Genomic DNA, 57,671 nt, shown 5'->3' with positions numbered 1-57,671 from the left:
CCCGCCTGCTTAAAGAGAAAAAACTAGCTTCTTAAGTTCAAGCAAATATCAGATTATAGTCTTACAACTAGGTAGGATTCTATTATTTCCCGTTATATTTTGTAGGAAAATACATTAAAATTGATATATGTCAATTTTGAGAGAATTTTCTTGTACTAAGAAATTTTCACTTCCGTTTGTAAAATTGAAAGTAAGTAAATATTTACAAAAATGTTTGCTTAAATGTAAGTAAAATCAATTTTAACCAAAACAAAAAATCCAAAACCAACCGACCATGAAACAGATTTACACGATACCTCAGATTAAATAATCCATAATTGCTTATTAGGATAAAGTTCTTAAAGAGCTGAAATCCAAATTGTAACAACTACTGTTCAGGTGGCCAGACCATTTTATGCCCATTCTGAACCTAGATTTTAAACAAAAATCACTCATAAAATAAAAAATCAAAATTCAATAAATCAATGAAAAATCAAGTAAACAGAAAATCTTCATCTCTATTTTTCGCGCTATTTACACTCTTGTTGATAAGAGTTACAGCGCAGTCAGATGAAGTGATTGTCATCGATTCCAATTATTCACAGAAGCAACAAGTTCTTGACAATATACCTTCTGGTTCCAATATCTTGGAAGTTGACGCAACGGAGAATCCTTGGAAAGCAATTCGAAACTATCTAGAACAAAACCAGGCTATCCTGACGTTGCATTTGTTTGCCAATGCAAGCTATAATTCCATAGCAATTGGGAATAACTTGTACGATTCAGATGCAGTAGACCAAGAATTTGAACTATCCATGTTGGAAGGATTGTACCAAGGAAACAACATTCAACTTTTGATTTATGATTGTAACCTAGGTTCCAATGTAGAAGGATTGGCGTTGCTACAAAAAATCAGCGAACGATCGTATTTCAATATCGGAGTGCCAACCAAATGTAACTCATTGATTGGCGACGATTTAGTATTTGATCATACTACCCTAGATCAACCTGTAAAAAAATCAATATTTCAATAGAACAACCTACCATGAAACAGCCTTTAATAACTAAGTTTTTATTTTTTATTCTGATAGTTTTCCTGGGTTCGGTGCAGGCACAGACTGTAGATATGACCGTACAGCAGGGACCAAATGTTGATGTAATGGTGACCGTAGGTTCTGCAAATGTGGATCTATCCACTTTTGAGAACGATTTGGAACAAGCCATGTATAACAAGGGTATCCCTTTAGGAAAATTGCGTGTTGAAGCATTTCAAAGAAGCTCAATTTCCTCTGATCAAGCAGATGCCAGCGATATTTTCAATAGTTGGAACAAAATGAACTTCAATGGGACTGAACCACCTGTGCACTCTTCTTATACTGGAGATTACTTTACTTTCGATTCTAGCACAAATAGGGTAATTGCTGATTTTGTTAACAGGTACAATGGATATGGCTATGCGATGTATGATCCTACTGGTGACATATCGGATGGTTCCATTTCAGCAACGTTTGGACTTTCAGATAGCCCTTATGTTCATGCAGAAGTGGGATTTATTTTCAGAAAAGTTGATAACCAAAACTTCTACGCTTACATAATTGACAATCACACCTACTGTGGTAACATTAGTGGATATGCCCCCGGAGATGGATATCCTGCTGAGGGAATTATTAAGGTGGAAAATGGTTCTGTAACCTTGTTGGCATTGAATACCAATAGTGGAAATTCTGGATCTGCAACATATGGTTGGGACGGAAATCGTTCCGACATGTTTGCTGCTTATTACAACGGTCAAATAATTGACTTTAAAATTGAAATGAGTGGTGACAACATCAAAATTTCAAGAAAAGGTGGGGGGGGAAGCGCTGGTACCGATTGGATAGAAGCTTTTGATATTTCAGATTCCACCCATTCACAAGGCAGTTATGGGTTTTATGTTCACGAACAATCAGGAGCTTATTTTAAGGACATCAATATTGAGAAACTTGAGTTGAGAGCATTCAAAGATGTGTTACGAGAACCTCAATGGAGAAATAGTGCACTTCGTTTCAATGTAAACTTAGATGATGCTGAAGTGGCTGATTTTGATGTGGATTCTGACCTTTCAGAGATTTTGATGCGGACCATCAATGAGAACATTCATTACATTGGTTGGGGAACCGACACCAATAAAGCGCAATTTGAACGTTTCGTTGTTCAGAATAACAATCAAGGTACTTTCATTAATAGGAACTCAGGTAGTTGGTCCAGTTGGATTGATGATATGGCCCAATATATTTATGAACAGTATCTGTTTGGAACCGTAACAGCAGGGGACTACTTTATCGCTGGTACTTCCGTTGAGATTGATGTAGACCCAGCCGAAATGAAAACCAATACGGCCAATGCCAGTTACCCAAGTGGTAGATGGAAAATTACCCATGATGAAACTTTCTTTGAAAATGATGAAGGAAAAGTATCTTGGAACGGCCTGTATTTGGAAGATGTTCCTGAATTTTATGAAAAACCGGGAGAATATACCTTCACTTTTGAGGATTTGCCCACGGCCCCCTCTATATTGTACTTCCATAGAAAACCTATTGCCAGTTTTACCTATAGTCCGGCCACGGGTGTTTTCAATGATACTTCATACGATTTAGATGGAGGTGCCAACAATGGTATCGCACAGACCGAATGGAAATGGAAATCGGTTGATGCCGCTTCTACTGATGATTGGACCGTTGGAGTTTTTGATAAGAATGCAGTTCCTGATGGAGAATATTTAGTCATGTTGACAGTTCAAGATCATCAAGGAACTTGGAGTAGTCCAACAAGTGTATTTATTGAATTGGATGGTAGCGGTTCCGCAGGAAGTGAAGACTTGCCGGTAGCGCAGTTCAATATCCAACCAGATGAATTGTTTACATACTCTGGCAGTATGTCCATCAATATTGAGGATAATTCCATAGACCCTTATGGCAGAACCATTGCAAATCAGGAATGGATTGTTAAACAGAGAACCTATGACAATGACGGCAATCCAACCGATACAGAAATTTATAATAATACAAGTGCGATGACTGATTTTTCGGCATACAATACCCTTTCTGCCGATTATATTATCAGTTTGCGTGTACAGACAGATACAGGAGTATGGTCAGAGCCTTTTTATCGTACATTGAGCATAACGCATGATACTACAAACCCAACCATTTCTGCGACACCTTCTAGCGGAAGTATCGATACGGATACAAACATCGTATTGACTTTTCAAGATGAAAGCAATGGTAGTGGTTTTGATGTACAACGTTATGTGATGGTTCAAAGTGCAGCTCCACCTGCTTCCGATTCGTCTAGTTGGTCTTCTTGGAGCAATAGCCAGTCCAAGAACGTTTCGTTCTCAAGTGGAGGAACTGGATGGTATATCCATGCAGAGGCAAAGGACAATGCCGGAAATACAGCGACAGATTCATTTGGCCCATACGATATTTCATTGATAGTGGGTGCCAATGATGATTTGGCAATCGTTCAAGAGGACACTGATTCCAGCCCCATAGATGTATTGTACAATGATGTATATGATACCAATAATACGCCTACGGTAACCATTACTGTTCAAGGAACAAAAGGTACAGCAACAGTTAACGGAAGCAATCAAGTGATTTATTCACCTAACGAGAATGAAAATGGTTCAGATACCGTCACTTATGAATTGGATGATTCAGGTACAAAAGTAACAGCTATCATTACCATATCCATTACTGCTTCTGATGATCCACCTACAGCTGTAGCAGATGATTTTACTCTAGATGAAAATGCAACACTCAACGAGGATGTTTCCACTAATGATGTTGAAGTTGACGGGGATGACTTGTTGTACCACTTAGTGGATTCTCCTGAAAATGCTTCTTCTTTTACTTTGAATTCCGATGGAACTTTCACATACGTACATGACGGAGATGAATCAGCAACAGATACGTTCACTTATAATTTTGAAGATGCTGTTTCTTTCTCATCTACTGTTACGGTCACATTGAACATCAATCCAGTAAATGATGCTCCAGAAGGAGGAAATATTGCATTGGATGTTGTTGAAGACGTACCCAATAGCTTTGTTGTGACAGATTTTACGTTCTCAGATGATGACCCAACAGATTCCTTTAACGGTATACAGGTAACATCCCTTCCTACAAATGGAACACTGACATATGCGGGAAGTCCTGTGGTGGAAGATCAAATGATCGATGATGTGACCCAATTGGCATTTACTACGGGCAATGGCGAATTTGGAGTTGATTATGCCACTTTCGGATTTAAAGTAAAAGATGAATCGGATGCGGTCAGTTCCTCAACATATACATCTACAATTACGGCCCTTGAAGATTTAGATGGAGATGGGACACCTGATGTAGACGACAATGATGATGACGGGGATGGTACCGATGATGGGGAGGACGACTTTCCTAGAGACCCGACAGAGGATACCGATACCGATGGTGATGGCACGGGCGACAATGCCGATACCGATGACGACAACGACGGCACCCCAGATTCAGACGATGCCTTCCCGTTGGACGAAAATGAGGATACCGATACGGATGGCGATGGCACGGGGGACAATGCCGATACCGATGACGACAATGACGGCACCCCAGATTCAGAAGATGCCTTCCCGTTGGATGAGAACGAGGATACCGATACCGATGGTGATGGCACGGGGGACAATGCCGATACCGATGACGACAACGACGGCACCCCTGATGTGGACGATGCCTTCCCGCTGGACGAAAATGAGGATACCGATACCGATGGCGATGGCACTGGCGACAATGCCGATACGGATGACGACAACGACGGAACTCCGGATGCGGACGACGATTTCCCGTTGGATGAGAACGAGGATACCGATACCGATGGTGACGGAACAGGCGATAATGCCGACACCGATGACGACAACGATGGCACCCCGGATGTGGACGATGCCTTCCCGAAAGATGATTCGGAGGATACCGACACCGATGGTGATGGCACGGGCGACAATGCCGACACCGACGATGACAACGATGGCACTCCCGATGGTGATGACGACTTCCCATTAGATCCAGCTGAGGATACCGATACCGATGGCGATGGTACGGGTGACAATACCGATACCGACGACGATAATGACGGCACCCCTGATGTGGACGATGCCTTCCCGTTGGATGAGAACGAGGATACCGATACCGATGGTGACGGAACGGGTGACAATGCCGATACCGATGACGACAACGATGGCACTCCCGATGGTGATGACGACTTCCCATTAGATTCAGCTGAGGATACTGATACCGATGGCGATGGTACGGGTGACAATGCCGATACCGATGATGACAACGATGGTACTCCGGATTCAGAAGATGCCTTCCCGTTGGATGAAAATGAGGATACCGATACCGATGGAGACGGAACGGGCGACAATGCCGATACCGATGACGACAACGATGGAACTCCGGATGCGGACGACGATTTCCCGTTGGATGAGAACGAGGATACCGATACCGATGGTGACGGAACCGGCGACAATGCCGATACCGATGATGACAACGACGGCACCCCTGATGCGGACGATGACTTCCCATTGGACGAAAATGAGGATACCGATACCGATGGTGACGGAACGGGTGACAATGCCGATACCGATGACGACAACGATGGTACCCCTGATGTGGACGATGTCTTCCCGAAAGATGATTCGGAGGATACCGACACTGATGGTGATGGCACAGGCGACAATGCCGATACGGATGATGATAACGATGGAACCTTGGACGAGGAGGATGATTTCCCCAAGGATGCCTCAGAAGATACTGATTCTGACAATGATGGTGTAGGCGATAATGCAGACAACGATGCTGATAACGATGGCACTCCAGATGATGAAGATGCATTCCCTACTGACCCTAATGAGGATTCAGATGCGGATGGTGATGGAATAGGGGATAACGCGGACAGCGATGACGACGATGATGGTATTGTTGATACGGATACTGATAGTGACGGACTCGGAGATAATATAGATACCGATGATGACAATGATGGTATTCCGGATGATGAGGATGCTTTTCCAAATGATGCTACCGAAACCACAGATACTGATGGCGATGGTATTGGGGATAATACTGATACCGATGATGATGGTGATGGATATTCTGACGAAGTTGAAGAGATGGAGGGCAGTGATTCCAAAGACCCCAATAGTACACCCTTGGATACCGATAATGATGGTCTTCCAGATAGTATGGATGATGACGATGACAATGATGGAGTTGTTGATGGCAATGATGCATTCCCTACCAGTAATGAACCTTTATTGGTACCGGCACAGGCCTTTACACCAAATGGTGATGGCAACAATGATGCTTGGGTCATCCCGGGTATAGATAACTACCCTAACAATGTGGTCAAGGTATATAACCGTTGGGGACATGAGGTTTTCGCAGCAAGATCTTACCGTAACGATTGGGAAGGATTCTATAAAACCAGAAGTGAAAAACTTCCGGCTGGATCATACCTCTACGTTATTGACCTTGGAAATGGAAGCGCACCTATTCAAGGATGGATTTTCATCAATTACTAAACAAAAAATCAACAAAAACACAGTTTAAAATCATGAAAACAATAAATAGAATCGTAATACTGGTAGTGGTTTTGATCTTTTCCATGGCGCTTCAGGCACAACAAGATCCAAGCTACACCTTTTACCGCTATAATATGAATATTTATAACCCAGCATTTGCAGGGAGCTCAGAGTCTGCTGAATTTTCATTGGGAATTAGGAGTCAATGGGCTGGAGTGGAAGGAGCCCCCGAAAGTCAAAGTGCAATTTTTGGGATGCCTGTGGGTAAAAAACTGGGATTAGGTGTCTCTGTCTTGAACGATAAGACTTTTATAGAGCAGCAAACCTGGATGGCCATTGATGTTTCATACCATATCCAGTTGGATGAAGACCATACACTGTATTTTGGACTAAAAGGTAGTGCAAACTCCTATGATGCCAACACAACAGGTCTGGTTACCTACGGCGTGGGTCAAGATGGTGCTCTTATTGATTATAAAAGTCGATTTACACCAAATGTTGGTGCAGGGGTTTATCTGAAGCATGATAGATACTTTGCATCTCTTTCAGCACCAAAATTACTGACCCCGGAACGTTTACAGGAGCGTGACGGCAACGCATACCTTGGAGTTGATAGAATGCATGCTTATCTAAGTGGAGGCTATAGTTTTATTCTTGGCAAAACATTGGATTTAAAGACTATGGGAATGTTTCGTTATGTTGATGCTTCACCTGTGTCTTTGGAATTGACAAGTATTTTGGATTTTGGTGAACGGTTCGAATTTGGGGCATCGTACCGTTTTGATGAAAGTGTCAGTGGTCTGTTCTTGTTTCGTGTATCCCATGGCTTCAACTTGGGGTATGCTTATGAAACATCCATACAGAATTCCATTGATGGTCTTGACAACAATACGCATGAATTATTTATGCGCTTGAGAATGTAAAAGAGGAACATTCATTACTGATACTTTTATCAAGAAAGCCCCATTTTAATGGGGCTTTTTTTTATCTACTCCAAAGAATATGATTTTTCAATCACGAAATAAGTTGACTGATGAAAACGCAGACTTTTTACCATTTTCAAACAAACCTGTTTCCAATCTATGACCATGATAATTATCAAAATAACGCACTTCAATCTTATGGTAACCCTTTTCTAAATAAATCCCTCCTTTTCTTAATCGCATGGAGTGGTCACCATCATTGTCAACAACCATAATATCATTAATTAAAAGTTGGGAGCCATCATCTGAACGGGTAAAAAAGTTGTACACCTTACTATTTGCTGCGTAATAATATCCATTGAAAACCAAGCCCCATGAATCTTCCTTTTTATTGAGCCCTTCAATATTAAAATTCTTGACCTCACCCTTAGATATAATGGGCAACTTTTTAAAATTTGGCAATTTTGTCCATGCACCTTCATAATAGTTGTATTCAATTCCCTGTTTTAACTTACCCACTTTAACTGCCTTTGATATAGGCACGTGCACAATTCTTCTGGTTAGAACTCTACTTGTATTTCCATTTTTGTCAACAGCAATGGCTTTTACAACAGTTGTTTTTTTGATGCTAATTGGCTCGGTATATTTTTTGGATTTTTTTGTTGGTTGATTTCCATCGAGAGTGTAATAAATCTCCAGATTATCAAAACCACCTTCCATGGAAAATGAAGTCTCCCCAAAGAAACTATCATCGGTTATTTTTAGGATTGGAGCTGGGGGTTGCACTATTACCTTATCATCTTCTTTTGTCATTTGAAATGTATCGAACAAACGCCCTTCCATATCAATGGCCTTAAAAACGACCGTTTTGTCAAAAATGGTAAACGTACAATAATGATGAACGGGCCGCTGTTCCAAACTGAACCAGTTTCGGGTAGGGGCAAACCCTTCGATAGGTCCTCCAGCACCACCTGAATTGATATAGACCACACCGTTCTCTTGGTCAACCATATTATTCTTTATGGGCCAAGTTCGCTCATACATGTGTACATGGCCGTAGAGGCAAAAATCCACACCGTAGCGTTCGTATAGCGGCACAAGGTCGCGAATGGCCACCACACCATAGGTAGATAATCCCTTATACGTATCACCATTATCATTTTCTTCAGAGCTGTAAGGCGGATGGTGGTGCATGGTAATCTTCCAGGTAGCAGTAGATTTCGCCAAAGCCTGTTCCAACCAATTATATTGTTCAGAATTTTCAGTAACATCTCTATTCGTATCAATCACAAAAAACTCAGCATTGCCATAAGTGAAGGAATAGTAATACTCTGGCTTTGGATTCGCCATGTATTGATAGTAATATTCCGAATCATTTTCATGGTTCCCAAGGGCCGTGTACATCGGGATACGGCGCATTAACTGATGCCCTTCGGGCAAAAATTGTTCGGTCCAATCTGTAATGCGTAACCCATCGTCAACCAAATCCCCAACGTGGACCACAAAATTTGGCCTACTGTTCCAAACTTTCTCAGAAATTTTACGCCATACAATACTGTCCTTTGGGTCATGTTGATTCCGTTGGGAATCACCTACCAATGCGAATGCGAATGCTGTATTGTCTTTTACATTTGTTTTGAATGAGGATACTTCACTTGAGATAGTATTCCCATTTATTGAAATGATATCTACCTGCCAGAAATAGTTGGTCTCCACCTCCAAACCAACTAGTTCCACTTCATGCATTGTTTTCAAGTCACTATCAGATACACTTAATGACAAATTGGGAGCTTTTGCATTGGGCAATGCATTTCCGTACCGAACCACTGCTTTGGTAGGTTGCTCGGTTTCAAATAAAATACGCATACTCGTTTTAGTTGCATATTGAAGATAGGGTTTTACCTTGAACTCTTGGGCGCCTACCTTAGCGAATAGTAAACCTAGAGCTAAGATGATAACTAGTCTTTTTTTCATGAATCGAATAGGTTTTTAGTGATTGAATTTCCGAAGTCTAATTTATTATATGTAAATTTTGTTTACTTATATTAAATATTATTATAGTGTTAATGATTTAAAAAATAAGATTGATATCTGTCAAACCATATCTTGACTTCCCATTTCTATTTTCACTATTTTAGAACACCATAAAAAATCGACTATGAGACATTTTGTACACAGCTTTCTCTGTTTTTTTCTTTTTGTTCAATATATAAATGCCCAAGACCGAATTACAGGTGAGACTTTTGCAACCCGTTCTGAAGTGCTGGGGCAAAACGGAATGGTGGCAACCAGCCATCCATTGGCTACTCAAATTGGGCTCGATGTTCTTAAGAGTGGAGGTAACGCCATTGATGCTGCCATTGCAGCAAATGCTGCACTTGGATTGATGGAACCTACAGGATGTGGAATAGGAGGGGATCTTTTTGCAATTGTGTGGGACGGGAAATCAAAAAAATTATATGGTCTCAATGCCAGCGGTCGTTCACCTCAAAAATTGACCTTGGAATACTTTGAAAAACAGGGAATGGAAAAAATCCCTTCGCATGGTCCTTTGCCCGTAAGTGTTCCGGGAGCGGTGGATGGTTGGTTTGAGCTACATCAAAAATTTGGTTCTAAGCCGATGGAGGAAATTTTGGCTCCTGCCATTGATTATGCTGAAAATGGTTTTCCATTAACTGAGTTGATAGCTTGGTATATCCAACGAACCGTACCATTTTTTGAATCAAAAGGTTTTCCTAATATCGAGGACACTTATAAATCACAGAATGGAGGTAGAATTCCTAATGAGGGTGAGATTTATAAAAATCCTTACTTGGCGAATACCTATCGAAAAATAGCAGAAGGAGGTCGTGATGCTTTTTATAAAGGAGATATTGCTAAAACCATTGGAAAATTCATCAAAGAACAAGGAGGGTTTCTTTCTGCCAAAGATTTTGCGGCTCATAGGTCGGAATGGGTAGAACCGGTATCCATTAATTATAGAGGATATGATGTTTGGGAATTGCCACCAAACGGTCAAGGTATTGCAGCCCTTCAAATGTTGCAGATATTGGAAGGATTTGACTTTTCTAATATCGAATTTGGGAGTGCGGAACACTTGCATCTCTTTACTGAAGCCAAAAAATTAGCCTTTGAGGATCGAGCAAAATATTATGCAGACATGGACTTTTTTGATGTTCCCGTGGAGCAATTGCTATCTGATGATTATGCAGAAAACAGAAGAAAACTAATCGGAGAACGAGCAGGAAAATATTCGGCTGGTGAAATTTCGGCAGGAGAAACCATTTACATGACTGTGGCGGACAACGAAGGCACCATGATATCCTTGATACAAAGTAATTACAGGGGTATGGGATCAGGAATGGCTCCACCAAAGTTGGGCTTTATGCTCCAAGATCGTGGAGAACTGTTCAGTCTAAAAAAAGGACAGGCGAATACCTTCGAGCCGGGTAAACGTCCTTTTCATACCATTATTCCGGCTTTTATTACCAAAGATGGTAAACCCTTTGTGAGTTTTGGGGTCATGGGCGGTGATTTTCAACCCATGGGACACACACAGATTGTAATGAACCTTGTTGATTTTGGCATGAATCTGCAAGAGGCGGGTGATGCTCCACGCTGGGACCATACGGGAGGAGCTAGTCCAATGGGCAAAATAACTGAAGATACCGGTTTAATACGGACAGAATCTGGAATACCTTATTCAACATTACGCGGATTGATGGATAAGGGCCATAAAATAGGAACTGCACGTGGCATCTATGGCGGATATCAAGCCATTTTATGGGATGATGAAAATAAAGTCTACCACGGCGCTTCAGAAAGCCGTAAAGATGGGCAAGCTGCTGGTTACTAGCTTATTATTGAGATTCTAAATCAGAACTCTTACACATTATTTAACCTAGAGAAATGTTTCGATTGATTCTTAGGCAGCTTTTTTAATGCAACTAAGTTGCATTTGATATGGGTTTCCTATATTTTTACAACGCTATGGGATTATATTTCTGTAGAAGTACGCTACTAGTGAATCATCAAACATAATTAATAAAGACAAATGACAACTAATAAATTACCGGTAACGGTGCTCAGCGGATTTCTTGGTGCTGGAAAAACTACATTGTTAAATCATGTGTTGCACAACAAAGAGGGCATGAAAGTAGCGGTTATTGTTAATGATATGAGCGAGGTTAATGTTGATGCAGAGTTGGTGAAAAACGAAAATACCCTTTCACGTACAGAAGAGAAGTTGGTAGAAATGAGCAATGGGTGTATATGCTGTACACTTAGAGAGGATTTAATGATAGAGGTTGAACGCTTGGCGAAAGAAAACAGATTTGATTACCTCTTGATTGAAAGTACCGGAATTAGTGAACCGGTGCCGGTTGCCCAGACTTTTTCCTTTGTTGATGAAGAAAACAATATTGACCTTTCCCGTTTTAGCTATGTGGATACCATGGTAACCGTAGTGGATGCTTTCAATTTTTTCAAAGATTTTGGAAGCCCTGAAACATTAATGGACCGGGATTTGACTGATATGGAAGGTGATTATCGGACTATAGTCAATCTATTGACCGATCAGATTGAGTTTGCCAATGTAATTATCCTCAATAAAACGGATTTAGTGTCCGAAGAGCATTTAGGCACATTAAGGGCGACCATTCATAAGTTGAACCCTACTGCCCGTATTATTGAATCTCATTTTAGCAAAGTTGCCCCTAAAGAAATATTGAATACGGGACTTTTTGATTTTGAAGAAGCAGAACAAAGTGCAGGGTGGATAGAAGAATTGAAAAAAGACGGACATACTCCAGAAACAGAAGAATATGGCATAGGTTCTTTTGTATACAGAGGTAAAAGACCGTTCGACCCCGATCGTTTTTGGCATTATGTGCAGCATAAATTTCCCAATACCATTATTCGTAGTAAAGGGTTATTTTGGGTTGCCTCACGCCCGGAGCAAGCTTTGGTTTGGAGTCAGGCCGGAGGATCATTAAGAGCCGATAGCGCTGGAGTATGGTGGAGTAGCATGCCCTTTGAACAGCGTACTCAATATTTGTCATTTATCGAAAATCAAAAACATATAGAATCAGGTTGGCACAAGACATTTGGTGATCGAAAGAATGAAATTGTTTTAATCGGGCAAGATATGGACGAGGAACTCATCAGGTCAGAGTTGGATTCTTGTTTGGCTACCGACGAGGAGCTTAGTTCTGAAAAGTGGCGAAATGGTTATGAAGATGAATGGCCCGTTGGGAGGGTTTACCCATTGGAATAAATCCATATTTTGATTTCTACTTGTAGTGAATCGAGGTTGTTTTCTAGGCACTTACGGCTTCAATATTGATTGCATCAAAAATGTAGGTTGAAATTTATTGGTCTAAATTAACCGGAAGTATGGAAAAATCAGTTTAAATTGAGCCTTTGTACTAAAAAGTAAGTAGTTGTCCATTTGAGATAAATGAGCAAAAAATCTAAAGGCCAATCTTTTTTTAAACGCGTCCCACATGCCATAACAATGCTATTTGGCATTATTGTCCTTGTGACTCTATTAACCTATGTGCTCCCTGCCGGCACTTATGAACGGGTCATTGTTAATGGGCGAAGTACAGTCGTCCCCAATTCGTACAAAACAGTTTCATCCACCCCAATAGGTTTCTTGGATATGTTCAAGGCTATACCTCTGGGCTTTAAAGCAGCTGTGGAGATCATTTTCATTGTATTGGCAGGAGGAATCATGTTTGGTTTTATGGAAAAATCAAAAGCTGTGGAGAATGCAGTGGGTACGCTTGTAAAAAATCTGGGACGGGAGAAAAAGTACTTGATTGTTGTACTAATGACCTTTATTTATGGATTATTGGGTGTTGCGGTGGGTCTTGAAAATAATATTGCCATGGTTCCCATTGCTGCAGTCCTTAGTCTTGCTTTGGGTGGGGATTTAATTTTAGCTGCGGGTATTTCAGTAGGGGCCATGATCATAGGCTTTGGTTTATCGCCCATTAACCCTTATACGGTCGGCACAGGTCATAAAATTGCTGAACTCCCCATGTTTTCGGGAGCTTTGCTCCGGAGTATACTTTGTTTTTCAGCATTGGGAATCATGTCCTATTACAATGTGTATTATTTCAAAAAAATCACATTGAATCCAGAAAAAAGCTTGGGAAAAGGTCTTGATGTTACTGAGTTGACCTTGTCAAAACCTATCCAAGAATATCAAATGAACAGAAAAAGTTGGTTGGTCATTGCTATTTTTTTGGCGGGTCTTTTAACCATCATGTATGGAGTTTTTAATTTGCATTGGTACATCAATGAATTATCCGCGGTATTCCTGATAATTGCATTGTTGTGCGGATTGGCCTCTAGAATGAGTGCCACTGCCATGAGCGAAACTGTTTTAAAAGCGGTCAGTGTTGCTGCCCCGGGAGCATTTATGGTCGGGTTGGCAACATCTATTAAGGTACTTATGGAAATGGGTAACATCAGTGATACCATTTCCTATCAATTATCTGTGCTATTACAAGATCTGCCATTGTATGCTTCGGCCATTTGTATGTCTATTTCGCAAACAGTGATCAACTTTTTTATCCCATCAGGAAGTGGTCAGGCATTGGCAACATTGCCTGTGATGCTTCCGTTGGGTGAGTCGCTCGGGTTGACCAGACAAATTACCATTTTAGCTTTTCAGATAGGAGATGGCCTTTCGAACCTGATAAATCCTACTTTAGGGGGACTTATTGCAATGCTCAGTATGTGTCGAGTTTCCATCGATAGGTGGATTCGATTTATATTTCCCGTTCTGATCAGTTTACTTTGCATTGCTTTTTTAGCCTTGATAGTGGCTGTGGCAACAAATTATAGTTAATATGACCGTAGAGAAGATACTTGCAAAACTTGTTTCCTTTCCAGTCTTAGGTGGGGAAAGTAACCTAAGCATTATTAATTGGATCAAAGATTACATTGAATCCTATGGTGTTGAAGTGAATTTATTGCCCAACAAAGAAGGAAACAAAGCTTCTTTGCATTGTAGAATAGGACCTGAGGTAGATGGAGGTGTTATTCTCTCTGGTCATACAGATGTAGTTCCGGTTGAAGGGCAGGAGTGGACCACTGACCCGTTTGAGCTTACGGATAAAGGTGATGGAAAATTGTATGGAAGGGGTTCCTGTGACATGAAGGGTTTTGTTGCCTGTTGTTTGGCCATGCTTCCTCAAATGGTAGAAGCCAACTTGAAAAAACCATTATATTTTGCTTTTTCGTATGATGAAGAGGTGGGCTGTTTGGCTGCACCAGAATTGGCCAAAGCAATTAAAACGCAGTATAGTGAAACCCCAAAATATGCCATTATTGGAGAACCTTCAATGATGGAGCCTATTGTTGGTCAAAAGGGTATCTATATTTTAGAAACCTATGTCAACGGCTCTGCCGGACACAGTAGTCGCATAAAGCAAGAAGTAAGTGCCATCCACGAAACCATGCGGTTGATGCTCTGGTTAGAGAATAAAATGGAACAATTGATTGCCGACAAACATATGGATGATCGTTTTCATCCCCCACACTCTACCATTCACATTGGCTTGATCAATGGAGGCATCGCCCCTAATGTAATTGCGGATAAGGCACATTTTTATTGGGATTTGCGTACTATTCCTATGGATGATATTTATGGCATAGTTGAAGAGTTTGAATCCTATTGTGCTGAACGAGAAGAGAAATTGCGAAGTGTTTTTCCCAAATTTTCAATAAAAACGGTAGAAAATCATCCGCCAGTACCTCATCTTGATACCAAGGCTGATGATGACGTAGTGGATTTGATCAAAAGAATAGCGGGAAATTCAAAGTTAAATACAGTGTCCTATGCTGCGGAAGCGGGTCAATTTGCCAATGAGGGCTTTCAATCAGCAATTTGCGGACCAGGTTCCATTGAACAAGCACACAGAGCTGATGAATTCATTACCAAGGAACAACTCCAAAAAGGGATGGAAATGATTGGGAAGTTGCTGCAAGAATTAGCTTCGGATAACTTAATCTAAATGGCCTTGAAATGAGGATTTGTTAAAACCGAATAAAAGAAGTCGTCGATATTTGCGCTAACGCGCCTATAATTGTAATTTAAAGCCATATCAACTAACTCAAAGCCCATGTTTAAACCATTTCAAAATTATTTCATTTTACTCTTATTTATAATTACGATAACTAGTTGTAAAGAGAAACCTGCCAATACAGATTCAAAAGTAGAGACCGAAGAAGAGCTGGTGCAAAGAGCACTTGAGATTCATAAAAAGGTGCTCACTTTAGATACTCATGCTGATACACCTTTACGTATGATTGAACCTGGATTTGATATGGCAGAACGTCATGATCCAAAAGAAACAGGTTCAAAGGTAGATTATCCACGGATGAAGGAAGGTGATTTGGATGCTATCTTCTTTGCTGCCTTTGTGGCGCAGGATATTCGCGATGATGATGGTAACACAAGAGCCAAAGCCTTATGCCTTCAAATGATAGACTCTGTTGTTGCTTCTACAGAAAGAAACTCAGATATTGTAGGATTGGCACTTAACCCTGATGATGCTTATAGTCTAGAAAAAGAAGGCAAACGTGCTATTTATATTGGTATTGAAAATGGATATCCTATTGGGAAAGACCTTTCCAATGTTGAGGAGTATTTTAAGAAAGGTGTGCGGTACATCACCTTGGTACATTCCTCAAACAATGATTTGGCCGATTCTGCTACTGACCCCAATGGAACCGAACATGATGGCATAAGTGATTTTGGAGCCAAAGTAGTGGGGGAAATGAACCGCTTGGGTATTATGGTTGATGTCTCGCATGGAAATGATAGTGTATTTTATGATGCCATCAAATTATCCAAGGCCCCAATTATTGCAAGTCATTCCAATGCCCGTAAGGTAACTGAGCATGACCGGAACATGACTGATGAAATGTTAAAGTTGATGGCTGAAAATGGTGGAGTGGTGCAACTTACCATGTTGGCTGATTATTTGAGAACAGCCCCTCCCAATGTAGAGCGCGATTCTGCAATGGCCGCTCTTCGTGCCAGCATGAAACCAATCAGCGAAATGACTAAGGAAGAACGGACTGCATTACGGAAATCTTTCCATGAATTGAATGAGAAATATCCTGCACCACCTGCAACAGTACAACACGTGGCTGATCATATTGATCATATTGTGAAAGTAGCCGGTATTGACCACGTAGGTATTGGATGCGATTTTGATGGCGGTGGCGGCATTGAAGGTGTTTTTGATGCCAGTGAAGTAATGAACATCACCATTGAGTTGGTAAAACGTGGATATACCGAAGAGCAAATAGAGAAAATCTGGGGCGGTAATTTGATCCGTGTGTTTAAAGAAGTTCAAACTGTGGCTGAAGAACTACAATCCGGTCAATCAGAGTCGTAATGCTTTATGACTTTGCTTAGATTGTTATTGGTTTTTATTTGTTTTGGATTTTCCACGCCAACGGTTACACATCCATTAAGATTATCCTTGTGCGAGATTGATTACAAGTCCACTGAACAGCTTGTAACCATTAATCTAAAGCTATTTTTAACTGATGTGAACGAGGCTATCGTATTTGACCCCTATAGCAAGGAACTTGCTTTTTGCCAACCTAATGAATCACCCAAAGCAAATCAATTGTTGCTGGATTACTTGGATCAATTTTTCTATGTGAAAGTAAATAGGAAAACAGTGGACCTTAAGATTAAACGAAAAAAACTAAGCGGCGAAGGTGACAATACTGCTTTGTGGATATACTTTGAATTTAAACAACAATCACCACTTACATCCCTGGAAATTAAAAATGCTGTTTTTACGGACTTGTTTTTTGATCAGAACAATATTGTGTATGTCCATGTTAACGAAGATTCCAAAAGTCTGATGCTCAATAAAAAAACACCGGTCCACCAACTAAAATTTTAACATGCATCCTTTTGAGTTTTATTTAAAGTTGGGTTTTGAACATATTTCCAATTTGGCGGGATATGATCACATTCTCTTTTTGGTGGTGTTGTGCGCTGTTTACAGAATTCAACAATGGAGGAACATTCTCATTCTTGTCACAGCGTTTACCATAGGTCATAGCGTTACATTGGCTTTGGTTTCTCTAAATATTTTGTCGATATCTTCCACCATCATAAAATTTTTGATTCCGGCAACTATATTCTTGACTGCACTTCACAATGTCATTGGCCCAAACCCGACCGAAAAAACTTCACGGATGAGCCGAAACTATGCCATGGCGTTGTTTTTTGGTTTTATCCATGGCATGGATTTTTCCAATTACTTTAAAGCACTGCTCATGGATCCCTCGGACATTGTAGTTCCTTTATTGGGATTTAATATAGGCATTGAACTTGGACAACTATTGGTCGTGTTTGTTATTGTGGGTATTGCCTTTCTCTTCCTTAACATGATTAAGGTAAAGCATCGTGACTGGAATGTATTTATCTCAGGAGCTGCTGCTGGAATAGCATTTCTTTCAATGTTGGAAAATAAGTTTTGGTGAGTCCTTTCCCAAAAAAATGGTTATACCTAAATGTATAACCCTATACATTGCATAGGGTTATTATAGAACAGGTGAGACAGTTATAGCATAAAATCTTCATGATTAACGTGTGCTATATTGTTATTTGAAAATATACTGTGCAAATACTTAAATGAAATTCTGTATAGTATTATATGATTAATATCTTTTTCAATTACAAATTTAGCTTCTAGTTAAGAATATTAAATTATTATTAAATAAGATAATACTTACGTAAAGCACAAGAATTTACAATAAAATTCCTTAATTTTCAATCACTTCCCCTTATATAGAGTCCCATCGACTCACACAATATATTATCAACCTAAACACAATTTGAAAATGCTTTACTTACTTTTTATGTCTACGGACGAAGACATTTTATCTGTCAAACTGAACCCTAGCTGGGGTAATCCCGATGGTATCTTTTATTGGAATGATATCAAAGCACTTAGATTATCATTGGAGGATAATTCCACTATAGTTGTTGTTGCACATGGCAATAATGATGAAATAGGAAATAGTAAACCTGGAGTTATCGATATTGATGCGCCTCATTTCTTATACCTTATTCAAAACAATATGGACAAACTAGCCATTCCAGGAGAAATATTTATTTCTGCTTGTGGAGAAGGAATTGCACAGTTCTCAGCAGCGGTTAGATTAACCGCAGAAACCAACAAAATATGGGAGAACACTAAAATTTTTGGGCATCATGACGCTGTGGTTGGCCCTGTTCCGCCTAGAGGAGATAATTCTTGGACTGAAATCTTTGGGAATAAGAACAAATCTTTTGCGGTAACTGACCTTGCTGCCCAAAATAATGACCATTCCCATGACAATAATAATTCTAATACAGCCCCGACCATTCCTGTAAAATGGCCATCAAGGAGTATTAAACCTCCATTATCGGCAGAAGAGAAATATAATCAACCTACCGTGAAACACTATGTGTTCAATGAAACCGGAAATATTATGATTTCTTCTACAGAACCGGTAACATCAAATATAGATCCAAATACAAAAGATCTCTTTGAAGAGGTAGCTGTTTTCTTTGCAGCCATGACCAAGGCAATAACCAGTACAACAAAACCTAATGCTACTCCACCCTATAAACCTACCGACTATTATACCATTTACGATTATGTTCCTTTGGAAAATATAGTTAATCGAAGTGGTATGTTTGTCAATGTACATCGGGAAGACATGACATATACCATGGAAAAAGATACGGTAAGTATCAATCTAAAATTTGTAGAAGCAGTTCTTGGAGTTGCCCTAACTGATGGTATAGGGGCAGAAGCATTGATGGCGACATTGAATGCAATGGGGAAACAAGCCACATTTTCATACAACAGAACTACAAAAACTGATAAAATCGGCAATATTCTTTTTGTTTGTGAGTATCTATTGGGATTACCAATTGTAAGTGTACTTTACTTTTATCTGGATGAGTCGGAAACATTGAAAGTAGTAGAATTTTCCCCTTGCTTTAAGGCTACTCATGCTGATGAGGAACTAATTGTCCATAAGGATACCTTCTTGTTTGTTGTTCCAAACTGGATTAGAAAATATGCTGGAGATTTAAGCTCCATTGATCAAGATGTTGAGTATAAGTTATTGGTAAACCAATTAGAATCTTATATATCTACGAAGCCAATAATTCTTGATGTGGATCATGTTACTGATCAGGTGTTGATTACAGGACAATTGTATTCTGTTAGAGGTGTTAACTTTGGAAAAACAGCTGGAAAAATATTTGTAAACGGAATAGAGCAAACCCAGGCTGTCGAAAATGGCAGTCATAGTTCACCATGGTCCGATCAGTTGATTTCTTTTAAGGCCACTTCTCCAGGTGGAACTGATACTACAACAGGCCCCATTTTAGTTCAAACAGCTGGAAATAAGCCTGAGTTTGGGACTAGTGTAAGAGATTACACCATTAAACCAGCATCACACTAAGAACATGAAATACACTATAATTGATACCCCTTGGAACACTCTGGGCAAAGTTAACTGTCTGCTTGATCAGGGAATAGATACAGTTGTACGTTATTATTGTCACAACAACTCAAATCAGCATCCCGAAAAAAAACTTGGATTGAGTGAGGCCAAGGAGCTATCAAAAATGGGAATAAACATAATGGTTGTATACCAAAACGTTCAAAACAAAGGGGTATACTTTTCTAATGCATCTGGGCTTAATGCTGGCCTGGATGCATTTCATTGGGCTAAGCATATTATTGGACAACCTTTGGGAACGGCAATTTATTTTTCGATTGATTATGATGCAACTATGAGCGATTTGAACCAGTTAATTGTTCCTTATTTTCAAGGTGTTAAGAAATCTATTAAAGAAACTTATGAAATTGGGGCTTACGGTTCAGGAATGGTTGTTAATGAATTAAAAAGCAGGGGACTTATCAATTACCGTTGGTTGAGTGAATCCACAGGTTTTATCGGGACAAAAAAAGCCTTGGAAAATGGAGATTACGAACTTAGGCAGATACTAACTAAAGGCAACAACCTCTGCGAATTAGATTGTGATTTCAATCTAAAAAGAGACAATGACACAAAAATTGGAAGCTTCATCTTGAAAAATTAGCGGTTAACATTACAAACATGCTGCAAAAAGGTGTTATTGAATTTCTTCAATAGGTATACTAATTACGGTATACTTGTTTTTTGTATTCAATTGATAATATACCCTCTTTTCTTTAAGTCTACCATTAAGCACATAAAAGTGCCAATAACCTGATTATCAAATATTTTCTGAAAAGTATATTTCTCTTGACTTCCCAATGACGCAAAGGGTGTCTGCTGATATGGTGGAAATCCGAAGATCATGCTTTTTTCAATTCTTAAAAAAATCATAAAATACAAAGAAGGTTGTATGGGAAGATTTTAAGGTTCGACAAAGAGAGCATTGCTATTTAAGAGAAAATTAAATTATGTATTTGAAAAAAATAATACTAGTAACACTGGTGGTGTTATTAGGGGTCAATGCCTTTGCTCAAAATACTTCTGAGTTTTTTTCTAAAACCGATGATCTCTTTCGAGAATATGTGAAAGAGGGGAGGGTGGACTACGCGGCCATAAAATCATTCCCAAAAAATCTACTTGAATTGATAGATTTGGCCAATGGCCTAACTATACCAAAGCAAGATGCCATGCGCTATCAAGCTTTTTGGATTAACGTCTATAATTTACTTGTCATCAAAGGAATCGTAGACAATTATCCGGTAAAATCTCCTTTAGATGTCCCAGGCTTTTTTGACAAGGTCAAATATGCGGTTGGTGGACACAATATTACGCTAAATGCAATCGAAAATGAGTTATTGCGGAAAAACTTTCCTGATGAATCACGATTTCATTTTGTGCTGGTATGTGCGGGTTTGGGATGTCCGCCAATTATAAACGGAGCGTATTTGCCCAACACACTAGAATCGCAGCTGCAAAGACAGACAGAATTGTCTCTCAATAACCCTGATTTTGTGAGGATTAAAGGCAAAAAAGTCGGACTCTCACAAATTTTTGAATGGTATAAGAAAGATTTTATCCATGAAGGGAAAAGTTTGGTGGAATATGTCAATCAATATAGAACCAACAAAATAGATACAGGCCTAAAGGTGTTTCATTACCCTTATGATTGGTCACTTAACGAAATCAAATAAAAACAATCTAATTAAAAAAAGCTATACATGAAAAAGAACAGAGCTCTAATGTCAATGACCTTAATTTTATCGACATTTTATATCGGGTTTTCACAAGATGATACTACCACTGTACAACAGACCAGTAATATACAGCAGTATACCCCATCGAAATTAATAGGAAAAGGACAATGGGATATCAAATGGTTCAACAATTTGTACACTCAGACAGAAAGTACCTTTACGGAAGGGAAGGAGCCTAGGCAAACATTTTTTACTTCAACTTTGGAAGTATATACAGGTATTGGCAACAATAAAAGGTGGAACATAGGAACTATTTTAGAATTCCGTTCCAATGTTGTAGGTGGGAGAGATGCTTTGGATGTTTTCCAATTTGACGGTGAAACAGGAACTGCACGGTCAGGACTCACCTCGATTGCCCCATCGGTTAAATTTGTTCCAGTGGCATCGCTCAGTAATTTTTCAATCCAGAGTTCCTTATTTATTCCCTTAGTGGATAATGAAACGGAAGATGGGGTGTTTTTGGACCAAAAGGGGTTTACATGGCAAAACCGCTTTTTTTATGACCATACTTTCAGCAGCGGGAAATGGCAGTTGTTCACAGAACTAAACTCTGAATTGAATTTTGGGGACAAAGAAGAAAGTTTTGCAAACAATAGTTTAAACTTGACTCCCGGAGTATTCCTTAGCTATTTTCCAAGCTCCAAGTTCACGATTTTGGCTTTGGCACAACACTCCCAAAGAATTGACCTCGGGAACGATTTTGAACAAGACTTTACGGCACTGGGAGGAGGTTTAAAATATCAGCTTACACAGGCATTGAACTTAGAGGTTTTGTATACAAATTTTGTTCGCGGCAACAATACAGGCCTAGGGGAAACATTTAATATAGGATTGCGTGCAATTTTGTAGCCAAGACTTTTTGTTATTCTTTTATAAAAACCTCTGCCCAATTTGGGTAGGGGTTTTGAACATTATATTGATTTAAGGAGTTGATAAATAAGTGTTATTGGAAGTATCAAATAATTTGACAGCAAACATAAAAACATTATGAGAATTATAATTTCTTTTGTCTTTCTGTTTCTACTTCCATTAACGACCCAGAGTCAATGGGTGTCCAATGTACATATCCAGGGGAACAAGCGCACTAGGAAAGCATTTATAGAAAAAATTATCCACTTGAGGGAAGGTATGGAGTTGGACTCATCATTGATAGAGCAGGATATATACCGATTGAAACGACTGCCCTCAGTGGCACATGCCTATTTTCAGGTTTCCCCAACCGAAAAGGAAGAAGCATACAATGTGGTTTATGGTATAGAAGAAAATTTTACCTTGATCCCCTTTGCCAGCATATATACTACAAATAATGATGAGTTTGCCTTTAGGCTTGGGTTACAGGAATTCAATGCAATGGGGAACAACATCATTTTGGGGGGCTTTTATCAAAAAGATGTTTTTGATTCCTATTCGTTTCATGTAAGAGCTCCTTATCTCTTTGGGAGAAGGTTTGGAGTAGCCTTCAGTTATCAAAATCTGACCACACAAGAACCTGTTTTTTTAGATGATGGGACTGCTGATTATCGGTACAACAATGAATCTTTCGAGTTATTGGGGTTGTATCAATTTGGATTAAGGCACAACTTAGAGTTGGGATTTAACATTTTTACTGAAGATTATCAATATCTTTTTGGCAGCACCGCTTCTGATGTTCCTCAGTCCTTTAAAGTAGATAAATATTTATATAAACTTATCTATAGCTACGATGCCATACAATATAATTATCAATACCTATCAGGTTTTAAGAGTACACTTAATGTGCAATATGTGCACAGTGTGGATGAACAACGGCTTCCCAAATTTATAATTGGGTTTAACGATTTCATTTTCTTTAAGAGGATCGGAAAAAAGGGGAACTGGGCGAACAGACTACGTTTAGGGCTTTCCAGTAATTTGGACACACCATTTGCCCCATTTGCAGTAGATAACAACTTGAATATTCGTGGAGTAGGAAACACTATAGACCGTGGAACGGCAGCTATTGTCCTTAATACGGAGTATAGACACACACTTTTGGATGAAAAATGGTTAGTAGTTCAAGGCAACTTTTTTGTCGATGGAGGCAGTTGGCGCAATCCAGGAGGTAATTTCAGTGATTTTGGAGATAATCAAAACTTGAGGGTATATCCTGGAGTTGGTATACGGCTTATCCATAAACATATTTTCAACGCAATATTCAGAATAGATTATGGATATGGTATAACCAGTGATAGTTCAAAGGGGTTCGTATTTGGAATAGGTCAATATTTTTGATGGAAGAGAAATTCAGTCAACTAACTAAAAACAATAAACCCACAACTGGGTTGCGGGTTTATTTTTGCGGAGGAAGAGGGTCTTTTTCAAATTGCACGAATCCACTGTTTTTAGGCCTTTTTAGCGGGTCAAAAATTTGGTGACACCGAAAAGGACACCACTTTAACTTTACTTTAACAACTCTATACTTTTTACTATCTTTTTGTTACAAATCAAAAGTAATATGGAGAAACATTTATTCAGAGGTTCAATAAATCGTTGGTTTTGCAGGACTAAGACGAAAAGGGATTAAACTTAGCTAAGAAACTATTTCTTTAGATGATTGATGGATTAATCAACAAAAAAGCACTTGAATAAGTGGCTTTTTTTGATATTGGCAGTAAGACTTCTACCATGATATTCTTTTTTTTGGTTTACATCAAAATTGTCCGTGTGTCAGTTCCATAACTTGACTATTTTGAAACGAACTTATTCCGAATCACATCAACAAAGGTAGTTGGAGTATTTGCTTCCGGGGTTTGAGGTGCGGCAGGATTCACTATAATTCCCTAACCCATTATATATTAGTCGTTTAAAAAACTTTAATTATATATGTTCACCAAATTGTACACTAAACTCAAAAAGAACTATTTAAAAACAAATTTAATTTGTCTTTACGGTGGGCAATTATACAATTTCCAATAAAAAAATTAAATAAATTTTACTTTTTAACGCATTAGATGGAAATTTTTAATACTCAATTTCAAAATAATGAATTAACGATTATAAGATATATAATGGTAAGAAATGCGTATATTAATTTATTCTGAATAAGTTTCAATTTACTTATAAATAATTTATTAAAAGTAAAAAAACTAAGAACTAGATTACTATTCTTTGACTATTTAGTTTAGTCAAAATAACTTAATACTTACTTAGCCTATATTCTAGTCTTTAATATAGATTATTTACGATTAATAAAATAAGTTTTTTAAGTTATAGAATTCCGATATTTACCTCTTAAATGTTATAATTTTTTAAGTTATAGAATTTATACAAGGTATAGCGACCTTTAATTTTTTACTTTTTGCGATCCTTATATGGTATCATAAAAAGAGGTTGGATATTGCCGTTTATGTTTTTTCATTTTTTTTATTAGGAAAAGGAATAACCATGGTCAGTAATTTGATTATTACTAAATCTATTTTTCCAGAAAACAATTACATTTTTTATATAGGGATAGTACTGAACTCTTTTCTATTTTTTTATGCACCTATTCTCTTTTTATTCACTATAAGTATTATTAAAGGGAATATTTCTATTAAAAAATATTGGGCACATTTTATTGCTTTTATAATATTTTTAGTATTGAATATTTTACTTGTTTCTATGCTTCTTATTAAAAAAGATAGCATTTTTACATCAAATGTTTTGTGGATAAGAAATTCTTTTGACAAACTATATTTCATACAAGTAATAGTTTATACACTTACCTCTTTTTGGTTAGTATATAGACATAAAAGCGAAAATTTAAGGTTTAAAAAAATTGCCAAATGGCTGAAACAAACCCTTATTCTTTTTTTCGTGATTTGGCTGTTTTTTTTAATAAGCTCGCTCATTACAAATTCACCTGAGCTAGCCACAACCTTTACTTTTATTGGTATTTTGTTGTTGTTGGTATTATCTAATATTATCTTATTTCATCTATTAAACAATCCAGAATTCTTTTACAATAACCTAACCGTGAAATTGCGTAAGGAAACCACCAATCCTAAAATAAACAAAGTGGTTTACGACGAGCTTTGTGATTTGGTTGTGGAGCAAAAACTATATAAGAAAGCGGACTTAAAGATTAGCGATTTATCTGAAGCTTTGGGTGAATCTGCCCGAAATATCTCTATTCTCATAAACACATTTTACAAGGGTAATTTCTACGACTTTATTAATTTTTACCGTATTGAAGAAGCCAAAATGCTTTTAAAAAATGGTAATGAAGACATGACGATTTTAACTATCTTATACGAATCTGGTTTTAATAGCAAGTCGGTTTTTAATGCGGTCTTTAAAAAAATCGAAGGACAAACCCCATCGGCCTACAGAAAAAATCACATCACTTCCCTATATGGGTAAACCCTTAGTTTACTAGACCTCTTTTGTTAAATCACTCTTAAAATAAGGTACTGATTTCCGTATTTACAGGAATTTGGACGACACAACTTGTTCTAAAAAGTATGTTTGCCCCAGAATTTTTATTTCGTTTTACCTAAAAAGACTCTTCATAAATACCTTTAAAATCAATTATAGATAAAGTTAAATGCACAAAAGAAATGAAAAAGTTCATAGTTGTACTATTTGCAGCATTTTTAATTCAGAATTTAACGGCACAATTTCACACATTAAATAAGCCGCAAGGGAGTCCAAGGGTTCAAGAAACCCAAAAGTTAGGGATAACCGAGATTACAATAGATTATGGAAGTCCTGCATTACGTAAAAGGGATGTTTGGAACAATCCTAATATTATACCACAGAACGGAAATCCTATAGCTTGGAGAGCTGGAGCCAATATGGGTACAACTATAGAATTTACAACTGATGTGCTAGTTGAAGGACAACCACTAAAAGCAGGTATTTATGGGTTTCATATTATTCCTGAAAATGACACATTTACTTTATTATTTGCTCATAATCACGATCAATGGGGAAGTTATTACTTAGATATAGAGAAGGATGTAAGCTTAAAAGTAACTGTAAATCCTGAGCCTTGCGCAAAGTCAGAACAGCTAGACTATGAATTCTTAAACAGAACCGAAAACTCATTGGTTATTGGATTAGAATGGGGCGAAAAACGAATTCCATTTAAAGTAGAAGTTGATTTAAATACAACTGTTGTAGAAAGTTTTAGAAGTGAACTACGAGGTATTAATACTTACCATTGGCAAGCATGGAACGATGCTGCTTTATGGTGTTTAAATCACAATACCAACTTAGAAGAAGCTTTACAATGGGCAAACCGTTCCATAGATGGCGGATATGGCGGTTTTGCAGCTGATATGAATTTAACGAATATGTCAACTAAGATCAGATTGTTAACAAAGCTAAATAAAACTGAAGAAGCTAAAACTGCCATTGCAGAAGTAAAGGAAATGAATGCCACTGTATATGAGGCAAATGGTTTTAGTAGGTTTTTACTTCAAAATGGTTTATATCTGGATGCATTAGATTACTGCAACATTTCACTTAAATCAAACCCTGATACATGGTTTTTGGAGTTGAATAGAGGTCTAAGCCAATATTTTTTGAACAATAAGAAAGCAGCATTAAAAGGTGTCAAAAAGGCACTAAAAACAGCACCAGAACAATTTCAATCCAGATTGAACGAAATTATAAAAGAGATTGAAACCGGAACATACAAACTACCCGGAAACTAAAATAGTCGTTAAAAATTAAATCGGGAGTGACTAATATAGAAGGTTGATGGTTTTTCATTTAATAGTGTGCGTTGTTCCTGATTTTACCATTTTTTAAGATTTAATAAAACTAAAGTAAAAGATGAAAACAAGATACATAAGTCTAATAATTATACTGTTATTGGCACAAAATAGTTTAGAAGCACAAACCCTAAAACGAAAAGGATTATTAGGGATTATGATGCAAACCTTAAACGACAGCATTACTGAACAATACAACTTAAATACAAACTCGGGTGCTTATATCACTACGGTAATGCCAAATACAACATTCTCGAGTTTAGGAGTAAAGCAAGGTGACGTACTAACAAAATTAAATGGTACATCTGTTAGTACAATTCAAGATGTTTTGGCTATTACTAGTCAGCTTTATGAAGGCGATACCATCGAAGCTGAATTTTATTCAAACAATAAAAAGGAAATAAAATCAACGGCTTTGCTAGGCAGGCCTATCGAAGCTTTTGAAAATGGGAATGTGACCTATGGTGAAGTGGTTTATGAAGGTAATATGTTGCGAAGCATTTTAGTTACGCCTAAGCAAGTTCAAAATGCACCTGTGATTTATTTCTTACAGGGCTACACTTGTGGTTCTGTTGAAACAGTTTCGAATGATAATCCAATGAAAAAACTGATGAAAGATTGGGTTGATGCTGGATTTGCAGTCTATCGAGTAGAAAAACCTGGAGTTGGCGATAGTCAGAGCAACAAGCATTGTACACAAATAAGTTTCAACGAAGAACTTAAGGCCTTTACAGAAGGTTATAAAGACTTATTAAAGCAAGATTCAGTTGATGTTGAAAACATCTTTATGTTTGGGCATTCTATGGGTGGTGTCATTGCACCGCTTTTAAACGAAATGAAAACACCACGTGGTATTTTGACCTACGGAAGCATTGCGCAAAATTGGTATGATTATATGGTAGATCTATATACTATCCAACCAAAACATTTTGGAGTGTCTGATACACAAATAAAAGAAGACAACAAGGTTAATTTGAAGTTTAACATAGACTTCTTGATTAATAAACTTTCAGGAGAAGAAATATTGGCTAACAAGGCTTATGCAGATTTTTTTAGCGCTAACGAACTCAACTTTAAACAGAACCAATACATTGGGCGTCATTTCGATTTTTGGCAAAACTTGGCCGATATCGATATTCCAAAAGCTTGGTCTAAAGTTAACACCAACGTTTTCGCCATGCATGGTGAATTTGATATTCAGGCCATTAGCCCTAAAGGCGCACAACGCATCGCAGAAATAGTTAACCAAAATGGTGGTAAAGGTGATTTTAAACTCATTAAGAATGCAGACCACGGTTTCGTAAATTTTAGTTCTATGCAACACAATGTGGAAATCTTGGGCAATGGTTCTTACATGAGTCATGCACGAGATAACTACAGTAGCGAGCTAGCTAAAGAAAGTATTGATTGGATGACCTCTAAAATTAAAAACTAAAGCTATGAATTACAACCTATTGATTGTCTTTTTAGTGCTAAATGTTACGATTATGTACGGTCAAATAGATTCTGTTTTTGTGTGCAAGGCAACATTTAAAAATTCAAAATTTGATAATGCCCATGCCGGAAGCGGATTCTTACTACGCCATAACAATAAGACCTATGCAATAACGGCAAAACATGTCTTGTTTTTTGCCAAGACGGACAGTATGAAAACCATCAGTTTTGGTGATGAATTAAAATCGTGGACCTTGTATTCTAAGCAAAGTAAAAGTAAAATTATGGCAGGAAAACTCATCAATGAAAACCCGAACGAAGCCATCGTTATGCCGCCAAAAGGCGACTGGTTAATTTTTGAAGTTACAGACAAGCTTCCCAAAAATACAGCCGTTTACACCTTAAGAAACATGCCTTTAAAACAAGGTGAAGACCTTCAGTTTATGGGCTATCCATACAAATCTGAAAGCCCTATACGGATAAACGGCAACTTAATTGGCCATACTCAGGACAAAAATCTAAAACTCAATGTGCCCAATGGAAACTACGGCGGTTGTAGCGGCGGTCCTGTAATTGACAGCAAAGGTAAGCTAGTCGGTATCGTTTCTATGGGCTATTTCAATCAAAATGAACAGAAATACGTTTTTGAACCCGCTTCTTTAGAATATTTCAGGTCAATAATAGAAAATTATCAATCAAATTAACAGTCAATATTGAACAAAGCAATAGTGAAAATTCTTAACTCCTGTACTCATGTAATGTCCATTAAATTCCTATGGATGCTAATAGTATTAACGCCATCATTATTACAAGCTCAAAAGAACAACGTTGACACTCTACACTTGCTTAATGGTAATTGGAATATTGAGAATTATGAGTGGAAAGCTAACACCTGGCACCCCATAGGCAGCACAGCCTCCACAATCACAATTGAACATCAGGGTAAATTCATGTCCGAAAAAGTGAAATACCTTTCTAAGTATGGTGAAATTAATTTGATAATCAATATTGGCTACGATAATCGGTTAAAGAAATTCAAATTATGTGCTATGGATAAGGAATATGGATATATGGATATTTATAATGGTGAATGGATAAATGAGGATTTAGTATTTACAAACTTAGATTCAGACATACCCGTAAAATTAGAAGATGGAAGAAAGTTATCTTTTAGACTTACATACTCTAAACTAAGTGATCAAACTTTTACGCATTTAGTAGAAGGTACTTTTGACAAAGGCAAAACCTGGTTTAGTTTTTCTAAAAGTGTATATACAAGATTAAAAGATTAAAAAAATGAAGAGTATTAATATAATGCAAAGACAAATTGCCATATTACTAGTTATTCTGTCACATTATTACACTTCATCTCAGAATACAAAACTTGATTTAGAAAAAAAAGAGGTGAATATACCCGTAGATTTAAGCACTCAAAGACCTATAATTGCTCTTAATATCAATGAAAAAGGGTCTTATAAGTTCATTTTTGACACTGGTGCGGGAAGAAACTTTATAGATGAAGAATTATCTAAGGAGTTAAAACTAGAGGTAATTGGCAAAGAATTTATAAGTTCCCCGGGTACCAATAGACAAGTAATATCGAATCGTGTTACGGTGCCACAAATTTCTATGACTAATGTATTGACATCCAAAAATGTCAATATGAACACAATGCCTCTAAGAAAAATGCTACCTATTCATGGCGTTATTGGAGGAATGTTTTTTAAGAACCATCTTTTGTCTATTAATTACCCTAAATCAATTCTTACAATAACCAAGGGAGAGTTAAAAGAAGACGCAGATAATGTTATTCCGTTTAATCAAGACTCCCGAATTTTAAGCACTGAGATAAGTGTTGCAGGCAATAAACAAGAGGCTCATTTAGATTCTGGAAATCCCGGAAACATAGATATTCCTTTTAAACTTAAAGATAAATTAGAATTTGTTAAAGAACCCTTGGAAGATGGTATGATACGTACATCGCTTGCAAGTCATAAAAGATGGAAAGCTACATTAAAAGGAGATATTGTCATAGGGAATTTGGTTTACAAATCTCCAGAAGTGAACCTTATAGAAGGATTTGAATTTGTAAACCTTGGATTTCAGTTTTTTAATCAATCAAAAATAACAATTGATAGAGTAAACAATCTATTGAAGATTGAAAAGTCTTCTTCTAAAAGGAAAGATGCTAACAATTTTGACATAACTGAATCTGCATCAAACGAGTATACAGGTTGGTATGGAGGAAAAGTTCGTAGTGTTTTCCTTGAGGATGGACAAATGTATTTACAACGAGTTGGAGGCCCTAAAATTAAATTGGAAATGATAAAAAAAGACTATTACAAGATGACGTTTTCAATGCCAACTGCAAATGAGTTGCCGAATGTTCAATTTGAGCGTAATGCAAACCAACAGATAACAGGTTTAACGTTTGTTCATAGTGACGGAAAGAAAGACTTTTCAAAAAAAGATTGAAAATAAAACCAAAAGATGAATGAAAATTTAAGCGATTATTATCTAGTATTTACCAATGTTTCATCAGTCCTAAATTGCATAAGTAAGTAGCAAGGTTTATTTTTTAAAATAGACCTGCACAAAAAGATAAAAAGCAAAAATGAAATATTTTTTAAACTATATATTATTATTAGGATTTATCTCTTTATTGGGATGTAAAAAAAACGCAAACAAAGGCACATGGTTTTTGACCAATAATTCTAATAATTTAGAGCAAGCTGAACCTCTAGCTCCAGGTATTATATCATCATCAAAAATTGAATATGGTGGTAATATTTCAGATAAATACAAAGAAATCTATTTTACAGTAAATGATACTAGCTGGAAATCGTCTTATGCAGCAGTTAGTAAATTTAAAAACAACAAATTGATCTCTAGAGATACGGTAAGGTTTGCTGGTAAAACAATGCAGGGTGGTGATGCGCACCTTTCTCCAGATGGAGATAGGTTATTCATAGCATCTAGGTTAAGTAAGGATACTACCGTTAATGATGGTAACATTTGGGTAGCTACACGTAATAAAAAAGGTTGGTCAAAGGCAGAAAAACTTCCGTCAACAATTAATACGGCATTAGGCGAATATTCACCTTCTCAAGCTAGTTCAGGAAATATTTATTTTACAAGGTTTACTGAAGAAACACACGGCGATATCTATGTTTCTAAATTTATTAATGGTAAATATCAGGAAGCTATAAGGTTACCAGAATCTGTAAACAGTAAGTTCATAGAATGTGACAGTTGGGTATCTCCAGATGAGTCTTTTATTTTATTTGTAAGAAGAACTGAAGATGGTTTTAATGATGGTTATGGATTTTTTGATGTATATATTAGTTTTAATGAAAATGGTAATTGGTCTGAAGCTCAAAACCTAGGAAAAGATTACAATACAAAATTTACGGAAGGTAGTCCTTCAATAACTCCCGACTCAAAATATATACTTTACACATCTAATAGAAAATCTAAAGACCCAAAAAAATTTGATGGCTCTTTAGATATATATATCCAAGAATTTGAATTAGAAAAAATCAAATCAAAATCAATAATTAACTAATTAAAAAATCAATGAAAAAAGTAACAATTATATGCTGTTAATTTTTAAGCTGAATTGTTGTATGTGCTCATAAATCATAAACTAAAACCATAATAATTAAAAATGATAGTATAGGAGTTAGAGGCGACTAATCTTGAAGCATTACAATCTGCAACTATAAACGCAGCAACAAACTTGAAACTCGAAAATGAATATGGACTAGTGAAAGCAAATTTTAAGGCCGACTTATTGCTATTAGATACAAATCCTTTAGTTAGAAACAGTATAACATGAAACTAAATAATCAACATTTGAAAAGGATAATAATAATCTTCATGTCATTTGGAATATTTTCTTGTAATTCAAACAAGGAGATTAATAATGGAGACAAGACAGGCAGTTTTAGCGGTGTATTTGAACATGGAAATTTTTTAGATAAGATAAGCTTTGAAATTGAACAAGATTCTGCCAGCTTCAAGGTTTTTTTTACGAGTTTAGAACAAAATGCAAATAGAATTCCCTTTCAAGGTGTTGAATTAAGAGATGATTCTATCAGTTTTAAGTTGCAAAGTGATTTTTACACTTACTCTTTCAAAAACAAATGGATTGAAAATAACAGCAAAGTTCAGGGAGCTCTTACTGTAGACTCAATTACAGTTCCTTACACTTTAGAAAAAGAGTTGCCAAGTAAAGGCCAATATCCAAAAAATGAGGATGTTAGTTTTATATCCAATGGATTGAAAATAAATGGTACGATTTGGTATCCAAAAAACGAAGGGAATAAGGTAATAGTAATTCTGACTTCATCTGGAAATGCAAACCGGAGTGCCTCAAGAGCAGAGGCTAAACTTTTTGCACAAAGGGGATTTACAACATTTCATTATGACAAAAGAGGAACTGGAAATTCGGAAGGCGATTGGCAAATAGCTACGATTGACGAACTTCTGATGGATGATATAAATGCAATCAAGTTTTTTTCTGAAAAGACAGGTATTTCTCTTACGAACATTGGAATTAAAGGTAGTAGCCAGGGAGCTACCAAAGTTCCATATGTATTAACTGAATTGGAAAGTCTGGAATATGGTGTTGCCGTAAGTTGCCCTGGAGTTCCATTACTTGAAAGCGATTTAAATTATTGGAAAAACAGAAATGCAGAAGTAATCGGAAATGAAATTGAAGCCGCTACTATATTTCAACGAAAGGTTTTTGAGTTTATAGCAGGGAAACTATCCAGAACAGATTTAGAAAAGGCTATAGATAACGAAAAATCTAATTCATGGTTTTCCAATGTATGGGTACCAAATCTGGATGAAGTCCAAACAGATAAAAAACTGCTATATAGTCCAATACCTCACTTTGAAACAACAAAGCAACCAATTCTGATTCTGCAGGGAACAAAGGATGAAATAATACCAGCGAATAGTTATGAAATCATTTCAGAAGCACTCATAAAATCAGAGAATGACAATTTTAAAACCGTTTTATTAAAAGGGGCCTCTCATTCAATGTATAATATTGGGGAAAGTGATTTTCCCTATTGGTCTAAATTGCATCCTGATTATTTAGCAACGATTGAAGACTGGATAAATACTGTTTCTAACAATGTATCCTATGAAAAGCCATAGTCCAGTGTCCCAAAGATAGCGAATATGTGTTTTTTGTCTTAAACCACCTTTTTCATATACTAACCGATGATATAGCTAATACATTCAAGATTAATTATATAATTAAAAATGTAATGATGATTAATAAAGAAGGTAGAGAATCAAAATTAATTCATATGACTGAAGCTGTAAAAAATGAAAGCGAGACATATAATCCTGAAACTCTTACTTACCCAAATGAGATTATAAAAATCATGACTTCAGGGTCTGATCAATAAATTAAGAAACTAAAAAATGAAAAATATATCCGTAGTCTTAATTGTATTCATATTGTTCAATAGCTGTTCTCAACAAGAAGAGGTCTATAAAATTTCTGAGAAGGATAAAAAAGAAATTGAAGCACTTAAAAGAAGTATTCCATTGGTGCTTGCTAATGATGGATGGGAACCTTACGAAAAATTGTTCTCGAAGAATTACGAAAACTGGCACATGCTAGGTGACCAAGTTCGTAATAGGGAGGATTATCTTTCTGCTGTAAAGCAATGGTACGATGCAGGCAACAGAGCTACAGGTAGCGAGGTAGAAACCATAGCTTTTATCCCATTATCAGCCCATAAAGTAATGTATTTACACAAGCAGGTTGAAAAGTTCAATTTGGCAGAAAACGACAACCAAACGTCTAGGGATATTCGCTTTGTGAGCATTTTTGTTAAAGAGGAAGGTGAATGGAAAGTTGATTTTACAGCTTTTATGGATGCGCCCAATACAAATTAAAGATGTACAGAACCATTGTTTTATTATTAATAGTATTGGTATCCTTCATAGGGTGTCAGAACAATACTTTGCCATTTTCCCAATTTGAGAATGCGACAACGCCCCTAGTCTTAGGAAAAGGGACACTATCCTTGGACTCCGTTCAATGGAACAACGTCTATGTGGCCAAGACCAAGGAGCTTTATTTTACCAAAATGGGCAAATCCGCATCCATCATTCACAAAATGGATTATAAAGATGATGGTTTTAAAAACCTCGAAAAGATTGCATTTCCTGATGAGTCCCCACATTCAGACATTTATGTTACAAATGACGGAGATACCATGTTGTTTTCCTCATTAATGCAAGAACATGTAAATGATACCATTTCCGATTGGAATATCTGGAAATCCGTAAGGAAAAATGGTAAATGGCAGACACCAATCCCCTTTTTTAACCAAAATTTGGAAGGAAACCAGTTCTACCCATGGTTAACCCGAAGCGGCAACATCTATTTTGCCATCACGCCTCATGGTTCTGGCAATAGCGACCTCTATGTGTCTGAATATAAAAACGGAGCATATGGGACGCCGAAAGCGCTACCTGCACACATTAATTCTAAAAGCATCGAAGGTGATGCCTATGTAGCACCTGATGAAACCTATATAATTTTCGCAGGTTTTGAAAGAGGGCAAAATCTAGGTAAGTCCGATTTGTTCGTCAGTTTTAACGAGAACGGTAATTGGACAACCCCAGTTTGGTTAGGGGAAGAGATTAACTCTGTAGGCTATGATGGGAGCCCCTTTGTTACAGAAGACGGCAACTACTTAATCTTTACCAGCAGCAGGGGTAGCACAGATGAGAACACATTTTTTAATCATTATATCGTTAAGTTCAATCCTGAAATATACAGAGCCAAATCTAAAACATTGGCTAACTATTTAGCACAAATTGGCAACACACCATCACAATTAGATTTAGGAAATATTTCTACAACTGGAATTGAATATGGAGGAAGTTTGTCTCTAAAAACCGAAGAAATAGTTTTTACAAGAGCTTCGGACGATTTTTCATCAAGGAGCATGATGCTGAGTGAGTTTAAGGATGGGCAATTTTCAACTCCTCAAGAAATGAAAATTGGTGAAATAATATACAAAGGGGCCAGCGATGTTCAATTTTCCAATGATGGAGCGTACTTATATTTTAAGATGAGAGGGCATATATTAAATGATTCCCTTAGAAAAGATGGTAATATATGGAGAAGTAAGCGTAATGGTGATTCATGGGAAAAAGCAGAATTGTTACCAGAGACCATTAATTCAAAAATTGAGGAATATTACCCAATACCTACCAATAGCGGTAACTTGTATTTCAGTAGAGAACTTCCAGACACCAGTTACGATATTTATGTGTCTAGATTAGTTAATGGGGAATATCAAAAAGCAGAACGCCTACCAGATTATATTAATACAAAACTACTGGAATCTGATGCATATGTTTCACCAGACGAATCATATATGATTTTTGTGCGAATGAATGCTGAAGGGGATTTGGGAGTGTCTGATTTATACATCAGTTTTAATGAAGGTGGAAGTTGGAGTCATCCAATAAATATGCGTTCAATTAACAGCAAAGGCGTTGATGGAAGCCCTTTTGTAACTTCTGATGGAAAACATTTAATATTCACTTCTACAAGAGATTCAGAAAATCCTGAAAATTTTGATGGCCATTTAGATATTTATGCCGTTAAGTTTAACAAAGAAAATTGGAGATAAATGAAACTACAACATTGCATAATATTTGTGTGTTGTTCATGCTTCATGCAGATTTCCACGTCGCAAAACCCAGCTTTCGATAATTTACGGGTTGATTTTATTAAAGGTTACACCAAGCTGCAAGTTCCCGACCTGCAAATCGATTATGTAAATACTTTGCAATCAATAAAATCAAAAGATGATGTACAATTTCAGGAAGCTTTTTTCAAAGACATAAACAAGAAACTACAAAATGTCGATGTTTCTTCATTACCAACTGATCAAAAATTAGATTTTCATATACTGCAATATGAGACACGACTAAATTTGATTCGCCTGGAACTTGAAAAAAAGTGGAATCCTAAAGAAAAATTAAACAGTAATAGTAGTATATACACAGTTCAAAATGGTAAAGAATGGTATGCTTATCTGTTGAAAAGGTGGGTAGATCTTGATACAGAACCAAACAATATGTTCCGGTTTGGTTTAAAAGAAATAGAAAAAGTAAAAAGTGAAATGAAAATGATTCAGTTAGAATCTGGTCTTTCCAAAGAAGCTTTTTCAAAATTTTTAAATGATTCGACATTTTATTTTCACCATGAACAAGATGTTAAAAATGCCTTTTTAAAGATTAAAAGTAAAGTGGCTCATACTTCAGGAGAGCTTTTCCCTTACATTAAAGATATTCCAGATGTTTCTATTACTAGAGGCACAAATGATGCTTTGGCACACGTACCAGCCTATTACGGAAATAGAACTTTTTATTTCAATTTTTTTGATGAACCATTTAATAAAAGGCAACTGGGCTGGTTTTATGCGCACGAAGCCATACCAGGACATCATTATCAATTTATGGTAAATGATATTGTTAAAAGAACAGAGTTGCAAAACTTATTTTGGTATGCAGGATTTGCAGAAGGCTGGGGAGCCTATGTAGAATATTTAGGTAATGAGCTAGGCGTTTTTAATAGCATTTATGATGAGTATGGTAAATGGGAGTGGGATTTAATTAGATCGGTAAGAGTATGTTTAGATGTTGCTATAAATTATTATGGTTGGTCAGACGAGAAAGCATTAGAGTTTTGGAAAAAGCATATTGAAGACCAAGATGATATTGGTATACGAGAAATTAATAGGATGAAACGTTGGCCAGCGCAAGTAATTACATATAAATATGGGGCTAATCTTTTATTAAAGCTCCTTAAAAAAGCCAAAAGAAGCAAAACTTTTGACTATAAGAAGTTTCATGAAAACATCTTAAAAAATGGAGATATTCCCTTATCTGTTCTTGGAATTTTGATAGCTTCGGAAGAAGGATAAAATCATAGATATCAGAACTTTAGAATTTTTTAATGCTCCTTTATCGGCCGGTTTTTTTTACAATTAAGGAGGTTTTCCCACTATCCTTCCTTTTGTATTCGAATTGAATATATTCTGCCAAATGACTTCTGGCAGTGCGATAGCGTTCAGCTGTTCCCTCGGCGAAATCCTGACCCACAAGACTATCCACTTGATTGTTATGTTCTTGAAAAACCTCCAGAAGCATTTTGTATTTCTGCCCTTTACCTAAATAGGCATCCCTCAATGATTCCGCCGTAATCGGATAGTCAGATTCTTTTAACTTTTCGGCATGCTTATACATGTCAGTTCTCATTTTGGCCAAGTACACATTGAGTTGCCTAATTTCTGGTGAAAATCCCTGAACCATACTTTGTGCAGCGTTCCATTTGTGTGGATAAGTCTTTCGATGGGTACTCATTTCAACCCGTCTACCATTGACGGTGATTCTGAGATAAATCATTGCCCTTCCTTCGCTGTCGGCTTTGCTCTTTTTGAGGTAGAATAATAGTGAAACCATAAACTGACACCTATTTAAACGATTATTTGCTTCAAATTAGGAAAAATTATTTAATTAGTTATCCTCGTAATACACTGACTGACAATATTTTAATTATTGATAGGTGTCAGTTGGAATAAGAATTTGGATTGACACCGAAATGGACACTTTTTAACATAATTTCAAATGACGTCATTTGATGCCCTAAAAAATGAAAACCCTGTAAATCAATAATTTACAGGGTTTCTTGTTTTGAGATGGTGTCTCTCAGCGGAGGAAGAGGGACCAGAACTAAATGTTTAAGTTATTGATTTTAAAATAGATATAATCCCCTATTTTTGTGATACTCACCGCATTACTCACCGATTAGAATATTTGCTTATTCGGTCGTGAATTATATGATCAATTCTAATTTATTAAATAGTGATTAACGACAGAACCATTTTTAATGATCAATTATATCTTTTTGCTGCAAGATATGTAGCCAAAATCGCGGAAATTCCCAAAGGATCGGATTATTCGTACTATAATCAAAGGCAATTGTTGTATGCAGAGTTGTTTGAACAATTGATGTTATACGACAAGATTGCTATAAAAATTGATCGTTTTAGCCTTGGACTGCATTTATTGATAAAAGAGCTTGGTCTTGTAAGGGTTGAGGAATTAATAGAAAAAGATATAATTGAATTAGTTCTTTGGAAGCCAATAATAGTAAGTTCAACTGGAACAGCTAAAGAAGACCGTTCTATAGATAATTCAACCATTTTTGGACAACCTCCTTTGGCAACAGGATATCATTCTGATGAAGATTTTAATACCGAAGCTAACATTGATAAAGTTCTTAATGCTTTTAATTTTCGGGAGTCTTCCAAATCCAGATTTAAACAAAAGGCTCTAAAACAGTTTAGGTACCCAAATTTAGATATCGCCGAAAAGTCCTCTGAAATAGTTATTGATGCCTATACATCTAATAAACTGAAAAATCTTAACCTTCCTTTTGAAAAAGACCCAGGTCAATTGAATTTAAAGGAGCGTGCAATACTTTTTAAATTAGGGAGTGATGTCTTGACGACTACGGTTCTGGCAGATCTTAATATACTAAGCAATAACAATTATGCTCACATTTCTCTTATAAATAGTGCTGTTAAAGACATTGAACGTGCCCTAGAGGTAGAAAAGAACAACTCTGAAATATTTCAAATTGAAAATATTCCGACTTTAAAAAGTCTCATTCTAGAAAAAGAGATTAGGTTTAATGATGTTTTCCTTTTAAGAGATAAAAGGATAGCACAAGAATACAGGAATTGGCTTCATAAAGTTTCGGACAGGGACGATGCGTATTCAATTACCAAAGAATATATAAATGAGATTACTGGAAAAAACAATTTCTTCGAAAGCAACAAGGGTAAAATACTTCGTACAGTCGGTATGTATGGCTTGGGAACAGGTATAGCAGCGTCTATCTCTGGTTTGGCCGGTGCAATATCCGCTCTCTTTTTAGTTAGAGGGGCTGAACTAGGGCTTGGTCTATTCGACTCATTTGTCTTGGATGGTCTTTTGAAAGGGTGGAACCCTAGAATGTTTACTGAAGAAGTAGACAAATTGAGAAAATTAGAAAATTAAAACTGTATTTTGAAAATATTTTAAGTTTCAAATTTCTAGAAGAGTAAGGGTATATGTATGGTAATAATTTATTGCAATACTACCACTAAACCGCCCCCAAATCTTACCATAACTTACCTTGCGCCGGAACCTGTTCCGATTTTATAGTATCCAGATAGGTAAGCGTTTGGTAAAATCGGAATAGGGCGCATGTCTTATGCTGCTTCATGATTTCCAATTTTCCAAAAATCCCTTATACTTCTTGAATATTTGTTAAGAGAACCTCACTTTCCAAGTTAAAATTCCCTTTTAAACCATGTTCTGAATTATTGATTGCTAATTTGAAATTAGTAGGCAATTCAAGATGTGTCTTTGTTGCCACAAAAGACAATCTTGCTTTGCTCCCGAAGGTTGCAAAGAGAAAAGAATGAAAAGGGACTACATAAAATTCCGATGCAGTATTTATGAAAAGAAGGTGCTGAAGAAAAGAGCACAAAGGGCGGGCATATCCCTTTCAGAATATTGTCGTAGTTCGGCATTTGGCAATAACATCATCGAGCGTTTGACCGAAGAGCAATTGGAACACTATGCCATGTTGGTCAAATACAAGAACAACTTTACAAGGATTGGCAATATGTTCAAAAAACGCAATCCCAAACTTGCAATGGAAGTGGAACAGCTGGCAGAAGAAATCAGAAAACACCTTTACAATTTCAAAAAATGATAGGCAAGGGAAAGTCCATATCACATACCAGGGCATCCATCGGCTATGGTTGGAACCAAGAAAAGAATGCTGAGATTATACATAGACAACATGTAGCTGGTCTAACACCAAAAGAAATAACACAAGAGTTTAAAATTATACAAGAACAAAACACAAGATGTAAAAACAATACCCTGAGCTTCGTACTAAGTCCGACGATTGAAGATGGTAAAAATCTTAGTCAAAAGAGACTTAAGGAACTGACCCATAGATTTATCAAACGGATGAAATTAGGGAACAATCAGGCCATCGCTTTTGTGCATCGAGACAAACAACATATCCATATTCACTTATATGTCAATCGCATCGGTTTTAACGGAAAGGCTTACAAAGACAATTTTATTGGAAAATGGAGCCAACTGGCCGCCCAGGAAGTTGCCAAGGAAATGGGATTGACCACTGTAAAAGAAGTGCAACAGGAAAAGCAGAACGAGCTAGGGAAATTACGAAGCGAAATAAAACGATTTCACGAAAAGGTGATGGCAGAGAACAAACCAAGGGATTTTGACCAATACATCAAATACATGAAGAGGTATAAAGTAAAGGTCATTCCTTATATGAACAAATCGAACAAGTTGCAAGGGTTTCGATTTGAGTACAAGGGCCAAAATCTGAAGGGCAGTGAGGTACATCGTTCGATGTCAATCAACAACTTAGCCCTCCAACTGTCCAAGGATAATGAAAAAGGAATTCTTATGAAAGGTTCAAATACCATCCAACTTATGGGTAAGACCGTGGAGTTGAGTGCCAATATAGCCCTACACTTTACTAAGAAAATAATTAAGAAAACCATTAAAAAAGGCTTGGAGACTGGTATTGGAATATAAGCATCATTAAAAAAGTATATTATGAAAAAGATGGATGAAATAATGGAACTGTTGACGGAGGAAATCGAAGGTTTCAACCGTTCAATAGGAAAACTGGAAGACCTTTCTAAAAAATGGGACAACTTAAAGATAAAGGTTGATTACTCAAGTATAGATTATTACGTTAAGGATTTCTTACGGCAACAGGAAAAGATACTGAACAGCTGCAAAAAGAGCACTGTGGAGACCAATCGAACAATAAAATCAGCGACTCTGGTTCCTAGATGGCTCATTAAACTATGTTGCATTGCAACAGGTGCCTTCTTGTTGACCCTAGGATATTTTGGATATCATTTTGTAAGATTTGAGGAAAATATGGAAGAGGCTTCTGAAAAGGGTAGGGAAGAGGCTATTTCCGAACTGAGAGGCTATTTCAGTGACCATCCAATCATTTATAAGGATTTTCAAAAGTGGGCCAAAAAGAAAGATTCCGTTTCTCGTCAGGAGTAGATTGCGCCCTATCGGGTTTTTGCTGTACGCTTATCTGCCGGAACACTACAAAAACCCGACAGGATCCATGCGCAAAAGTTAAGGGTAAGGATTTGGGATAGTTCATGGAGGACTAAAAAAGGTTGGTTTTACGGAACTTAAGTTTTCATATGATACGGACGAAGCATATTACTTCAAATGTAAATCTTAGCGTCAAATTATTGGACAGTTTCTGTAAAGTATTTAGACAGTTTCAAAATTTTCTTTAAAGAAATTATTTTATAAATATCTGATAATTAGATAAATAAATTATTGGCATATTTATAGTGTATGCCAAATAAAGTCTTCCTCCCCCTAAATTGAGTCCAACCAACTTGGAACAGTGAGATTCAGAGGTAGAAATCCATCAATCAAAAAATTATGTTCAAAAATCATCTTAAAGTAGCTTGGCGAAGTATAAAAAAAGAGAAAGCTATCACAACCATAAAGGTTGGTGGTTTTGCCCTTGGTATAGCGGCTTGTCTTCTAATTACTCTTTTTATCAAAGATGAATTGAGTTACGATAGGCATTATAAAAATGCAGATAATATATACAGAGTCGTTCTTGAGGCAGAAATAGAAGGGGAAACTAAAAAAAGTACACATTTCCCCCTACTACTTGCCGAAACCCTGAAAGCAGATTTTCCAGAAGTACAGAATGCTGGTAAAATCTATGGTTCTCCGCTTTCATCCGGCGGTAAACGGGTATTTAGAAAATCGGGGGATTCTCAAAATATATTTGAGGAAGGTTTCTTGATTGGCGACCAAGGCATTTTTGAAATTTTGGATATACCCTTAATACAAGGTTCCGAAAGCGATGCTCTATTAAGCCCTAGAAACATTGTAATCTCCGAATCAAAAGCGGCCAAATATTTTCCGAACGGAGATGCATTGGGAAAGAATTTAATTTTAGATGATAATTCCTCAAATCCCTATACGATTGCAGGAGTCATGGAGGATTTTCCGGCTAATTCACATTTAAACTTTGATTTTATATTGCCTATCAATGATTCCAATATTAGTTGGACCAGTACAAATTACTTTACCTACCTGAGTCTAGACGGTAAAAGTAGTGTTGCCCAGTTGCAAACCAAAATGCGTTCTATTCTAGAAAAATATGTGATACCCGCTCAAATTCAAAGAGGCCGGGACGCTTCTTTTATTGAAGTATTGAAAACAATAGAATATAAATTACAGCCGATAAGCGATATTCATTTAAAGTCCGACATTGAAATGCAGGATGGACTCAAACATGGGGACTTGCAATTTGTTTGGCTTTTTGCAGCAATCGCGGGATTTATTCTATTATTGGCGTGTATTAATTTTATTAACCTGTCAACCGCGAAATCAGCCAATAGAGCAAAAGAAGTCGGGCTGAGAAAGACGATAGGAGCTTTTAAAAGTAACCTTATTACTCAGTTTCTTACAGAATCCGTTTTATTCAGTGTTATATCTTTCATGTTCGGTGTTTTATCAGCATGGATATTACTTCCCACTTTTAACTCTATTGCCTCAAAAAATCTTGAAATGCCTTGGGCGGATTGGTGGTTCTTCCCTACCATTTTAATTTGCTCTTTAATCATTGGCTTAATTGCTGGGTTGTACCCTGCTTTTTATCTATCGGCATTTAGACCTGTAAGTGTTCTCAAAGGTAGTTTGAGCACCGGTGGCAAAAGTGGAAAATTTAGAAGTGGTCTTGTTATTTTTCAATTTACTACATCAGTAATTTTAATTATTGGAACGATAGTTATATATAACCAGATGGATTTTATATTGAACAAAGAATTAGGTTATGATAAGGAACAGGTAGTAGTATTGGAAAGTACGAACATATTAGGTAACAAAATAGACAACTTTAAACAACAGTTATTACAATTGCCCCAAGTCGAGGGCGTTTCAAAAAGTGATTTCCTCCCTGTAGATGGATCTAGAAGAAACCAGACCACCTTTAGGAATATAGGGGAAGGAAGTGAAAACCGTGGTGTTCTAAGCCAAACATGGAGGGTTGACTATGACTACATCAATACCTTGGGCATGAAAATAGTGGAAGGACGTAATTTTTCAAAGGAATTTGCCATGGATTCGGTCAATTCAATCATAGTAAATCAAAAAATGGTTCATGATTTGGGTCTTGCAAATCCTTTGGGAAAAGAGATCGACAATAATTATCAGCAATATAAGATAGTTGGAGTCATCGAAGATTTTCATTTCAAATCCTTAAAAGAGAATATTTCTCCCTTAGCTATTTTCATCGGGAATAATCCAAACACTTTAGCTATCAAAATTAGCGCCGAGAACGTGAACGAAGCTTTGTCATCTATTACTGCAATATGGGATAGGAATGTTCCAAACCAATCTATTAGTTACGGTTTCTTAAATCAAAAATTTGCTCAAATGCACGAAGATGTACATCGAATGGGTACCATTTTTAATGGTTTTTCTTTGTTTGCTATTATGGTAGCTTGTTTAGGTCTTTTTGCCTTGTCCGCTTTTATGGTAGAGCAACGAAAAAAAGAAATTAGTATTAGAATTGTATTGGGTGCGCCGTTTCGTAGCATTTATAGATTAGTAACATGGGATTTTTTAAAATTAATTTTGATTTCCATCACTGTTGCCATTCCACTGGGATGGTATATGATGAATCGTTGGCTTCAGGATTTTGCTTATCGCATTGATATTGGATGGGAGGTATTTGTGAGTGCCGGTTTAATTGCTCTATTGATAGCAATTTTAACTATCAGTTATCAATCTGTGGGTGCTGCTTTGGTTCAACCCTTAAAGAGTTTAAGAAAAGAATAATGTTCCATTAATCGGCCGGTTAAAAGCACCGTGGTTTGATGCAAAAGCTCTAACTTGAAAGTTTGTGGCTTTCACTGCTATACTTGTCATATACTAACCGCAAATGAATTGTTGCTATTATGAACATTTCCTTGAACCCTTTTCAATTCATCTTCCTATTAGGAGGAGTTCACGGGCTACTTATTTTTTTCGCTGTTATTTTAAAAAAAAATCGAGGTAAAAATCGATTAATATTCAGTTTGTTTCTGCTTTCTATCTCACTGGCCTGTATTAAAATAGCGCTTCAGGAGATTTTCCCGGTATTTTGGTTAACCTTCCCTATACCTCTTTTATTTCAGTTTGCTTGGGGGCCTTTGCTTCTCCTTTATACTCAGAGCAGTCTGTATAAAAAGTTTACAAATAATAGCTTCAATTACGGTCTTTTTGTCCCATCTTTCCTCTTCGATTTCCTTTTCGTACTGCTATCGAAGTTGGGAATAGTGGATATAGAATTATTTTATCAAATGAGTTTTGTCATTGACATTGCCGCCTCAATTCATTTTTCCTTTTTTATATTTAAATCCATTCGGATTTTAGAATCATATCGAAAGGGATTGGAAGGATTTTATTCCAACATTTCTGAAGAAACTATCAATTGGCTTATTTCTCTATATATAATTTGTGGAGTTATGCTTGTTTGTTGGTTGTTCTATATATCATCTAGCTTATATCTGTCAAGTTTTGACCTGTCCTTTGCAAATCTAAAAACATACTATTTCTCATATATATGGATATCTGCTACCATCTATTACCTTGTATATAGATGGCATGTTGACAGCTCTATTCAGCAGATTGACAAACCAGTCAAATCCAGAAAATCAGTTAAGAGCCTCCTCTACGACCCTAATGAGGTTTTTGAACAAGTATCAAAGAACAAGTATTATCTAGACCCAAAGTTGACGCTCAAGAAGTTAGCTAATCAACTGGAGCTTAACATAAATGACCTATCTCAGACGATTAATGTAGGGCTGGGTAAAACTTTCAATGATTTTATTAACGAGTTGCGCGTAGATGAAGTAAAACAAAAAATTCACGACCCTAAATATGCTCATCTTAACTATCTGGGCATTGCAATGGAGTCAGGTTTTAATTCCAAAGCAACATTTAATAGAGCTTTCAAAAAGTTCACTGGGGAGAACCCAACCACTTACTTTAAGAAATAATAGGTCTCATATTCCAATTTGAAGCGCAAGTAGTATCTATAATAATTTTATTTGCTGACCTATTAACAGGATTAAGTACTGGTCGAAGTCACTAATAAATACTCTATGGCTATTAAGGAAAAAAATAAAAATCAGAGATGGCACACCTTAGCTAGGGTAATTCTTTTTTATGCTTGTACTTTGATTGTAATAATACTTGCTGAAATTTTATCCGAAAGTGCAGAAGTAAATATTGCTGGGCAATTATCAATGTTTATTGCAACAATCTTAAGCTTTTTTTTGGTTGTAATATTTACACGTTGGGAAAAACTTAAGTTGAACGATGTGGGGATTGTTCCTAGTAAAAAGAGTGCTCCACGTTTTTCTATTGGCTTTGGTATTGGCTTATCAATAGCAATCATGCAAGTAATGATAACATTAAGTTTTGGTCATCTTCAATTGAACTTCGTTCCCGAAATAACTATGACCGAAATATTATTAATCTTACTCTTATATATATTTGTCGGATGCAGAGAAGAATTAGTTTTTCGCTCCTACTCTTTAAGAAGTTTAAGTTATTCCTTGACACCTTTTTTAGCATTGATTATTATAACCGCAATCTTTGTTATTGAACATCTATTTGGTGGAATGACATGGCAAAACGCAATAATAGGTTCTGGCACCGGAGCGATTTTATTTGGTTTGGCAGCATTAAAAACAAAAGGATTAGCCTTACCCTTAGGACTTCATGTCGCATTTAATTTCGGAAATTGGGCATTTGGGTTTAAAGGCAGACCGGGCATATGGGAAGTAATAGTTGAAAAGGGATATGACACACAAGTTAACAATATTGGTTTGGCCGCTTATGTATTCGCAATGGGATTAGCTATAATTGGAATTTGCATTTTCTATAAAAAGGAAAAGTTATTTTAGAAGGGAATACTACTGCTAATATGGCTATAACAAATGAGCGGAAAGAACAAAATTGGTCACACGCACTGCTTTATACACAATGATAAAATCTTAAATTTTGTTTAGACCCTAAAAAAGAACATTTTAAAAGACATACTCCATTTTTGAAAAGTTCTAGAACGCTGTTCTTTAAATCGGCCGTTTTAGATGACAAAAGTGTAAAATGAATTTGCCGAACAAGAATGGGTCCCATGTAGGGTCTTTTTTAATAGTCCCGTTTCTTAGGGTTTTATAGGACACAAAGAAGAGTTAAATAACCTGGAAATAATCAACTTTATTTAGATTTATGAAGTACGTCTTTTTGCTGCAACTTCTCCCTTAACATTTGCATATCGTCGCTAACTCGGCTGTTTAAAATCTTAGCATAATGTTGAGTAGTTCGAAGATTTCGATGTCCTAACATTTTACTTACTGATTCAATGGACACGCCATTAGAAAGCGTTACTGTGGTTGCAAAGGTATGACGAGCTAAGTGTGTAGTAAGGTTCTTATTTATCCCACTGAGGTCAGCTATTTCCTTTAAATAAGCATTCATCTTTTGGTTGGTCAGTACAGGAAGTACCCTATCATTGATCAAGTAAGGACTATCCTTGTATTTATCCAATATCATTTGTGCGGTTGGAAGAATGGGAATATTAGCTTTGGATTTCGTCTTGGTTCGAGCGGTGTTTATCCAATTCTCTCCGTCAATTCCTTTATTGACATCATTCTTATTTAGCTTTTTCACATCAGCATAAGACAATCCAGTAAAGCAACAGAAAACAAAGATATCCCTTACGTGTTCCAAACGAGGGGTTCGAAATTCTGTATCCAACAATTGTTGAATTTCATCAGTGGACAGAAATTCACGTTCTACTTTTTTAAGCCTTACTTTCCAATTAACGAAGGGATCTTTAGTAATCCAGTCATTGGCGTAGGCAATCCGTATGATCTTCTTGAAATTCACCACATATTTTATTGCGGTATTATGACTGCATTTCCGTACCGTTTTTAAATAATATTCGAATCCGCTTATGAACTTGTGATTTACATCTTTTACGGGGATATCATTCTTTTTATACTCTCTGTTGATATAATCGCCGACATGTTTCTTAGCCGTTCTATATCGTTCTGCTGTTCCGGCGGAAAAATCTTTACCAATGAGTTGATCTACTTGGTCATTATGCTCTTGAAAAAGTTCCAACAGCATCTTCTCAGGCTTTTTCTTTCCCAAATACATATCTTTTAGAGATACCGCAGTAACCTCCCTATTTTCTTCCTGAAGTTTGTCGTAAATCTTAAATAGTCGTGTACGGATATTATTCAAATGAATATTTAGCTCCCTACTAGATGCCGTTTTACCTTGCAAAAGTTCCTTTGTCGAGTCCCATTTGGATAAATCAACCTTGCGTTGAGTACTGACTTCACAACGCTTTCCATTTACCGTTATCCTCAGGTATAACAGGGCTTTTCCACGTTTGTCTACATCATTTCGCTTGGGGTAAAACAGAACAGAGAACGTATTTTTCATAGGTGAGTACTTTAAAAGTTGACAAAAAAGCTATCTTAAAGTACAAAAAATACATTTGTAAATGAAAGAAAATCAATAAATTATAGCTAAATCGGTGAGTATTTTTAATTCTAACTTTTACTCACCGATATACTCACCTTTTTGATGATATTAGACAATATTATATGGAATCAATAAAAATGAAAAACCCTGTAAATCATGTATTTACAGGGTTTATAGTAGCTTTTGAATGCTACTCAGCGGAGGAAGAGGGATTCGAACCCCCGGAGGTGTGACCCTCAACAGTTTTCAAGACTGCCGCATTCGACCACTCTGCCATTCCTCCTTTTGCGGGTGCAAATATAAAAAGCTTTTTTGGTTCTGTAAAAGTTTGTAAACTTTAATTTTTTCTATTCTTCAATCCCAATTTACCCACTACTTTTGCAAGCATGGATGCTTGGTACCACTATGTGCTCTTAGTTGCGGTTGGATTTGCAGTAGGTTTCATCAACACAGTGGCTGGAGGTGGTTCTTTACTTTCTTTACCTACATTGATTTTTTTAGGGCTTCCACCCGCAGTGGCCAATGGAACCAATAGGGTGGCCATTGTCATTCAAACTGCGCTGGCAACGGCTGGTTTTAAAAGCAAAGGAATTTCTACTTTCCCATTTAACATTTACCTCGGAACAGCGTCATTTTTAGGGTCGATTATTGGAGCTTGGATTGCTGTTGATATCAATGGAGAAACATTCAACAGGATTTTGGCCATGGTGATGCTTGCAGTGGTTTTGATCATCATTTTTAAGCCAAAGATGCGTATGGAAGAGATGGAAGAACGGCTTACGGGAAAATATTTATGGTGGAGCATTGTGGTTTTTTTCTTTTTTGGTATTTATGGTGGATTCATTAATGCCGGATTAGGGTTTTTAATGATTTTGTTCATGCATTATGTCAACAGGATGAATCTGGTGAGGGTAAACGCAACTAAAGTTGTAGTCGTTTTTGTGTACATGTTATCTGCTTTGGCGGTTTTTGCCCTAAATGATAAGGTCAATTGGAAAATGGGACTTATTTTGGCTATTGGTAATGGCTCAGGAGCGTGGTTTGCAAGCAGATTTTCAGTATCAAAAGGAGATGGTTTTATCAAATCTTTTTTGGTCGTGGCGGTGATTGCAATGGCCATTAAACTATGGTTTGGAGATAAAGTTGTTGATTTTTTCATGCAATACATTTAGATTGTCCTCTCATCAATAATTAATTAAACTAACAAAAAAATATATGCCCGGATTTGAACTTTTTGGTGATCAAGAACGAAAACAAGTACAAGATGTATTGGATTCAGGAGTGCTCATGCGCTATGGATTTGATGGTGCTCGAAATGGACACTGGAAAACCAAAGAACTGGAAGCTGCATTAGCATCTAAAATGCAAAGTCAATATACTCATGTTGTAAGTAGTGGAACAGCAGCACTTACCGTTGCTTTGGCCAGTGCGGGAGTTGGGGCAGGGGATGAGGTGATTATGCCCACCTTCACCTTTGTAGCAAGTTTTGAATCTATTTTGGCTTTAGGGGCCATTCCGGTTTTGGTAGATATTGATGACACATTGACTTTGGACCCTGTTGCCGTAGAAAAGGCACTTACCCAACAAACCAAAGTGATTATGCCTGTTCATATGTGTGGATCCATGGCTAATTTGAACACACTTAAGCAACTCTGTGACAAGCATGGTTTGTTGCTTTTAGAGGATGCATGTCAGGCCATCGGAGGAAGTTACAATGGAAAACCTTTGGGCAGCATTGGGGATTTAGGCTGTTTTTCGTTCGATTATGTAAAGACCATTACCTGTGGTGAAGGAGGAGCGGTAATCACCAATAATCAAACGTATTATGAGAATGCCCATAAATATGCTGACCATGGACATGATCATATTGGAAATAATAGGGGAGCGGAAGAACACCCCTTTTTAGGGTACAACTTTCGAATTTCCGAATTGAATGCTGCCGTTGGTATAGCACAGTTGTCAAGATTGGATGAGTTTATAGGGCTTCAAAAAAGAAATTATACCATTTTAAGAGAAGCTTTGTCCAGTATACCAGAAGTTACTTTTAGAAGAGTTCCTGAGGGAGGGGAAGAGAATTATTCATTCCTTAGCTTTTTTCTTCCTTCGGAAGCATCAGCGCAAAAAGTACACACAGCTTTGGGTGCCAATGCAATAGATGCTTGTTTTTATTGGTTCGACAACAATTGGCATTACTATAAAAAGTGGGAGCACTTGACTGAATTGAAATCATTGGGAAAACTGCCCGATGAAGTCAAGGAAAGTATGCCTGATTATTCCAAAGCTGATTTTTCGGCTTCAGACCACTGGATGAGCAGAACCATTTCTTGTTTGGTTAAATTGGGATGGACAGTAGATGAAGTAACCAAAAGGGCCCAAAAAATGGCACAAGTGATTCGAGAGAATCTTTAATAATTCACGTATTCCACAATCTCTAGACCATAACCAACCATGCCCACTCTTCGGGTTTGGGCTGAATTGCTCAATAATCTTATTTTGGATATGTTCAAGTCGTGAAGGATTTGCGCCCCAATTCCAAAATCCTTGGCGTCCATTTCAATTTTAGGCGCTTTGGAAATGCCTTCGGACTGTAATTTTTTGAATTCAGCCAATCTTCCCAACAGGTTCATGGATTGGTTCCCTTGATTAATGAAAATCATGGCGCTTTTTTCTTCAGCATTTAGAGCCTTGAACATTTTTTTGAGGACCTCATCCGGATTATTGGTCAAAGTACCCAAGATATCATTGTTCACCAGGGTTGAATTGATACGTGTTAAAACAGGTTCCCCACTATTCCAAGTGCCTTTCAATAAGGCAATATGTATTTGATTATTAGTGGTTTGTTTATAAGCTCTTAAACGAAAATCTCCAAAGCGTGTCTTAATGTCAAAAGCTTCTTTTAGCTCAATAAGACTGTCATGGTCCATTCGGTAGGCGATCAAATCCTCAATGGAAACAATTTTAAGGTCAAAAGTTTTGGCAACCTCCACAAGTTCAGGTAAACGTGCCATGGTGCCATCTTCATTCATGATTTCCACAATTACTCCGGCAGGTTCAAGCCCAGCCAAACGGGCAAAATCGATAGCAGCTTCTGTATGTCCGGTACGCCTTAAAACCCCACCTTCTTTGGCAATCAAGGGAAAAATATGACCTGGTCTTGCCAATTCATGAGGTTTAGTTGCAGAATCGGTCAAGGCCAAAACGGTTTTGGCACGATCGGAGGCGGAAATTCCGGTAGTTACCCCGTTGCCCCTTAAATCTACAGAAACCGTAAACGCAGTTTCCAAGGGGTCTGAGTTGTGCGTGACCATTTTGTGAAGGCCAAGATCATCACATCTACCTTCAGTTAAGGGAACGCAGATTAAGCCACGACCATGTGTAGCCATAAAGTTGATGGTCTCTGGAGTAACCAATTCGGCAGCTGCCAGAAAATCACCTTCATTTTCGCGATTTTCATCATCTACTACAATGATCACCTTGCCTTTTCTGATATCGGCAATAGCTTCTTCAATGGTATCCAGTTTTATGTTTTTATCCTTTGCAACCATTTAGTCTTTTTGAGTCTTTATTCTTTTGCTGAAAAATTGTTTTATTCTATCAATGAAGTGACCGAATCCAACAAGTCCCTTGTCAGCAGTTGCTCTTTTGGTCAGGGAAATTCCCAATGGCAACATGATCAATGTTGGTAGCCAAGCTCCCAGTACAGAGCTGATATTGCCCTCTTTAGCGTAATTGCCCGCAAATACTCCAATGAAATAATAAGTCAAAAATAGGATAATGGCAACGACCATGGGTAGCCCTAATCCTCCTTTTCTTATGATTGCCCCTAAAGGAGCTCCCACAAAGAATAAAATGATGCAGGAGAAAGCCAATGCGTATTTTTTATGTAACGATAGAATATGACTGTTGTAGAATTTGAATCGCTTTTGAAGCTCTTCTTTTTTGGAACGAACCGTGTTCAATATTCCGGTAACAGAACTTTTGGCATTATTGATGACCTGCATTTGCTGCCATTGCTCTAGGCCGCTTAGATAATCATCAATATTCTCAATGGTATCTTTTTGAACCTCTAAGGCCTTTTCAGCTCTTTTTTTACTGGCTTCCAAAGTACTATCCCTAGGTTTGGTTTCTGGGAAAGCACCAATCCTATTCACAATGTTTTTAGAAAATGCTTCTACCTTTTCCAAATTGTTCTTTTCCAGGGAATCAATATCCTTGATCAATCGACCCACATTTTTCATCTTGTCTGTGGTGATATTCTGATCTTCCTCTAGGTTTTGGTTGTTCAATTCAGAGATATCAATATTGATGGTGTAGGTCTCAAATTCAGATTTGGCAAATGGATGTTTTTTTTTGTCTTTGTTGTTCTTAGGTTTCAGTTCTTCATAATAATGACCATCTTTCAGAACCAATTGGATAATGTCAGAATCCTCGCTACTGATCAATTCTCCAGCTTTAGCTTTGATAACGGTATTGTTGACACTTTGCTTGGTTTTCTTATGGATGATTACATTGTCCAAAAAACGATCCTGCTCGCCATATTTCTTTTCCACTTTAATGTTCATGCCCTGCCCGGTACCTTCAAAATCACTGAAAACACCTTCAGTGATAGCGGCAGCGGGTTTTACTTTGGCAATATTCCTTCTCAGGTTGAACATTTTTTGTTCAGATTTGGGAATGATGTTATTCGCAAAGAAAAAGGTGACAACACCCAAAAATGAAACGAAAATGATAAGGCTTCGCATACCTCGTTGCAAAGAAATACCCGAGGCTTTCATGGCGGCAAACTCGTAGTTTTCAGCGAAAGCCCCAAAGGTTAAAATGGAAGAGAGCAGTACTGTCAATGGCAGTACTTTATCCACCAAAGTTGGAATGAAATAGAAAATAAACTTCCCAATAATAACAATACCCAAGCCTTTTCCTGCAAGATCATCTATGAAAAGCCATATTCCTTGAAAAATGAATATGACAATTAGAATGAAGAAAGAGCTGAAGAAATTATATAGAAATCTGGATAATATATACCTGTCTAGTATTTTCAATGCCTAATTCCTTATGATGTAGTACCCCTGGTCCTCGTATTTTTTCTCGTCAAAGGTAAACAGACCGCTTGAAAGAGGCTGATTGGTTTTGAAAGAATTAACGGTTATGGTGGTTTTAGTCCCGTTACTCCCAGTTTGAATCAATTTGTAAATGTGTTTGGTCTGTGTATCAATACCCAATAGCACTGATTTGATTTCGGTATTGGAATCAATGGGAATCAACTTTACGTATTGGATTTTTCTGCCTGCAACATTTTGCATAATATCCCATTGGTAATTATGACCGGTTTTGTAGAAAGTCAACATTTTGGAAGGACTTACATTGTTTTCATCCTCATTTACGTCTTCTATTACAACTTCTTCGTTATCAGGAACAACGGTATATACTTTTTTACCATCATACACTTGCTTGGCACCAAAATAATTGAGCACATATTTGTCACCGTTTAAGGTTACATTGCCATGGGTCTCTTGTTTGAGGTTGGCCTCCATATTTTCTATGGCAGATGAGAACTCAATATAAATATTGTCATAGCTCATTACTTTGGAATAGACTTCATCCAACAAGGCTTTTGCTTTGGATGAATTTTGAGCATGGGAAACTATGCCGATACTGAAAATTGTTATGAAAAGTAGTAGTTTTTTTAACATGGTATTATTTTGTTTCATTTTGTAAAAGCTGATCTAGGGCAAAAATATCCGGAACCAAAACCTGACGGGCCTTACTTCCTTCAAAAGGACCAACAATTCCTGCTGCTTCCAATTGATCAATGATTCTGCCAGCTCTGTTATAGCCCAATTTTAATTTTCTTTGGATGAGGGAAGCCGAACCTTGCTGTGCAGTGACGATTACTTCTGCAGCTTGACGGAACATGGCATCCCTGTCCGAAATATCATAATCAATACCCGTGCCAGAATCTTCCCCAACATATTCAGGTAGGATGTGGGCATCTGGGTAGGCACGTTGTGAACCAATATATTCTGTGATTTTGGCAACTTCGGGAGTATCAACAAAGGCACATTGAATACGGGTGACATCATTACCTTGCGTGTACAGCATATCACCTCGACCGATGAGCTGGTCAGCCCCTTGTGCATCCAAAATGGTTCTGGAGTCTATCTTGGATGTCACCCTAAAGGCAATTCTAGCTGGGAAATTGGCCTTAATGATACCAGTTATCACATTTACCGAAGGTCTTTGTGTAGCGATGATCAAGTGTATTCCGATGGCCCTTGCCAATTGAGCCAATCTGGCAATAGGTGTCTCAACTTCTTTACCGGCAGTCATGATAAGGTCGGCGAACTCATCAATCACCAAAACAATATAGGGTAGAAATTTGTGTCCGTCGTTAGGATTTAGTTTTCTAGCCTTGAATTTGACATTGTATTCTTTGATGTTTCTTACCATGGCCAATTTTAGGAGCTCATAACGATTGTCCATTTCAATACAGAGCGAATTGAGGGTATTGATGACCTTGGTGTTGTCAGTGATTATAGCCTCTTCAGAATCGGGTAGTTTGGCCAAAAAGTGTCGCTCAATTTTATTGTAAAGTGTAAGTTCCACTTTTTTGGGATCTACCAAAACAAATTTAATTTCCGCGGGATGTTTTTTATAGAGCAAAGAGGTGATCACTGCGTTCAATCCCACCGATTTTCCTTGCCCTGTTGCACCAGCCATTAACATGTGGGGCATTTTGGCTAAATCCACTACAAAAGTTTCGTTGCTAATGGTTTTGCCAAAAGCAACGGGCAATTCCATTTCAGCTTTTTGGAATTTATTGGAGGCAATCACCGATCGCATCGAAACAATGGAGGCATTTTTGTTGGGCACTTCAATACCGATGGTTCCTTTTCCAGGTATGGGAGCTATGATTCGTATACCCAGGGCGGCCAATGAAAGTGCAATATCATCCTCTAGATTTTTTATCTTGGAAATACGTATTCCTGCTTCTGGAACAATTTCATAAAGTGTAACGGTTGGGCCAATGGTAGCTTTAATTTGAGCAATGCCAATCTTGTAATTCTTGAGCGTGTTTACAATCCTGTTTTTATTTTCCTCCAGTTCTTCTTGATTGATTTTAATCCCTTTGGATGTTCCATGAGAATCCAAAAGGTCAATAGAAGGGAACTTGTAATTGCCCAATTCCAGCTTAGGGTCAAATTCACCAAAATCTTTCACAAGTTTGGCGGCCTTGATATCCGTGTCTTCCTTTTCTTGGGTGACTTTTTCAACCTTTAAATCAATTTCTGGTTCTTCTTCCTGCGGAAGATTCACATCCAAACCAGCTTCATTTTGTAAAGGTGGAATATCTTTTTTGTGGGTATAGGTGTCAACTGTAAGAGGTGTATCGGAATCCACGCTCAATTCAACACTGCCTTCTTCATCTACAATATCTTCGGTTATTGGTTCGGTTTTTTTCTTGGTCTTCTTTAAATCAGATTGTAATTGCTGTTTTTGCGAACGGAAAAAATTGGCAACACCTTCCGGGGTAAAGTTGAAAAGTCGAACCATAATGACCATCAATACAAAAATCAACAACAGAAAAACTCCTATTTTTCCAGCATAATCTTGAAGGAAGTCATTCATTTCATAACCGATCAGGCCACCCAAAAGGGGTTGTTCGGTTGCAAAAAAGCCCAAGGCTACTGAAATCCATATAACTCCTATCAGACCCCAGATCCATTTGCCCATCAGGTTTTTTCCTTTTAATCCTAAAAACAAGTAGAGTCCGGTTACGGCCAATAAAAGAGGCAAGGCAAAGGAAGCTAGTCCAAAGCCCTTGTACATGAAAAAATGACTTACTGCTGCTCCAAATTTGTTCAACAGATTACTGGCTTCGGCATTTCTGTCCCGAAACTCTGTGAGCATGCTTTGATCTTCTTGCCAGGTAAAGTAATAAGACATGAATGAAAAGAACAGCGCAATGCTCAGCACAATCAAAAGACTGCCAAAAATAATTTTGTTTTGTTTTGAAGGTTTTAATGATAAACCCTTTTTGGAGGAAGAAGTAGATTTGGATTTTGTCCTCTTTTTTGCCATTACTTTTTTTAATACCGGGGCTAATTTACAAATTTACGATGCTTCAACAGGTAGTGGATGTCCATCAGATGAGTTTTGGGAGATAAATTATGCATCCAACAATGCTTGCAATGATAGAAACAATCATTACGGCACCCGCAGATACATCTTTGATCACACCAATTTTTGGGTCTTTGTTCGGTTGTACATAATCAGCAAGTTTTTCAATGGCCGTATTAAGGCCCTCTATACCCATTACCATTCCTATGGCAAATAATTGCATCATCCATTCTGTATTTGAGATTTCAAAATAAAAACCGGTTCCCGTCACCAATAAAGCAATCACAAATTGAATTTTGATGCTGGATTCTGTCCAAAGCAGCAAAAACAATCCTTTAAAAGCAAAACCAACACTTCGGATTCTATTTTTTAAAAAAGACTCTTTTTGCATAAATAGCGTTTGATAAAAGTGGAAAATGGCAGGGGCAATTCCTGATTTATGACAATCACATAGTTTAGAGGTTGAAAAGTACTAAAATACTATCAGGATTGAAAAAGAAAACCCATTTGAAAACATCAAATGGGCATGTATCTGAAAAGATCGCAAACACTATTATGTATGATTGTCAATCTTTAGTATAAGTCAATGTGGATTTTTAGTTGGCGTGCTTGGAAAGGTATTCCGCAACACCGGTACGGTCTGCGTTCATGGCTTCCTTACCATCTTCCCAATTTGCTGGACAAACTTCACCCCATTTCTGAACGTGGGCGTAAGCGTCTATCAACCTAATAAACTCTGAAGTATTTCTTCCTAAGGGCATGTGGTTGATGCTTTCATGAAAAACAGTTCCTTCTTCGTCAATAAGGTAGGTGGCCCTATAGGTTACATTGTCACCGTCTACCGTAAATACTTTAGTTTCTTCATCATACCTTTCGTTGGTGATGTCCAAAATCCCTAGGGTAGATGCAAGGTTTCTGTTGCTGTCGG

45 protein-coding genes, 1 tRNA gene and 1 pseudogene (2 of these 47 only partly in view) are annotated in these 57,671 nt (G+C 37.2%); 37 read left to right on the top strand and 10 right to left on the bottom strand.

Annotated elements, in window-relative coordinates:
* From HJC33_RS14220 to HJC33_RS14205, 4 genes are all read left to right on the top strand, one after another.
* Positions 1-35, top strand: the 3' end of a protein-coding gene (locus HJC33_RS14220) for a Crp/Fnr family transcriptional regulator (protein WP_171659483.1). It extends 478 nt beyond the left edge of the window; 35 of the gene's 513 nt are visible here — the last part of the coding sequence; the start codon falls outside the window, past its left edge; the stop codon is at positions 33-35.
* Between the two features lie 429 nt (positions 36-464).
* Positions 465-1,013, top strand: a complete 549-nt coding sequence (locus tag HJC33_RS14215) for a DUF4347 domain-containing protein (RefSeq protein ID WP_171659482.1) — start codon at positions 465-467, stop codon at positions 1,011-1,013.
* An 11-nt stretch (positions 1,014-1,024) separates the two neighbouring features.
* Entirely contained in the window at positions 1,025-6,574 is a 5,550-nt protein-coding gene (locus HJC33_RS14210) for a T9SS type B sorting domain-containing protein (RefSeq protein WP_171659481.1), read from the top strand.
* Between the two features lie 32 nt (positions 6,575-6,606).
* Complete coding sequence (locus tag HJC33_RS14205; protein WP_171659480.1) at positions 6,607-7,497, top strand: PorP/SprF family type IX secretion system membrane protein; 891 nt, start codon at positions 6,607-6,609, stop codon at positions 7,495-7,497.
* A gap of 87 nt (positions 7,498-7,584) precedes the next feature.
* Here HJC33_RS14205 and HJC33_RS14200 read toward each other — a convergent pair whose 3' ends face one another.
* Positions 7,585-9,471, bottom strand: coding sequence for a metallophosphoesterase (locus HJC33_RS14200; protein WP_171659479.1), 1,887 nt, complete (start codon positions 9,469-9,471; stop codon positions 7,585-7,587).
* Positions 9,472-9,655: 184 nt separating this feature from the next.
* Between HJC33_RS14200 and ggt the strand changes: the two genes are divergently transcribed.
* The 24 genes and pseudogenes from ggt (at position 9,656) to HJC33_RS14080 (ending at position 37,905) form a co-directional block, all read left to right on the top strand.
* Positions 9,656-11,353: a gamma-glutamyltransferase gene (gene ggt / locus HJC33_RS14195; protein WP_171659478.1), complete on the top strand. Its 1,698-nt coding sequence runs from the start codon at positions 9,656-9,658 to the stop codon at positions 11,351-11,353.
* Between the two features lie 198 nt (positions 11,354-11,551).
* Positions 11,552-12,772 carry a GTP-binding protein gene (locus tag HJC33_RS14190; protein WP_171659477.1) on the top strand — a complete coding sequence of 407 codons (1,221 nt, stop codon included), beginning with the start codon at positions 11,552-11,554 and terminating at the stop codon, positions 12,770-12,772.
* Positions 12,773-12,955: 183 nt separating this feature from the next.
* Positions 12,956-14,356 (top strand): YfcC family protein, encoded by a 1,401-nt coding sequence (locus tag HJC33_RS14185; protein WP_171659476.1) that lies wholly within the window; start codon positions 12,956-12,958, stop codon positions 14,354-14,356.
* A gap of 1 nt (position 14,357) precedes the next feature.
* A complete protein-coding gene (gene argE, locus HJC33_RS14180) occupies positions 14,358-15,524 on the top strand; it encodes an acetylornithine deacetylase (RefSeq protein ID WP_171659475.1) in 1,167 nt (388 codons plus the stop codon).
* A 108-nt stretch (positions 15,525-15,632) separates the two neighbouring features.
* Complete coding sequence (locus HJC33_RS14175) at positions 15,633-16,916, top strand: dipeptidase (RefSeq protein WP_171659474.1); 1,284 nt, start codon at positions 15,633-15,635, stop codon at positions 16,914-16,916.
* Between the two features lie 6 nt (positions 16,917-16,922).
* Positions 16,923-17,438: a DUF6702 family protein gene (locus HJC33_RS14170; protein WP_171659473.1), complete on the top strand. Its 516-nt coding sequence runs from the start codon at positions 16,923-16,925 to the stop codon at positions 17,436-17,438.
* A 1-nt stretch (position 17,439) separates the two neighbouring features.
* Positions 17,440-18,024 (top strand): HupE/UreJ family protein, encoded by a 585-nt coding sequence (locus HJC33_RS14165; protein WP_171659472.1) that lies wholly within the window; start codon positions 17,440-17,442, stop codon positions 18,022-18,024.
* Between the two features lie 360 nt (positions 18,025-18,384).
* Positions 18,385-20,004: a hypothetical protein gene (locus tag HJC33_RS14160; protein ID WP_171659471.1), complete on the top strand. Its 1,620-nt coding sequence runs from the start codon at positions 18,385-18,387 to the stop codon at positions 20,002-20,004.
* A gap of 4 nt (positions 20,005-20,008) precedes the next feature.
* A complete protein-coding gene (locus HJC33_RS14155; protein WP_171659470.1) occupies positions 20,009-20,647 on the top strand; it encodes a DUF1906 domain-containing protein in 639 nt (212 codons plus the stop codon).
* 346 nt (positions 20,648-20,993) lie between these two features.
* Positions 20,994-21,716 carry a DUF547 domain-containing protein gene (locus tag HJC33_RS14150; RefSeq protein WP_171659469.1) on the top strand — a complete coding sequence of 241 codons (723 nt, stop codon included), beginning with the start codon at positions 20,994-20,996 and terminating at the stop codon, positions 21,714-21,716.
* Between the two features lie 27 nt (positions 21,717-21,743).
* Positions 21,744-22,628 carry a hypothetical protein gene (locus HJC33_RS14145; RefSeq protein WP_171659468.1) on the top strand — a complete coding sequence of 295 codons (885 nt, stop codon included), beginning with the start codon at positions 21,744-21,746 and terminating at the stop codon, positions 22,626-22,628.
* A gap of 138 nt (positions 22,629-22,766) precedes the next feature.
* A complete protein-coding gene (locus HJC33_RS14140; protein WP_171659467.1) occupies positions 22,767-24,029 on the top strand; it encodes a POTRA domain-containing protein in 1,263 nt (420 codons plus the stop codon).
* Between the two features lie 1,098 nt (positions 24,030-25,127).
* Positions 25,128-26,138, top strand: coding sequence for a helix-turn-helix domain-containing protein (locus tag HJC33_RS14135; RefSeq protein WP_171659466.1), 1,011 nt, complete (start codon positions 25,128-25,130; stop codon positions 26,136-26,138).
* Positions 26,139-26,335: 197 nt separating this feature from the next.
* Entirely contained in the window at positions 26,336-27,436 is a 1,101-nt protein-coding gene (locus HJC33_RS14130; protein WP_171659465.1) for a DUF2911 domain-containing protein, read from the top strand.
* A gap of 121 nt (positions 27,437-27,557) precedes the next feature.
* Positions 27,558-28,931, top strand: a complete 1,374-nt coding sequence (locus tag HJC33_RS14125; RefSeq protein WP_171659464.1) for a serine aminopeptidase domain-containing protein — start codon at positions 27,558-27,560, stop codon at positions 28,929-28,931.
* Positions 28,932-28,935: 4 nt separating this feature from the next.
* Positions 28,936-29,634, top strand: a complete 699-nt coding sequence (locus HJC33_RS14120) for a S1 family peptidase (RefSeq protein ID WP_171659463.1) — start codon at positions 28,936-28,938, stop codon at positions 29,632-29,634.
* 75 nt (positions 29,635-29,709) lie between these two features.
* Positions 29,710-30,222, top strand: a complete 513-nt coding sequence (locus HJC33_RS14115) for a DUF1579 family protein (protein WP_171659462.1) — start codon at positions 29,710-29,712, stop codon at positions 30,220-30,222.
* A 4-nt stretch (positions 30,223-30,226) separates the two neighbouring features.
* Positions 30,227-31,405, top strand: a complete 1,179-nt coding sequence (locus HJC33_RS14110; RefSeq protein ID WP_171659461.1) for a retropepsin-like aspartic protease — start codon at positions 30,227-30,229, stop codon at positions 31,403-31,405.
* Between the two features lie 139 nt (positions 31,406-31,544).
* The gene (locus tag HJC33_RS14105) at positions 31,545-32,495 is read left to right on the top strand and encodes a TolB family protein (RefSeq protein WP_171659460.1); all 951 of its coding nucleotides are present in this window, start codon (positions 31,545-31,547) and stop codon (positions 32,493-32,495) included.
* Positions 32,496-32,636: 141 nt separating this feature from the next.
* Positions 32,637-32,768, top strand: a pseudogene (locus tag HJC33_RS17505) (hypothetical protein); the annotation flags it as partial.
* The gene (locus tag HJC33_RS14095; protein ID WP_246245559.1) at positions 32,765-34,099 is read left to right on the top strand and encodes an alpha/beta hydrolase family protein; all 1,335 of its coding nucleotides are present in this window, start codon (positions 32,765-32,767) and stop codon (positions 34,097-34,099) included. The pseudogene HJC33_RS17505 and the gene HJC33_RS14095, both read left to right, overlap by 4 nt.
* 273 nt (positions 34,100-34,372) lie before the next feature.
* The gene (locus HJC33_RS14090; protein WP_171659459.1) at positions 34,373-34,852 is read left to right on the top strand and encodes a nuclear transport factor 2 family protein; all 480 of its coding nucleotides are present in this window, start codon (positions 34,373-34,375) and stop codon (positions 34,850-34,852) included.
* A gap of 2 nt (positions 34,853-34,854) precedes the next feature.
* The gene (locus HJC33_RS14085; RefSeq protein WP_171659458.1) at positions 34,855-36,606 is read left to right on the top strand and encodes a TolB family protein; all 1,752 of its coding nucleotides are present in this window, start codon (positions 34,855-34,857) and stop codon (positions 36,604-36,606) included.
* Positions 36,607-37,905, top strand: coding sequence for a DUF885 family protein (locus tag HJC33_RS14080; RefSeq protein WP_171659457.1), 1,299 nt, complete (start codon positions 36,607-36,609; stop codon positions 37,903-37,905). It begins immediately after the preceding gene.
* Between the two features lie 40 nt (positions 37,906-37,945).
* On the opposite strand, the gene HJC33_RS14075 is transcribed toward HJC33_RS14080, so the two are convergent.
* Complete coding sequence (locus HJC33_RS14075) at positions 37,946-38,443, bottom strand: Arm DNA-binding domain-containing protein (RefSeq protein ID WP_171659456.1); 498 nt, start codon at positions 38,441-38,443, stop codon at positions 37,946-37,948.
* Between the two features lie 519 nt (positions 38,444-38,962).
* On the opposite strand from HJC33_RS14075, the gene HJC33_RS14070 reads away from it, so the two are divergent.
* The 7 genes from HJC33_RS14070 to HJC33_RS14040 all read left to right on the top strand — a co-directional run bounded on the left by HJC33_RS14070 (position 38,963) and on the right by HJC33_RS14040 (position 47,034).
* Positions 38,963-40,045, top strand: a complete 1,083-nt coding sequence (locus HJC33_RS14070; RefSeq protein WP_171659455.1) for a hypothetical protein — start codon at positions 38,963-38,965, stop codon at positions 40,043-40,045.
* Between the two features lie 406 nt (positions 40,046-40,451).
* Entirely contained in the window at positions 40,452-40,748 is a 297-nt protein-coding gene (gene mbpA / locus HJC33_RS14065; protein ID WP_171659454.1) for a mobilization protein MbpA, read from the top strand.
* Complete coding sequence (locus HJC33_RS14060) at positions 40,745-41,614, top strand: relaxase/mobilization nuclease domain-containing protein (protein ID WP_171659453.1); 870 nt, start codon at positions 40,745-40,747, stop codon at positions 41,612-41,614. The genes mbpA and HJC33_RS14060 overlap by 4 nt, the downstream gene beginning before the upstream one ends.
* A 21-nt stretch (positions 41,615-41,635) precedes the next feature.
* Complete coding sequence (locus tag HJC33_RS14055; RefSeq protein ID WP_171659452.1) at positions 41,636-42,103, top strand: DUF6730 family protein; 468 nt, start codon at positions 41,636-41,638, stop codon at positions 42,101-42,103.
* Positions 42,104-42,502: 399 nt separating this feature from the next.
* A complete protein-coding gene (locus HJC33_RS14050) occupies positions 42,503-44,920 on the top strand; it encodes an ABC transporter permease (protein WP_171659451.1) in 2,418 nt (805 codons plus the stop codon).
* Between the two features lie 503 nt (positions 44,921-45,423).
* The gene (locus HJC33_RS14045; protein ID WP_171659450.1) at positions 45,424-46,122 is read left to right on the top strand and encodes a helix-turn-helix domain-containing protein; all 699 of its coding nucleotides are present in this window, start codon (positions 45,424-45,426) and stop codon (positions 46,120-46,122) included.
* 105 nt (positions 46,123-46,227) lie between these two features.
* Positions 46,228-47,034 (top strand): CPBP family intramembrane glutamic endopeptidase, encoded by an 807-nt coding sequence (locus HJC33_RS14040; RefSeq protein ID WP_171659449.1) that lies wholly within the window; start codon positions 46,228-46,230, stop codon positions 47,032-47,034.
* Positions 47,035-47,347: 313 nt separating this feature from the next.
* Here the strand turns inward: HJC33_RS14040 and HJC33_RS14035 are convergent, their stop codons facing one another.
* On the bottom strand, positions 47,348-48,583 hold the full coding sequence (locus HJC33_RS14035; protein WP_171659448.1) for a site-specific integrase: 1,236 nt from the start codon (positions 48,581-48,583) through the stop codon (positions 47,348-47,350).
* Between the two features lie 240 nt (positions 48,584-48,823).
* Positions 48,824-48,908, bottom strand: a tRNA-Ser gene (locus HJC33_RS14030).
* Between the two features lie 103 nt (positions 48,909-49,011).
* Between HJC33_RS14030 and HJC33_RS14025 the strand changes: the two genes are divergently transcribed.
* Positions 49,012-49,797 carry a sulfite exporter TauE/SafE family protein gene (locus tag HJC33_RS14025; protein WP_171659447.1) on the top strand — a complete coding sequence of 262 codons (786 nt, stop codon included), beginning with the start codon at positions 49,012-49,014 and terminating at the stop codon, positions 49,795-49,797.
* A 43-nt stretch (positions 49,798-49,840) separates the two neighbouring features.
* Complete coding sequence (locus HJC33_RS14020) at positions 49,841-51,034, top strand: DegT/DnrJ/EryC1/StrS family aminotransferase (protein WP_171659446.1); 1,194 nt, start codon at positions 49,841-49,843, stop codon at positions 51,032-51,034.
* Here HJC33_RS14020 and ribB read toward each other — a convergent pair.
* The 6 genes from ribB to HJC33_RS13990 all read right to left on the bottom strand — a co-directional run.
* Positions 51,031-52,170: a 3,4-dihydroxy-2-butanone-4-phosphate synthase gene (gene ribB, locus HJC33_RS14015; protein ID WP_171659445.1), complete on the bottom strand. Its 1,140-nt coding sequence runs from the start codon at positions 52,168-52,170 to the stop codon at positions 51,031-51,033. The two genes, HJC33_RS14020 and ribB, sit on opposite strands and share 4 nt — an antisense overlap.
* On the bottom strand, positions 52,171-53,664 hold the full coding sequence (locus HJC33_RS14010) for an LptF/LptG family permease (RefSeq protein WP_171659444.1): 1,494 nt from the start codon (positions 53,662-53,664) through the stop codon (positions 52,171-52,173).
* Between the two features lie 3 nt (positions 53,665-53,667).
* On the bottom strand, positions 53,668-54,315 hold the full coding sequence (gene lolA1 / locus HJC33_RS14005; protein WP_171659443.1) for an outer membrane lipoprotein periplasmic chaperone LolA1: 648 nt from the start codon (positions 54,313-54,315) through the stop codon (positions 53,668-53,670).
* Between the two features lie 4 nt (positions 54,316-54,319).
* Positions 54,320-56,704: an FtsK/SpoIIIE family DNA translocase gene (locus tag HJC33_RS14000; protein ID WP_171659442.1), complete on the bottom strand. Its 2,385-nt coding sequence runs from the start codon at positions 56,702-56,704 to the stop codon at positions 54,320-54,322.
* Positions 56,705-56,768: 64 nt separating this feature from the next.
* Positions 56,769-57,134: a diacylglycerol kinase family protein gene (locus HJC33_RS13995; RefSeq protein WP_171659441.1), complete on the bottom strand. Its 366-nt coding sequence runs from the start codon at positions 57,132-57,134 to the stop codon at positions 56,769-56,771.
* A gap of 205 nt (positions 57,135-57,339) precedes the next feature.
* Positions 57,340-57,671, bottom strand: partial view of a peroxiredoxin gene (locus HJC33_RS13990; RefSeq protein ID WP_171659440.1) — the 3' portion only. 313 nt of this gene lie beyond the right edge of the window; 332 of the gene's 645 nt are visible here — the last part of the coding sequence; its start codon lies beyond the right edge, outside the window; its stop codon occupies positions 57,340-57,342.

This window comes from Flagellimonas amphidinii, from assembly GCF_013090115.1.
GTDB lineage: Bacteria > Bacteroidota > Bacteroidia > Flavobacteriales > Flavobacteriaceae > Flagellimonas > Flagellimonas amphidinii.
This window is presented reverse-complemented; position numbering and strand designations above follow the sequence as displayed.

Bases quoted from the DNA above. Each gene is read 5' to 3' on its own strand.
- HJC33_RS14210 (WP_171659481.1), top strand. From the start codon at position 1,025: ATGAAACAGCCTTTAATAACTAAGTTTTTATTTTTTATTCTGATAGTT.
- HJC33_RS14025 (WP_171659447.1), top strand. From the start codon at position 49,012: ATGGATGCTTGGTACCACTATGTGCTCTTAGTTGCGGTTGGATTTGCA.
- HJC33_RS14115 (WP_171659462.1), top strand. From the start codon at position 29,710: ATGCTAATAGTATTAACGCCATCATTATTACAAGCTCAAAAGAACAAC.
- mbpA (WP_171659454.1), top strand. From the start codon at position 40,452: ATGAAAAGGGACTACATAAAATTCCGATGCAGTATTTATGAAAAGAAG.
- HJC33_RS14000 (WP_171659442.1), bottom strand. From the start codon at position 56,704: ATGGCAAAAAAGAGGACAAAATCCAAATCTACTTCTTCCTCCAAAAAG.
- lolA1 (WP_171659443.1), bottom strand. From the start codon at position 54,315: ATGTTAAAAAAACTACTACTTTTCATAACAATTTTCAGTATCGGCATA.
- HJC33_RS14085 (WP_171659458.1), top strand. From the start codon at position 34,855: ATGTACAGAACCATTGTTTTATTATTAATAGTATTGGTATCCTTCATA.
- HJC33_RS14075 (WP_171659456.1), bottom strand. From the start codon at position 38,443: ATGGTTTCACTATTATTCTACCTCAAAAAGAGCAAAGCCGACAGCGAA.
- HJC33_RS14140 (WP_171659467.1), top strand. From the start codon at position 22,767: ATGAGAATTATAATTTCTTTTGTCTTTCTGTTTCTACTTCCATTAACG.
- HJC33_RS14090 (WP_171659459.1), top strand. From the start codon at position 34,373: ATGAAAAATATATCCGTAGTCTTAATTGTATTCATATTGTTCAATAGC.
- HJC33_RS14190 (WP_171659477.1), top strand. From the start codon at position 11,552: ATGACAACTAATAAATTACCGGTAACGGTGCTCAGCGGATTTCTTGGT.
- HJC33_RS14205 (WP_171659480.1), top strand. From the start codon at position 6,607: ATGAAAACAATAAATAGAATCGTAATACTGGTAGTGGTTTTGATCTTT.
- HJC33_RS14105 (WP_171659460.1), top strand. From the start codon at position 31,545: ATGAAATATTTTTTAAACTATATATTATTATTAGGATTTATCTCTTTA.
- HJC33_RS14165 (WP_171659472.1), top strand. From the start codon at position 17,440: ATGCATCCTTTTGAGTTTTATTTAAAGTTGGGTTTTGAACATATTTCC.
- HJC33_RS14035 (WP_171659448.1), bottom strand. From the start codon at position 48,583: ATGAAAAATACGTTCTCTGTTCTGTTTTACCCCAAGCGAAATGATGTA.
- HJC33_RS14080 (WP_171659457.1), top strand. From the start codon at position 36,607: ATGAAACTACAACATTGCATAATATTTGTGTGTTGTTCATGCTTCATG.
- HJC33_RS14060 (WP_171659453.1), top strand. From the start codon at position 40,745: ATGATAGGCAAGGGAAAGTCCATATCACATACCAGGGCATCCATCGGC.
- HJC33_RS14175 (WP_171659474.1), top strand. From the start codon at position 15,633: ATGTTTAAACCATTTCAAAATTATTTCATTTTACTCTTATTTATAATT.
- HJC33_RS14020 (WP_171659446.1), top strand. From the start codon at position 49,841: ATGCCCGGATTTGAACTTTTTGGTGATCAAGAACGAAAACAAGTACAA.
- HJC33_RS14160 (WP_171659471.1), top strand. From the start codon at position 18,385: ATGCTTTACTTACTTTTTATGTCTACGGACGAAGACATTTTATCTGTC.
- HJC33_RS14050 (WP_171659451.1), top strand. From the start codon at position 42,503: ATGTTCAAAAATCATCTTAAAGTAGCTTGGCGAAGTATAAAAAAAGAG.
- ribB (WP_171659445.1), bottom strand. From the start codon at position 52,170: ATGGTTGCAAAGGATAAAAACATAAAACTGGATACCATTGAAGAAGCT.
- HJC33_RS14125 (WP_171659464.1), top strand. From the start codon at position 27,558: ATGAAAACAAGATACATAAGTCTAATAATTATACTGTTATTGGCACAA.
- HJC33_RS14045 (WP_171659450.1), top strand. From the start codon at position 45,424: ATGAGTTTTGTCATTGACATTGCCGCCTCAATTCATTTTTCCTTTTTT.
- HJC33_RS14095 (WP_246245559.1), top strand. From the start codon at position 32,765: ATGAAACTAAATAATCAACATTTGAAAAGGATAATAATAATCTTCATG.
- HJC33_RS14200 (WP_171659479.1), bottom strand. From the start codon at position 9,471: ATGAAAAAAAGACTAGTTATCATCTTAGCTCTAGGTTTACTATTCGCT.
- HJC33_RS14215 (WP_171659482.1), top strand. From the start codon at position 465: ATGAAAAATCAAGTAAACAGAAAATCTTCATCTCTATTTTTCGCGCTA.
- HJC33_RS14155 (WP_171659470.1), top strand. From the start codon at position 20,009: ATGAAATACACTATAATTGATACCCCTTGGAACACTCTGGGCAAAGTT.
- HJC33_RS13995 (WP_171659441.1), bottom strand. From the start codon at position 57,134: ATGCAAAAAGAGTCTTTTTTAAAAAATAGAATCCGAAGTGTTGGTTTT.
- HJC33_RS14150 (WP_171659469.1), top strand. From the start codon at position 20,994: ATGTATTTGAAAAAAATAATACTAGTAACACTGGTGGTGTTATTAGGG.
- HJC33_RS14055 (WP_171659452.1), top strand. From the start codon at position 41,636: ATGAAAAAGATGGATGAAATAATGGAACTGTTGACGGAGGAAATCGAA.
- ggt (WP_171659478.1), top strand. From the start codon at position 9,656: ATGAGACATTTTGTACACAGCTTTCTCTGTTTTTTTCTTTTTGTTCAA.
- HJC33_RS14120 (WP_171659463.1), top strand. From the start codon at position 28,936: ATGAATTACAACCTATTGATTGTCTTTTTAGTGCTAAATGTTACGATT.
- argE (WP_171659475.1), top strand. From the start codon at position 14,358: ATGACCGTAGAGAAGATACTTGCAAAACTTGTTTCCTTTCCAGTCTTA.
- HJC33_RS14170 (WP_171659473.1), top strand. From the start codon at position 16,923: ATGACTTTGCTTAGATTGTTATTGGTTTTTATTTGTTTTGGATTTTCC.
- HJC33_RS14130 (WP_171659465.1), top strand. From the start codon at position 26,336: ATGAAAAAGTTCATAGTTGTACTATTTGCAGCATTTTTAATTCAGAAT.
- HJC33_RS14185 (WP_171659476.1), top strand. From the start codon at position 12,956: ATGAGCAAAAAATCTAAAGGCCAATCTTTTTTTAAACGCGTCCCACAT.
- HJC33_RS14040 (WP_171659449.1), top strand. From the start codon at position 46,228: ATGGCTATTAAGGAAAAAAATAAAAATCAGAGATGGCACACCTTAGCT.
- HJC33_RS14145 (WP_171659468.1), top strand. From the start codon at position 21,744: ATGAAAAAGAACAGAGCTCTAATGTCAATGACCTTAATTTTATCGACA.
- HJC33_RS14110 (WP_171659461.1), top strand. From the start codon at position 30,227: ATGAAGAGTATTAATATAATGCAAAGACAAATTGCCATATTACTAGTT.